General features: G+C 42.4%; 34 protein-coding genes, 1 tRNA gene and 1 pseudogene. 16 read left to right on the top strand and 20 right to left on the bottom strand.

Translation table 11 applies throughout. The features are described from left to right. Positions 1-404 (top strand): annotated as a pseudogene (locus JZU62_RS03325) (NADP-specific glutamate dehydrogenase); the annotation flags it as partial. Positions 405-477: 73 nt separating this feature from the next. Then, positions 478-3,606, top strand: a complete 3,129-nt coding sequence (ccsA, locus tag JZU62_RS03320) for a cytochrome c biogenesis protein CcsA (RefSeq protein WP_295011876.1) — start codon at positions 478-480, stop codon at positions 3,604-3,606. Positions 3,607-3,679: 73 nt separating this feature from the next. Here ccsA and dnaJ read toward each other — a convergent pair whose 3' ends face one another. Continuing rightward, a complete protein-coding gene (gene dnaJ, locus JZU62_RS03315; RefSeq protein ID WP_295011874.1) occupies positions 3,680-4,795 on the bottom strand; it encodes a molecular chaperone DnaJ in 1,116 nt (371 codons plus the stop codon). Positions 4,796-4,911: 116 nt separating this feature from the next. Here dnaJ and recR point away from each other — a divergent pair, with 116 nt between their 5' ends. Further along, positions 4,912-5,481 (top strand): recombination mediator RecR, encoded by a 570-nt coding sequence (gene recR / locus JZU62_RS03310; protein WP_295011872.1) that lies wholly within the window; start codon positions 4,912-4,914, stop codon positions 5,479-5,481. Here recR and JZU62_RS03305 read toward each other — a convergent pair. From JZU62_RS03305 to JZU62_RS03240, 14 genes are all read right to left on the bottom strand, one after another. Then, positions 5,471-7,105, bottom strand: coding sequence for an NAD-binding protein (locus JZU62_RS03305; protein ID WP_295011870.1), 1,635 nt, complete (start codon positions 7,103-7,105; stop codon positions 5,471-5,473). The two genes, recR and JZU62_RS03305, sit on opposite strands and share 11 nt — an antisense overlap. 50 nt (positions 7,106-7,155) lie before the next feature. Next, on the bottom strand, positions 7,156-7,533 hold the full coding sequence (locus JZU62_RS03300; RefSeq protein ID WP_295011868.1) for a DUF6394 family protein: 378 nt from the start codon (positions 7,531-7,533) through the stop codon (positions 7,156-7,158). 77 nt (positions 7,534-7,610) lie between these two features. Further along, positions 7,611-9,695, bottom strand: a complete 2,085-nt coding sequence (locus JZU62_RS03295; protein WP_295011867.1) for an EAL domain-containing protein — start codon at positions 9,693-9,695, stop codon at positions 7,611-7,613. After that, entirely contained in the window at positions 9,688-12,888 is a 3,201-nt protein-coding gene (locus tag JZU62_RS03290) for a chemotaxis protein CheB (protein ID WP_295011865.1), read from the bottom strand. The genes JZU62_RS03295 and JZU62_RS03290 overlap by 8 nt, the downstream gene beginning before the upstream one ends. Positions 12,889-12,891: 3 nt before the next feature. Beyond that, positions 12,892-13,611: a PAS domain-containing protein gene (locus JZU62_RS03285; RefSeq protein WP_295011863.1), complete on the bottom strand. Its 720-nt coding sequence runs from the start codon at positions 13,609-13,611 to the stop codon at positions 12,892-12,894. 62 nt (positions 13,612-13,673) lie between these two features. After that, on the bottom strand, positions 13,674-15,044 hold the full coding sequence (locus tag JZU62_RS03280; protein WP_295011861.1) for a deoxyribodipyrimidine photo-lyase: 1,371 nt from the start codon (positions 15,042-15,044) through the stop codon (positions 13,674-13,676). A 2-nt stretch (positions 15,045-15,046) separates the two neighbouring features. Beyond that, the gene (locus JZU62_RS03275) at positions 15,047-15,994 is read right to left on the bottom strand and encodes a DUF523 and DUF1722 domain-containing protein (protein WP_295011859.1); all 948 of its coding nucleotides are present in this window, start codon (positions 15,992-15,994) and stop codon (positions 15,047-15,049) included. Continuing rightward, positions 15,991-16,686: a LytTR family DNA-binding domain-containing protein gene (locus JZU62_RS03270; RefSeq protein ID WP_295011857.1), complete on the bottom strand. Its 696-nt coding sequence runs from the start codon at positions 16,684-16,686 to the stop codon at positions 15,991-15,993. The genes JZU62_RS03275 and JZU62_RS03270 overlap by 4 nt, the downstream gene beginning before the upstream one ends. Next, positions 16,664-17,686, bottom strand: coding sequence for a histidine kinase (locus JZU62_RS03265; protein WP_295011855.1), 1,023 nt, complete (start codon positions 17,684-17,686; stop codon positions 16,664-16,666). The genes JZU62_RS03270 and JZU62_RS03265 overlap by 23 nt, the downstream gene beginning before the upstream one ends. Beyond that, positions 17,679-19,109, bottom strand: coding sequence for an FAD-dependent oxidoreductase (locus tag JZU62_RS03260; RefSeq protein ID WP_295011853.1), 1,431 nt, complete (start codon positions 19,107-19,109; stop codon positions 17,679-17,681). The genes JZU62_RS03265 and JZU62_RS03260 overlap by 8 nt, the downstream gene beginning before the upstream one ends. Further along, positions 19,106-20,047 (bottom strand): ferrochelatase, encoded by a 942-nt coding sequence (hemH, locus tag JZU62_RS03255; RefSeq protein ID WP_295011851.1) that lies wholly within the window; start codon positions 20,045-20,047, stop codon positions 19,106-19,108. The genes JZU62_RS03260 and hemH overlap by 4 nt, the downstream gene beginning before the upstream one ends. Positions 20,048-20,133: 86 nt before the next feature. After that, on the bottom strand, positions 20,134-20,874 hold the full coding sequence (locus JZU62_RS03250; RefSeq protein WP_295011849.1) for a TIGR03915 family putative DNA repair protein: 741 nt from the start codon (positions 20,872-20,874) through the stop codon (positions 20,134-20,136). Beyond that, positions 20,871-22,109 carry a putative DNA modification/repair radical SAM protein gene (locus JZU62_RS03245; RefSeq protein ID WP_295011847.1) on the bottom strand — a complete coding sequence of 413 codons (1,239 nt, stop codon included), beginning with the start codon at positions 22,107-22,109 and terminating at the stop codon, positions 20,871-20,873. The genes JZU62_RS03250 and JZU62_RS03245 overlap by 4 nt, the downstream gene beginning before the upstream one ends. A gap of 75 nt (positions 22,110-22,184) precedes the next feature. Further along, positions 22,185-22,706 carry a lipocalin family protein gene (locus JZU62_RS03240; RefSeq protein WP_295011845.1) on the bottom strand — a complete coding sequence of 174 codons (522 nt, stop codon included), beginning with the start codon at positions 22,704-22,706 and terminating at the stop codon, positions 22,185-22,187. Between the two features lie 557 nt (positions 22,707-23,263). Between JZU62_RS03240 and selD the strand changes: the two genes are divergently transcribed. From selD to JZU62_RS03220, 4 genes are all read left to right on the top strand, one after another. Then, positions 23,264-24,307, top strand: a complete 1,044-nt coding sequence (selD, locus tag JZU62_RS03235) for a selenide, water dikinase SelD (RefSeq protein ID WP_295011922.1) — start codon at positions 23,264-23,266, stop codon at positions 24,305-24,307. Positions 24,308-24,435: 128 nt separating this feature from the next. Further along, on the top strand, positions 24,436-25,656 hold the full coding sequence (locus JZU62_RS03230; RefSeq protein ID WP_295011843.1) for a ferritin-like domain-containing protein: 1,221 nt from the start codon (positions 24,436-24,438) through the stop codon (positions 25,654-25,656). A gap of 10 nt (positions 25,657-25,666) precedes the next feature. Continuing rightward, a complete protein-coding gene (locus tag JZU62_RS03225) occupies positions 25,667-26,791 on the top strand; it encodes an acyl-CoA dehydrogenase family protein (protein WP_295011841.1) in 1,125 nt (374 codons plus the stop codon). A 15-nt stretch (positions 26,792-26,806) separates the two neighbouring features. Continuing rightward, positions 26,807-27,613, top strand: a complete 807-nt coding sequence (locus tag JZU62_RS03220) for a PhnD/SsuA/transferrin family substrate-binding protein (protein ID WP_295011839.1) — start codon at positions 26,807-26,809, stop codon at positions 27,611-27,613. Here the strand turns inward: JZU62_RS03220 and JZU62_RS03215 are convergent. From JZU62_RS03215 to selA, 5 genes are all read right to left on the bottom strand, one after another. After that, the gene (locus tag JZU62_RS03215) at positions 27,610-28,278 is read right to left on the bottom strand and encodes a response regulator (protein ID WP_295011837.1); all 669 of its coding nucleotides are present in this window, start codon (positions 28,276-28,278) and stop codon (positions 27,610-27,612) included. The two genes, JZU62_RS03220 and JZU62_RS03215, sit on opposite strands and share 4 nt — an antisense overlap. Further along, the gene (locus JZU62_RS03210; protein WP_295011835.1) at positions 28,275-29,882 is read right to left on the bottom strand and encodes a HAMP domain-containing sensor histidine kinase; all 1,608 of its coding nucleotides are present in this window, start codon (positions 29,880-29,882) and stop codon (positions 28,275-28,277) included. Before JZU62_RS03210 ends, JZU62_RS03215 begins: the two co-directional genes overlap by 4 nt. Beyond that, on the bottom strand, positions 29,875-31,029 hold the full coding sequence (locus JZU62_RS03205; RefSeq protein WP_295011833.1) for an ABC transporter substrate-binding protein: 1,155 nt from the start codon (positions 31,027-31,029) through the stop codon (positions 29,875-29,877). Before JZU62_RS03205 ends, JZU62_RS03210 begins: the two co-directional genes overlap by 8 nt. Before the next feature lie 80 nt (positions 31,030-31,109). Next, a complete protein-coding gene (gene selB, locus JZU62_RS03200) occupies positions 31,110-32,942 on the bottom strand; it encodes a selenocysteine-specific translation elongation factor (protein ID WP_295011831.1) in 1,833 nt (610 codons plus the stop codon). Continuing rightward, positions 32,939-34,291, bottom strand: a complete 1,353-nt coding sequence (selA, locus tag JZU62_RS03195) for an L-seryl-tRNA(Sec) selenium transferase (RefSeq protein WP_295011829.1) — start codon at positions 34,289-34,291, stop codon at positions 32,939-32,941. Before selA ends, selB begins: the two co-directional genes overlap by 4 nt. A 65-nt stretch (positions 34,292-34,356) precedes the next feature. Between selA and JZU62_RS03190 the strand changes: the two genes are divergently transcribed. From JZU62_RS03190 to JZU62_RS03150, 9 genes are all read left to right on the top strand, one after another. Then, positions 34,357-34,454, top strand: a tRNA-Sec gene (locus JZU62_RS03190). 246 nt (positions 34,455-34,700) lie between these two features. Next, positions 34,701-36,203: a 4Fe-4S dicluster domain-containing protein gene (locus JZU62_RS03185; RefSeq protein ID WP_295011827.1), complete on the top strand. Its 1,503-nt coding sequence runs from the start codon at positions 34,701-34,703 to the stop codon at positions 36,201-36,203. Further along, on the top strand, positions 36,203-36,784 hold the full coding sequence (locus tag JZU62_RS03180; protein ID WP_295011825.1) for a molecular chaperone TorD family protein: 582 nt from the start codon (positions 36,203-36,205) through the stop codon (positions 36,782-36,784). The genes JZU62_RS03185 and JZU62_RS03180 overlap by 1 nt, the downstream gene beginning before the upstream one ends. Positions 36,785-36,798: 14 nt before the next feature. Next, positions 36,799-37,014 (top strand): twin-arginine translocation signal domain-containing protein, encoded by a 216-nt coding sequence (locus JZU62_RS03175; RefSeq protein ID WP_295011823.1) that lies wholly within the window; start codon positions 36,799-36,801, stop codon positions 37,012-37,014. A gap of 21 nt (positions 37,015-37,035) precedes the next feature. Continuing rightward, complete coding sequence (locus tag JZU62_RS03170) at positions 37,036-39,876, top strand: molybdopterin-dependent oxidoreductase (protein ID WP_295011821.1); 2,841 nt, start codon at positions 37,036-37,038, stop codon at positions 39,874-39,876. A gap of 12 nt (positions 39,877-39,888) precedes the next feature. Then, the gene (gene fdh3B, locus JZU62_RS03165) at positions 39,889-40,485 is read left to right on the top strand and encodes a formate dehydrogenase FDH3 subunit beta (protein ID WP_295011819.1); all 597 of its coding nucleotides are present in this window, start codon (positions 39,889-39,891) and stop codon (positions 40,483-40,485) included. After that, positions 40,475-41,422: a cytochrome b/b6 domain-containing protein gene (locus tag JZU62_RS03160; RefSeq protein WP_295011817.1), complete on the top strand. Its 948-nt coding sequence runs from the start codon at positions 40,475-40,477 to the stop codon at positions 41,420-41,422. Before fdh3B ends, JZU62_RS03160 begins: the two co-directional genes overlap by 11 nt. Positions 41,423-41,473: 51 nt before the next feature. Then, positions 41,474-42,328 carry a formate dehydrogenase accessory sulfurtransferase FdhD gene (gene fdhD / locus JZU62_RS03155; RefSeq protein ID WP_295011815.1) on the top strand — a complete coding sequence of 285 codons (855 nt, stop codon included), beginning with the start codon at positions 41,474-41,476 and terminating at the stop codon, positions 42,326-42,328. Continuing rightward, positions 42,312-43,367, top strand: a complete 1,056-nt coding sequence (locus JZU62_RS03150) for a hypothetical protein (protein ID WP_295011813.1) — start codon at positions 42,312-42,314, stop codon at positions 43,365-43,367. Before fdhD ends, JZU62_RS03150 begins: the two co-directional genes overlap by 17 nt. The last annotated feature ends 4 nt before the right edge of the window (positions 43,368-43,371 follow it).

The raw sequence follows: 43,371 nt of genomic DNA, 5'->3' as shown, positions 1-43,371 counted from the left end.
CGTGTTTCGCGGCGTTCCCGTGTGCGACCCAAAATGAACTGACGGTATCGGATGCGAAAAAGCTGATTTCAAACGGATGTGTCGCAGTAGTGGAGGGGGCAAATATGCCGACTTTGCCTGAAGCAATAACTCTTCTACAACGCGAAGGGATACTCTTTGCGCCGGGAAAAGCGTCCAATGCAGGAGGAGTAGCGGTGAGTGAGTTTGAGATGAGCCAAAACGCTTCGATGGAAAAATGGGATTTTGATAAAGTAGATCGTAAACTTGATGAGCTGATGTGTCAGATTTATAAACGAGTTTCACTTACGGCAAAAGAGTACGGAGTGGAGCGAAATTTCGTCGATGGTGCCAATATCGCGGCATTTAAACGGGTGGCGGAAGCAATGATTCTTGAAGGTGTGTGAGTATTAATTTTTAATTAACAAACATTTACCGAACACCCACTACAATAGCGAATATTTTTCAAATAGGTTAACCATGAACAAAGTTCTCTCACTGCTCGGCTCCATGAAAACCATGGCAGCTCTTATGCTCATTTTTGCCGTCTCTATCGGCTATGCGACGTTTGTTGAAAACGATTACGGCGCGATGTCTGCTAAGGCGGATATTTATAATGCCCGTTGGTTTGAAATCCTTCTTGCGTTATTGGCGATCAATCTGACGCTCAATATTATCAACTTCAACATGGCTCGCCGTGGCAAGTGGCTTGTTTTTATCTTTCATGCCGCTTTTTTGATTATCCTCATCGGTGCGGCAGTCACACGCTATATCGGGTTTGAGGGAACAATGCACATCCGCGAGGGGGAAAGTCGCGATGTTTTGGTCAGTTCTGAACCTTACATCTCGTTTAATGTCATCAAAGATGGAAAAGCTTATCCCTTTAAAGAGGCTTTATATCTCTCTAAACGAACATCTAACCATTTTGAGCGTGAGTTGGCACTCAACGGTGAAACGATCAAAGTTAAACTTGATAACTATATGGGGGATGTTAGCTATGAAATGGTTGCCGATCCAAAAGGTCAACCGCTCTTTAATCTGATGGTCACAGGCGCGGCAGGAGCACAACAAGTCTCTCTCCAACGCGGTGAGTTTGTCGAAGCCAATGATTTGGTTATCGATTTTGATTCCAATAAAACGTTTGATAAACCGGTAGTTTCTCTCAGTGTTGAGGGGGAGAAAGCGTATTTGAGTGCACCAACAGCTTTGGCAACCCTCAGTATGGATACGCAGAAAACATCCGTTCTCTCCAAGGGTAAGAATGAGATGACCAAGCGAACCTTGTTCCAAAGTACCCAAAGCGGTTTTGTATTGCGCGAATTCTTCCCGAAAGCTTCAATGAAACTGGTCTCTGCTTCGTCCAAAGGGAAAAAAGGGCCTATGATGCAACAAGACTCTCACGATGCCCTAACACTTACTTTTAGTAGCGGAGAGAACAAAACGACTGAGGTCGTATTAGGCTCAGCGGGTGAAGTCGGTGAAGCGAAAAAAGTGATCTTGGGTAATACCGTTATCGAATCTTCTTACGGCTCCATCGAACGTAAAATCCCGTTTGCCATCGCACTACGTGATTTCGAGCTAGAGCGCTATCCGGGATCGATGTCACCGGCATCGTATGCGAGTGAAGTGACTGTCCTCGATCCCGCCAATCAAGAAAAATTTGATTTTAGGATTTATATGAATCATATTTTGGATTATGAGGGGTACCGATTTTTCCAATCGTCGTTTGATCAAGATGAACTCGGAACGATTCTCTCGGTTAACCACGATCCGGGGACATTGATTACTTATATCGGATATTTGTTGCTCTCTATCGGGATGTTTGGGGTATTGATCGTGAAAAGCGGTCGTTTTGCCGCTCTGGGTGAAAAACTAAAATCGATTAAAGCCAAAAGTACCGTTGCAGCGTTAGCGGTGGTTATCTTAGTACTATTTAGTTCGACAAACGCTATCGCTGCGGATGAAGAAAATCCGGTTATCGCTACGGCAAAAGGGTTCGATAAAGCCCATGCCGATAAATTCGGTCATCTCATCGTCCAAGATGCCAGTGGGCGTATGAAGCCGATGGATACACTTAGTCATGAGATCTTGGCAAAACTAAACCGTAACGACACATTTTTAGGTTTGACCTCAAATCAAGTCGTGTTAGGGATGATGCTCCGTCCCGATGCGTGGCGTGAGATTGCCATTATCCGCACAGGTGACAAAGAGATCAACAAGCTACTCGGGATTCCTGAGAGTGCGAAAACAGCAGCATTCTCACAGTTTTTTCTAGCTCCTGATGAGATTAGCGGCTACAAATTGGAAAAATTGGTCAATGAAGCAAACCGAAAAGCACCGGGGAAACGGGGTAAATTCGATAAAGCTCTCTTACAAGTAGACGAACGGGTTAATGTTGCCTATATGGTTTATACCGGTTCATTGGTACGTATATGGCCGAAACCAAGCGATAAAAACCACAAGTGGGATGCAACTATCGAAGCATTGCAAGGGCTTAGTCCAAAAGAATCGGAGATTGTCCGACTTCTCGCTATTAGCTATTTCGGTTCAATCGATGAAGCGATGAAAAGCGGTGATTGGAGTAAAGCGGATGAAGCATTGGAGCGTATCGACAAATACCAACGCTTTGTGGGTGCGAGTGTCTATCCGAGTGATATGAAATCAAAAGTCGAAATTTTTTACAACAAATCGAATATTTTCGAGCAACTTTGGCCGCTTTATTTTGTTGTCGGGTTTACGTTGATGATCTTGTCATTCATCAAAATTATCAAACCAACCTTCCGCGAAGAGTGGCTGAGCAAAGTATCCTTTGGTCTGTTAGTTCTTTTCTTTACGGCACACACCGCAGGTCTTATCATGCGTTGGTATATCTCAGGACACGCACCGTGGTCAAACGGCTATGAGTCGATGATCTATATCGGTTGGGCGAGTGTATTGGCAGGATTTATCTTCTCACGTCGCTCGGTAATGACGATGGCGGCAACGTCGATCATGACAGGGCTTATCCTATTTGTCGCCCATCTCAATTGGATGGATCCGCAGGTGACCAACCTCGTTCCGGTTCTCCAATCCTACTGGTTAGCGATTCACGTTGCGATGATTACTGCTAGTTACGGATTCATTGGACTTGGTGCATTGCTAGGGATGATTACTCTCATCCTCTTTATCCTCAAAAAACCCTCTAATGAAACTCGTCTTAATCTGGCGATCAAAGAGCTCAATGCGATCAATGAGATGAGTCTCATCATCGGGTTGGTACTTCTTACCGTCGGAAACTTCCTCGGAGGAGTTTGGGCAAATGAGAGCTGGGGACGTTACTGGGGATGGGATCCGAAAGAGACATGGGCACTTGTCACTATTTTGGTCTATGCGGTGGTTATCCACTTGCGTATGATCAAAGGGGCGTATAGCGATTACATCTTCAGCGTTGTATCACTATTGGCATTTACGTCGGTGCTAATGACCTATTTCGGGGTAAACTATTATCTAGGCGGTATGCACTCGTATGCAAAAGGGGATCCCGTTCCGGTACCTGATTTTGTACCGTGGACGTATGCCGTGATTGCAATCATTATTGCGATGGCGTATCCAAAAAGAAGTACGAAGTAGAAATTCTTGTCATCCCGAACTAGATTCGGGATCCATTCATCTTAGATTCCGTATCACGTACGGAATGACGAATTTATTTAAACCATCCCTTTACTTTTTCAAATGTTGATTCAAACATCGATTCATGTGGCTTGGATTCGATCCCAAAACTCTCTTGGAGCTTTTGGAGCAATTCTTCTTGCGTTGAGTTCAGGCGGTTAGGGTAGGTGAGGTGGATTTGAGCAATCAAATCCCCTTTGCCCCGTCCGTGAACATCGGTAACACCTTCATTTCTAAAGCGATACTGCTGTCCGTCTTTGGTTCCCGTTTCGAGTTCGAGTGTCAGCTCTCCATTTAGTGAAGGTATAGTAATGTTTTCACCGAGTACTGCTTGGGTAAAGAAAACTGGAACTTCGAGGTAGATGTCGTTTCCGTTACGGATAAAGTGGCTGTCCTCTTCCACTTCAAACGTCACATACATATCACCTCTTACACCGCTTTTTCCAGTGTTACCGCGTCCTGATACACGCAAACGATTTCCCGTATCGATTCCGGCAGGGATTTTGATCGTAACGCTCTCTTTGATCTCGGTAAAACTTTTACCTTTACAATCAGGACATTTTTCACTCGCCATCGTCCCCTCGCCGTGACACGCAGGGCAGGTTTGAGAGAAGGTCATAAAACCTTGGCGAACATACACTTGCCCTTTGCCGCCACACTGGCTGCAACTGGTCACTTTGCCCTCTTTGGCTCCGGTTCCTTTACATGTTTTACACGAATTTTTAGTGGTAAACGTCACCTCTTTTTCGCATCCGAAAACTGCCTCTTTGAAGCTCACACGCATCTCCACACCCATATCGAGTGGGAATTTATCCGTTGCTGCGCGTGATTGCTTACGACCGCCTCCGCCAAAGCCATTGAACATCTCTTCAAAAATAGATCCTAAATCATCAAAACCACCGCTTTGACGTCGTCCACCGCCCCCTTGCAATCCCTCTTTGCCGTAACGGTCATAGCGTGCACGTTGTTGATCATCGCTCAAAACTTGGTACGCTTCATTACAGAGTTTGAACTTATGTTCTGCACTCTCATCATTCGGATTACGGTCAGGATGGTAGAGCTTCGCCATTTTGCGGTACGCTTTTTTGATCTCATCACCATTAGCATTTTTAGTGACTTCTAAAATTTCATAATAACTCAAATTTTCCACGAATTGACTCCGAAAACATATTTTCGCGCAATTATACCATGTCAAAAAGAGTGTTAGCTTAATTGAGTCATAAAGACTAAACTATTTATGGCACAACGTTTGCTACAATATCGATTATGAAACGATCACTTGAAAAATTTAATCGCCTTGTCGATGCTCTGCAACAGCTCCCTGCTATAGGACAAAAGTCCGCAACACGTCTAGCCTATCATATGGTTATGCACGATAGTTTCGGTGCTCTCAAACTCGCTCATGCCATCGAAAATGCAATCACTAGCCTCAAAAAATGCCGATCATGCGGAGGGTTGAGCGAAGATGAGCTTTGCTCGATTTGCAGTGATGAGTGTCGTAATCACGAAATACTCTGTATCGTTGAAAATGCCAAAGATATTTTGACATTTGAAGAGAACGGTCTCTTTGATGGTCGCTATTTCGTGCTGGAGTCTATCGAAGAGCTAGATATTTCTCATCTGCGCGGGATTATTCAAAGCGGGATTAAAGAGGTGATTTTCGCCCTCACTCCATCAATCGCGAATCAGGGTGTGATGCTCTATATTGAAGATAAACTAATCAATTTTGATGTCCGTTTTAGCCGTATTGCGCAGGGTGTTCCGACAGGGGTAAGTTTAGAAAACGTCGATATTCTCTCTCTCACCAAAGCGATGGAAGATAGGGTTAGTATTTAGCAGTTCTTCTAAAAGGGAATTTAAATCGTCGTGCTTCGACACCGTGAATGACATAATAGAGTTCATAATAATGGTTGACAATGGTTTGGAAACGATCTAAGCTCGGACGGGTTGTCGCTAAGAGTATGTGGTCATGTGGTCGAAGCACTGTATTACCATCTGGTAAAAGGATAAATTCACCATTTTCTCGTTCAAGTCCTAAAATAACGATTTCTAGATTGTCTCCATCACGATACGGATTATCGATAAGTTGCTTAATGGTTACTGTAGATTCTGTTAAATAGCGACTAAGGGCATACATCTGTTGCTCATCAATTTCCATCTCGATAAGGGCAGGGCGTTTATTAACACGTTTAGTAATGAGCAATAACGTATCAACAAATGTTTCATAGCTTTGTTTAGAAATCTCATCGATAAATTTGAATGTCATCGGTCTATCAATGTAGTTGTAGCCATCCAGTGCGGCGATTTGATCAAGTACGAAAATTTTGTCAACTTTTAGATTACTAAAAAGGCTTCGCTCTTCGAGCTCATTTTCCCGAACGATAGCAAAAATATTAGGATTTAGAGTCCGCGCGGTAGCGATGATTGAGAGGTTGATTGCATCATCATTGGTTCCTGCAATAATGCAGGCCGCTTCCATGATCCCCGCCTGAATAAAGAAATCTTGATCCGAAGAGACTTTTTCGTGGGTATCTTTGTTAATATCGAGATAAGTGTATTCGATTTGGTTGTTATCGAGGGTATTTTGAAGCGTCTTTCCAAAACGACCTTTTGCACATACGATGTATTTTCCTTTAGGGAGAATATCACTTTTACTAACATGCAAATTCCCCCCTTGAACCCAACTAAGAAGATTAAAAAGATACGGAGAACGAAGTGCAAAATCGATCCGTTTTGAGATAATAGAAAAAGCATCGATGACATGATCGACACCAATATTTGAAAGATTTTCTCCCCCTTGTTTAATACCTGAACGAGCGATAATATGAAGTTTTTTATTCAAGATACGGGCACGAACGGAAATTTTTAAGTTGAGCTGATCATCATCGAAAAGGGTAACGATAAATTTGCAATGGTGGGATTCAATACCGGAAGATTTAAGGACTTCGGTCATGGAAGCATCCGCGACGATAGCGGGAATTGAGGGGAGATACATTTCACTTTGTAATGCTTCGATTTTTTCGATGCTTTTATCGATAACAATGATTCGGTAAAGGTTATCTTTGTTAAGTTTATCAATCAGCAGTTTTCCCGCATCGGTATAGCCACAGATAATGATGAAATCTTGACCCAAATGATGGACTCTCCGCCGAAAGTTATTCATTTTCATCGCAGTAGTAAAGGTTTTTTCCTGAAACAATGCGATGATCGAACCTAACGCATAAATCCATGCCGGAACAGAGGCGTAAATAGTAAGTAGAACCACCATTCGTTGCGGATAGCTAAATGGATAAGGGATTTCACCGAATCCGATGGTCGTTGCCGTATATCCGACAATATACATCGCATCGAAAAAACTTAGGTAAACCGTTTTTCCGCTTCCGTCTACACCCGGAACAAGGGTTAATAAAATAACTGGGATTGAGTGTGCAAGATTGAGAACAATGAGGGGAGTCCTCATTTTTCGTAAAAAAAGCCAGATTGTCGATTCGTTACTCATCGATTAGGATATCAGCGTTTAAGTAAAAGAGTTTCACCGACGAAGAGGGTGACGGATATAACGTTAGCGACTAATGCACCCGCTGCAAGAGAGACAACAATCGTAAACAATTCTACACTCATTACTCCCGTCATATTCACAATCCCCCAAAACGATGCAGCCGCAATGAGTTGAAGATCCGCTACAAAACTAGTAGCGAGGAGGACGGAGCCTGTTTGGGTTTTATCTCCCAATTTCATAATGGTAGCAATAATATTTACGGTAATAGCGGCAACCAGTTCATAGACACTGTGATACGCGATGACATCAAAATCACCGTACACAAACCCGAAATTCAGGGTAAGCGCAAGGATGATAAAAAAACCGGAAATAACCTTTTCGGAATTCATAAAACCTCTTTTTTATTTAATTGTACTTCATATTTACTTTAGACACGATAACATCTTGTCAAGCGCCTAAAAATATTTTATTTTAATGGTAAAAATTGAATCAAATCAAGCTGCTTCATCGGTTTAGCAAATAAATACCCTTGGAGCTCATTTGCCCCCTGCGTGACCAAAAACTCTTTTTGTTCCGCTGTTTCGACACCTTCGGCTACGATGGTAACATCAATGATTTTTGAGAGGGCTATGATACTTTTAATCAGAGTAGGTCCTCGCTCATCCACACCTATTTTACGGATAAACGATTGATCAATTTTTAAGATATCAATATCAAGCTCCAAAATATAACTCAGCGACGAATATCCTGTACCAAAGTCATCAATTGCAATTTTAACCCCTAATGCATGTAAATCACTAATCACTCTTTTGGCAGTAATGATATCACTCATCAAAGAGGTCTCCACAATCTCTAAAACTAGGTTTTCTGGTTTTAGTCCATAAGAAGCAACAATGTTTTCAATAAACTTAACAAAAGATTCATTTAGTAGAGTCTCTACAGTAAGATTAATTGCAACAGAACCTTGTTCTTTAAATGCAGGAGATAGGAGGCTAAATGTTTTGATAGCCGTAGTAATAACCCACTCGTCTATTTCTATCATCAATCCTGCTTTATGCGCTGTCGGTAGAAAATCATTAGGAGTAATAAGCCCTTTTTTCGGATTATTCCAACGGATTAATGCTTCAAAAGAGAGGCACTGATTCGTTAATGAATCAATTATCGGCTGATAAAATAGAATCAATTCATTGTTTTTAATCCCCTCTTTGAGTTCATTTCCGGCTTGGAGATAGGTAGTCGCTTCCTCTCTCATTTGCGGTGTGTAAAAATGGTATTTATTTCGACCCGATTCTTTCGAAGCGTACATCGCCGCATCCGCATTACTCAAAAGAGCTTCTGCATTATCTCCATCATTCGGATAGATACTGATACCGATACTGCATGCGCTAAAGATCTTTTTGCCACCGATCAGGAAAGGGGTTTCAAAAAGCTTTTTCAATTTTTCTGCAACATGAGCAAAATGGGTAACATCTGAGCCATTTTCGATTATAAGAACAAATTCATCACCTCCGATTCGGGCAATAGTATCGCCATTGCGAGTTACTTTTGTTATCCTTTTTGCTACTTCAATGAGAAGTTGATCACCGCTTAAATGCCCCATCGAATCATTGACCTCTTTGAAATGATCCAAATCGATAAAAAATAGGGCAAAAAGTTCTTTTGATCGATGTTTATGTTGAATGGTTTGCTCAATACGATCATTTAGAAGGCGTCGATTCGGAAGTTGAGTGAGAGGATCGTGCATCGAAATATGAGAAAGTTTTTGTGTTTCAGAAAAAAGTTGATCTTGAATAATAATATAGTCGGTGATATCGTGAGATATTTCGAGATAAGCAGAAATTTCTCCCTCTTCATCAAAAATAGGACGCATGTGTATCTCAACATGGCGTTTTTCTCCACTCTCCAATATATGAATTTGACGAACAGTAATAGATTTTTTAGTAATTCCCACCTGTTTTATAGGGCATACATGGTCATGTTCCGTACATGGATGCTTTAAGTGGTAGTTGAGTCCATAGCATTTAATCGATTCATCGTTAACAATATTTGGATTTAAATTTTTGGCAGCGTTGTTGAGCATCATGACCGAGTAATCAGGTTTGATATACAAAATGGGATCAGGAATTTCATCGATAATCGTCTGCATAGTCTCTTTTGAGGTTTTTAGTAGACTCTCCAGAACATTTATTCGGGCTACTTTGTGCATAACATTCAAAAGTTGATTGGGATTGGTCGGTTTCAGTACATAACTATCAACACGTAAATCTATACTACGCAAGAGGAGATTGGTATCGCTAAATGCAGAGTTGACGATAATCGGAATCGAACTATCCGTTTTGCGTATCTCTTCGATCATGTCAAGCCCGCTCATTTTGGGAAGCTGAAGATCGCTGATAATCATATGCGGTGAGTATTTATGAAAAAGTTCAAGCCCTTCTTCTCCATTGCGTCCAATCAAGATTGTTTTAAAATCATCACCAAAAGCATTGCTAAATGCACTAATCGTAGATTCGTCATCTTCGACGTACAAAAGTATCAAGGAATTAAGCATTTTCACCTACTAGCAGTGAAATAGAGGTTTTCATCCCGTTTTTAATCGACTTCATTTCAATGGATCCATTCATACTGTTTTCGATAATCATTTTGGACATATATAAGCCGATTCCAGTCCCTTCTTTTTTCTCTTTGGTTGTGAAATAAGGTTCAAATAAGCGGTTCATAATCTCATCAGAAGCTCCCCCACCGTTGTCGGTGATGAAGATGGTAACTCTTTGTGTATCTTTTTCAACTTTGAACCGGATGGTTCCCTCACTTTTTTGAGAGCTTAAAATTGCATCTTTGGAGTTGTTGAGAATGTTGATTAGCACTTGTGAAAACTCATTTTCATAGCCATAAATCTCACAATCATTCATTTCATCATGGAGAATCGTGATTCCTGATTGTTTAAACGAGTCTCTGACGAAGGAGATCGTTTTAGTGATGAGGGCGTTGAGATGAAATATTTTTTTCATTTTATTGGGATTGAAAAAATCGCGAAAATCATCGATTGTAAGCGACATATGCTGGATCGTTTTTTGGGACTCTTCGACAAAATCGCGAAATACCTCTTCACTAAGGGTATGCGCACGAAATTTTTTCTCGGCCCCGAAAAGGTTGAGTGCGAGCGAGTTAAGCGGCTGACGCCATTGATGGGCGATATTGCCGATCATCTCCCCCATACTAGCGAGTTTGGATTGCTGAAACATTAGTTCTTGGTTGCGGATAATATCGGTTTTATCGGTAAATCCGATAATGACGCCGAAATCGTCGGTAGTAAAATTGATCGCTTTGATTTGAAACCAATAGATTCGGCTATCAATGATCAAATCGTATTCAATCTCGGTTTTGTTTTGGACAACACTTTTGACATTATCAAAAAGGTTCGGGATGTTAACGAGGGCATTGATGACGATTTCGCTCAAATTGATTTTATGGGAATAGTTGATTTGGAAAAAACGTTCCATCCCTTTGGTATGGAGAAAGAGATCGAGATTTTTGTCCAAAATTAACACATCGGTGTTAATCACTTCAACCACTCGGTTGAGCGCTTCATTGACAAACGCCAACTCTTTGTTTTTGTGCTGAAGCTCATCATTGACGGTGCTGAGTTCTTCGTTCGTACTTTGTAACTCTTCGTTAGAGGTTTCCATCTCTTCATTGGTACTTTGGAGCTCTTCGTTGGTGCTTTGGAGCTCTTCGTTGGTGCTTTGGAGCTCTTCATTGGAAGTTTCTAGCTCTTCGATGGTGATTTGGAGACGCTCTTTGAGTGCGGTTAGCTCATTTTCAAGGATATTGACATCATTGATGTCGTGTGCTTGCATCTGATGCGACAGAAGCGGGGAGCGTTCGGTTTCATTGATCTCTTCGAAGGTGACAAAATAGCTACTTTCGGCGAGTTTATTGCGACCAAGGGGAAAGACGGTGATTATGATGTAGATGCGATCATCCGTGAGGGGGAGAATACGGATTTTTTTGGAAACCGCTACCGACTCATTTTTGACCGCTTCGTTGAGAGTTGCACGCAGATCGAGGCGAAGAAAATCACTCACTTGTTTGTAGATCTCATTGGTTACTAAACCGCTGGGGTGAGAGAGATGGCTGTTTTCACCTTTGAAAAATAAAATACCCCCGTTCGAATCGACGACCACGCCGTTTTGTGCGAAGTATCCTGAAACGGCACTGTTGATTGAGACATTGATATCCAGAACATTGACTTCATCCCGCAGTTTTCGTGAGCCGCGTTGGAAATCTTTTCTCTGGAAATAGGCGAGGGCATCGATATCGGAATTTCCCATATCAGTCGATTTGCGATAAATTTTATGTTTATTATCGATGATGGCAAAAATAGAGGTGAGGTTTCCGATTGTTTCAGAGAGGCCCAAAAACATCAAACCTTGATACCGCATTGCATAAGAGAAGATACTGATAACACGATGTTGAAGATCTGCATTAAAATAGATCAAAAGATTGCGGCAGCTAACGAGATCAAGGTTAAGAAACGGTGGGTCTTTGATGACGTCGTGTTTTGAAAACACGATCATGTCACGTATCGGTTTTGTAGGGGAAAAACGGTGGTTTTTTTCGACAAAGTAATTAGCAAGTATATGTGGATCAACTTCGCTGATTTCATCATCATTGAAGCTTCGATTTCGGGCTTCGTCAATTGCTTCTTCACTCACATCAGTCGCAAAAATAGTTACTTTTTTCGTAATTTCCATTTTTTTCAACAGCTCTGTCACCACGATAGCGACAGAGTATGCCTCTTCACCGGTAGCGCACGCAGCAATCCAAATGCGTAAGTGGTTATCGAGTTTATCTCGGAGGAGGGTTTCTAACTCTTTTTCAAGAGCTTTAAATGCCTCTTTATCTCGAAAAAGAGAGGTAACGATGATGAGTAGCTCTTTTTTTAGCTTTAAAATTTCTGCGGGAGAGCGCTGAAGCAGATCGATATAATCATCCACACTTTCGGATTTTGTATCGATAATTCTGCGCTCTAAGCGGCGATGGATAGTATTTTCTTTGTAGTCACTGAAATCAACGTCACTTTTTTGATTTAAAAGTTTAAAGATTTTGTCAATATTGTCTAAAAGATCAAAATGACGGTCAAAGTATTTGGGATCATCAATCGCGTAGGTAATCCCCTGTGCTAAAAGTTCTGAGGGGAGAACAGCATCTACGGCGTGTGTGTCGATAGCCGCTTTCGGCATCGAAAAATATTTTGCGTTTTCATTTTCCGCGAGAGCGATCCCGCCGTTTTGTTTAATGGCGATGATCCCCTCTGCACCGTCACTTCCGGTACCGCTGAGGATAATACCGATCGCTTTTTCTTTTTTCTCTTGAGCCAATGACTTTAAAAATCGATTGACAGAGGGTTTAGGATAGGGTTTTATCGAGGGGGCGGTGAGGATGAAACGCCCATTTTCGATTAATAGATCCGAATTTGGTGGACAATAGTAAATATTATCCGCCAAAGGCTCTAATCCATCCGTGATTTCCGTAATCGGGATTTTTGAAAAACGTGATAGTAACGTTCCTAATAATGTGGGTTGTTTTGGATCGAGATGTTGGACGATAACATAGGTAACTCGGTCAGAGAGCTCGATGTTTTGGATAAATTTTTGAAGTGCTTCAAACCCACCGGCACTGGCACCTAGCCCTACAATCGTCAAATTTTTGTAGGTATCTACTTTTTTATCTTTAACCATCGTCTAAATCATCCTTTTGATTTGTTGAATCAATTTTTGTACGGCGGTCACATTTTTCTGAACCCCCAAAAAATACTTTATCTTATTATTTTTCTTGTCGAAAATAGGGCTAATAGTGAGTTCATTAAAAATAAGCTCTCCGCTTTTAGTGTAGTTACGCAGGGTAACGGTGACATCTCGCTGTTTACTAAGCGCTTCGCGTACTTCGTCAAGTCCCGTTTGATCTCGATCCTCTCCCTGTAAAAAACGACAGTTACGACCTATAACCTCTTCAGAAGTGTAGCCGAACAAATCGGTAAATGCTTCATTGACAAAAATGACGGGGTTGTCTGGCTGATTCGGGTCAGATATAGTTAACCCATTTTTGGCTTGATCCAAAATTTCAAGGACATAGTCGGTAATATCAGGTATGTTGTCACGAAACTTTTTCAGGACATAGTGCCCCCCATAATAATTGTTAATGATTAAACAAGGGAGCCTTTTTCTCAAATTACTGATTAAACTACGAATATGTTTTGGGTTAAACTCTTTATCATAATCATCCCAAATATGAAAAAATATATCAATACTGCTTATAGGTCTATCGTAGTGCTCGATCAGAAGAGTTAAGAGTGTCGTCATATTTGATGTTAAGGGAACGGGATGATTATCATAGATAACTGCCTGTGTTTTAGGCTCCCAATAACAATTATTCGATAATTTGATAAGTAAATTTATATTCATTGCCTCCATTGTATTATAAAAGTGTCTTTAAAGTGTCTTTTTTAGATTTGAGTAATAAAATTTTACAAACTATTTTTAAAATACTCCAATGCTCGCTTAGAACTTTGCTTATGATCCACGATCGGCTTAGGATACTCATTCCAAATGTATTCTCTCCATAATGCTTCATCAGAGAATATTTTAGGTGGGAGATAGAATAGTTCAGGAAGATATTTTTTGATATAGAGTCCCTCCTTATCAAACTTACCACTTTGCGTATAGGGGTTGAAAATCCGAAAATAAGGTTGCGGATCGACTCCCGTACCAGCGCTCCATTGCCATGAGAGGATATTCGAACTCGCATCGTAATCCATCAAATGCTCTGCAAAAAACCGTTCCCCCCATTGCCACGGTAACAGCAAATTTTTAGTAAAAAACGAGGCACAGATCATCCGTACACGGTTATGCATCTCTCCGCTCGCTAACAGTTCACGAATTCCCGCATCGACGATAGGGACTCCGGTACATGCTGTGCAGAATGCCTCAAAATAGTCGTTATTATCTATTCCCCTAAATGGGTAGCGGAAGTTTTGATCGACGAGACGGGGGAAATGAGCTAAAAGCATCGCATAAAATTCACGAAAAATGAGCTGACGAAAAAAAGGTTCAGTATCGACTCCCTCTTTTTTTTGCTCCACCAACCATCGAATCACGGCTCGGATCGAGATTGTTCCAAATCGCAGATCGGTTGAGAGTCCCGACGTCGCATCAAGTGCCATAAAATCCCGATCATGTGGATAACTACCCAGTTTCAAAGCAAACTGATCTAATTTATCTGTAGGAGAGAGTTGTTGATGCGGTGTCAGCGGTTGCTCAATAAAGCCAATGGAACTAAGGGAGATGGTGAGGAGGGTGTGAGCATTTCCATCAATGTGGTGAATACCCTCATAATAATAGGGGATCAGATTTTGAGAAACTGCAACCGATTCGGCACTGTGTTCAGGTCGAAACACTAGTTTAGCCCGATTGTAAAACGGGGTAAAAACTAGGTAGGGTGAACCGTCGTTTTTTAGAACTTCATCCGGTTCAAAGATATAGGTATCGTGAAGGTAGGTAAAAGGGATAAGATGTGACACTTCACGATCTCGTTCACGTGCGTAGGGGTCATAATCTCCTGAGGCACATACATCATCAAAGGACTCTTGAGCTAAGAGCCATTGAAACACGTCGGTCGGTTTTCCGTAAAAAATGGCTAAATCGAGATTGCGCATTTTTAGGGTTTCTTTTAATCGCAATAGCGCGTTAAAAATAAAGGTGACTCGTCTATCGTTTGGGGAGAGTTTTTCGAGTATATCGGTATCAAAAATAAAAATGGGGAGAACATCTCCCACTTGGGATAGAAGCGTGTTATCCTCAGCTCTGAGATCTCGTCGAAACCACAGTATCCGACGCATCCTCATTTACCGCCGCTGATATGAGAACGCAACGAGAGGGTTTTAGGATAGGGGGTTAGAAATGTTTGATCCAGTAGATATTCTGTGTTGTATTTTTTAGCATAAAGGTAGATCGTCGAGACGGGAACTATGAGGGGGATTATTTTCGAAGCATAATCACCTATTTGGGTATGCAATGCCTCTTTTTCGCTTTTAGTGAGCTCATTTTTGAAAAATCCAGCCAAATGGTCTAATACATTACGGGTTTTTTTGATCGAACTTTTTCGCGCAATGGCGGTTTTAAATCCCAACTCATAGATCCCCAATAACATTTGAAGTGTATGGTTTTCTCGGTTAGCGACGATATTGCCTAGTTCTCGATAGAGAGCTTCGTCTTTAGATTGAAGGAGAAATTTATTGATTGTATGAAAACGTACCAAATCACCTAATGAGGGGTTTGAGGCTTTGAATGTCTCATACGCATCGTAGGCAAAAATCTGCATCACAAAGTTTTCTCTCAGCCACGCATCTTCAAGTCGTCCCTCTTCCTCCATCGGCAGGAGAGGAAACCGCTCACGGCACAGATGCATAAACACACCGTCCTCTTTCCCTTCACAGTAGCCGTTTTCGAGATAAAGTTTGGCACTTTTCATTCCGCAACTAGGTGATTTGGATTTGAAGATGATCCCGCACAAGCTCTTGGCTTCAAGGTTAGTGAGTTCGTCATGACAGCTCTGGAGCAGTGCATCAGATAAATCCTCACCGCTTTTGTTCGAATGGACCCGAACCGCTCCCTCTACACTTACCAGACGAACAGAGGGACGGGGAGTCCCAAAGGCTAAATGTTCAGGGCAAAAAGGGACAAATTCAGCAAATCCACAGAGCTCATCCGTGATAAAACGATCCCGTTTATGTCCCCCATCAAATCGAATTTTTTCGCCTAATAGGCAGCTAGATACAGCGAGTGTCATATTGTTGTTCCTTTAAATGAATGACGAAATTGTTTTGCCCCCTCTTTGGAGCTCTCGATAGACTCTTTGATCCCATCGAAGGTAAAACTGAGACGGCTTTGATCGATTGTTTCCATCTCTTTTATACGGTTAAGATTTATGAGATAAGAGCGGTGTATCCGTAAAAATCCATAGGGTTCAAGTAGTGTTTCGACATCGGAAATTTTTTTCGGATAATACGAAAACCCTTCATCGGAGCGGAAGATGACTTCAGATAAATCGGCTTTGACGTAAAAAATGACTTCAGGAGTGAGGAGATAATGGTTATCTCCTGCTTTTGAAATAAGACGGAGCTCTTTAGGTTTGACATTTACCCGAGTGATTGCACGCTCCAATGCTTCAGCGGTATAGGGTTTTAAGAGATAATCAACTGCACCCACATCAAAGGCTTTTAGTGCATAATTTTCATGGGCAGTCTGATAAATGATGGAAAGATTTTCATGATGGTATCGTAGGGCGTAGCCGAGTTCGATTCCATCCATTTCCGCCATAGAAATATCCAAAAAAGCAATATCAAATGGATATTGTGCGGCGAGTTCTATCGCTTCGGAGCCGCTGGAGGCTTGGGTGATAGAGGTGTGATTCAGTGAGGTGAGTAACCGTTTTAGCCGGGCTAGGGCTAGGGGTTCATCATCGACAATCAAGATATTCATGACACTCCTTTAGGGATAATGTGTAGGTTGGCGGATCGAGATGGGTAATCGTGAGTTTGCCGCCGCATAGATGGGTGAGCCGCTCTTGGAGGTTAGAGAGCCCGATACCAAAAGCAATAGAGGTGATAGCTCGACCGCTGTTTGAAACCTCAATATGCAAGGCGTCATCATAAAATGTTCTTATGGTGATGGTAAAGGGATCGGAAGATCGGATCATCCCGTGTTTAAGAGCATTTTCGCACAAAAGCTGAATGGAGAATTTGGGAACCAGCCATTGATTGAACGATGAGTCTGAATTTACACGAACAACGATAGAACCTCCGAAGCGGATATTTTCAAGATCGATGTAATCGTGTGCGTTTTTAATCTCTTCATCTAGGCGTATAAGTGGGGCTTCGTGCATCGTATTTCGTAAAAAAGCAGAAATTTTGAGCACAGCTTCTTCGGCTTTAAGAGGATCTTGGTGGATCAGTTCTGCGAGCGAGTTAAGGGCATTGTAAAGAAAATGGGGATTAAGCTGTGTTTCGAGTGATCCGACACGACTTTGGACGAAAAGATGATCAATATGCTCTTTTTGGTTCCGGGTTTTGACAAATCGATACATTAGCGCCCCGATCAAATAGGTAAGAATCCCTATGATGGAGGCGTTTTGATAGGGGTGAGTTGCAAATGTAGAGATGATCTCTACGGAGCTATGCTCAAGTATATAATAGGTACTCAAAGCCCCTAAAAAGCCAGATAAAAAAGAAAATATTGCAGCGATAGTGTTCCATAAACGTTTTTCAATTTCAGGGAGGAGATAGCGGTTCATGAGGGTTATAAATACGAGCGAAAAAAGGGTGATAAAAAAACCTAGAGCCATCCCGAATAACCCGCCATGGAGTGGTTTGAAACCCAGTAAATAGTACCCAAAGCTTGAAAGTAATGTTGAAAAAAGCATCCCGATCAACAGTACACTGATCCAGTCACGCGGTGTGATTCGGAGTTCGATATTACTCATGAATCAATCTCAAACAATTAAATGCACCCATCACGACTCCCGGCCACCCTTGCGCGGCATAGGAGGTATCACCTACCTGATAAAATCCTCGAATGTGGGTATCGTTAGAGGGAAGGAGGGGGAGAAAATTCCAGAGAGTCATAGCATTGCCTCCCAATTGGGTTCGGTTGATGTAGCGACTAAAGGTTTTGGGAGTTGCAGCAAAACTTTCAACGATCTCATCTCTTCGTATGCAGAGTCTATCACAAATCCATCCTTGAAGCAAATCATGAAGCTCGGTTTTTTGAGTTTTGTAGCACGATGGGCTTAATCCGAGCCAAATGCGTGAATCCGTATGGATTGATGCCGTGATATGGTAGTACCCCGTAGTAAAAGCGGTATCGAAAGGATCACTAAAAGAGACAAAAAGTGATTTGGAGATGGTATAGGGAATCACAGAATCACTAATAAGCTGATAATGGTGCTGAAAAACAGTATCAGATTTAATCTTCATATAGAGAATAAAGGCGCTTTGATGGTTGTTTCGTTTCTCAAAAGAGGCATAATAATCTCTGATTTCTTTATCATCAAACCATTGCGAACTCTCATAATGAGAGGTTCCCATTATGAGATTACGGGCACGAATGATGCCAGCAGATGTAGTAATATGATAAAGTTTTTTGTCACGTTTTATCGTGATCACTTTACAACCTTTACGAATATCAGCAATTTTAGAGGTAAGAGACTCGCATATTGTTCCCATCCCTCCTATAGGATAATGGGTTTCATAAAATGTGTATCCCAATGCGAGAGCCGCCGTAAAGAAATTAACCTTATCACTCGAAGCTTGTGCAACGATGAGGATTTGTGCATCCAAAAAATCCATAAACTCAGGGGTAACATCCCCGTAAAATCGCGTGATAAACTCTCTGGAATTAGAGAAAAGATAGGATCGAAATGTTTTCAGTAGAGGATAAAAACTGAGCAATGACGCGATTTTTTTTAGCCACGATCGGTTGGAATAGTAGTAACTAGCTTCGAGTGTGTAAAACGCTTCTTGAACAGAGTATACGAGTTTCCAAAACTCACCATGCTTTGGATGAGGATAAAAACGTTCCATCTCTTTGACAAATGTATCGATGTCTCTATAGCGGATACAGCTCTTTTTCCCTTGGAGTATCGTGATGGCAGGATTGGTAGAGATCAGATTGGGAGTAACGCCCACGGTGTCGAATAGCCTTTTAACTACTCCACCCTCATGATAGCCTGAGATCGTCGTTGCACCGGCATTGTAGCTATTACCGTGATGAATAAAGGTGGAAGCACATCCACCGAGGGTCGGCTCTTTTTCGATTAATACGACATCATGACCGTGGGCATTCAATAATGCAGCGATACTACACCCCCCGATTCCTCCTCCTACGACTGCATATTCTCTGATCATACGTGCATCGAATAGTAGAGCGTTTGGAGCGTTTGGATAAAGAGTGGATGATCATTCGGTGCTTTGGCTAGACGGTATTCTTCGAATCCCATCGCTTCAGCTTTTTCGCGGTATTCAATATCTAATTCAAACTCGGTTTCAGAATTATCGATCGTAAAAGCGATTGGATAGATAATCACTTTTTTCTTTTTCAAAGACCTAAGCTTATCTTCTAAATAGGGACGAATCCACTCCATAGGTCCTAAACGTGATTGGTAAGCCAGATGGGTGTTATGAAAAAATATCCCCGCTTCATTAAGTGCACGTCTGGCGTAATAGACATTGGCACGTATATGGCGCTGATACAAATCACCATGATCGATAATTTTTTTCGGCAAACCATGGGCGGAAAAAATCAGTTCAAACTCACTCTCGTTATCATTACCTAGTGCCTCTTTAATCCTCTCCACTATGGTTGCATTATAAGTGAGATCATTATAGTAGCGATCTACCGTTCGGATTTTCTCCGAAATACCAAGCTTTTGTGCTTCTTCATAGAGCGCATCGAACGATGAGAGTGTCGTGGTGGTTGAGAAATGAGGGTAGAGAGGTATCGCATATATTTCATCGTACGAAGCGACCGACTGTAAAACGTCATTCGTAAAAGGGGGAGTGTAGCGCATCACGTAGTGTACATCAGCATCAACATGCTCTGAGAGTGCCTTTACTACGTGATGGGTATGACCCAAAATCGGCGATTTTCCACCGATAAGAGAGTAATTATGTTCGGCTTCTTTGTGGCGGCGGGACGTAATGAGCCATGCGATCATTCTACGAATCGGTTTTGGAGCACTAATAATACGATGATCATTAAACATGTTATTCAAAAATATTTTTACTTCAGAGAGGTTATTTGGGCCTCCCATGTTGAGTAAAAGAATCACTTTACGTTTAGTCATTAAAAAGATCCATTTCAAATGAAGTGTAAAGAGGAATAATAGGAAAAAAAATAGAATTTTCGTAGATATTTTATGTCTATTCGCATTTAAGGTGAAATGAAAAATTCAGACATATAAATACGGTATTTTAATGGTACATGAGAGCGCTGAAGTGAAGGATTCTTTCGTGATTCGATGGCGACATGATCAAAAAAAGTTTTCCATAAATGGCGGAATTTTTTCTCATTTGGACTTGATTCGGGGTTGGTATACCCTTCAACAGACTCAATTTTCATCTCACCCTCTCTAAACCAAAGAGCTAACGATCTGAGTCTATCATGTATGATGAACGGTTCACCGCGAAGGCGTTTGCAAAAGTGTGCACCCATCAATGGGAGAACATTTCGAGGGGGCTCTATTTTTGCGTAAAGAGTTTTGTCTTCAAGCTCTTCGAAACGTAAATAGGCGTTCATCTTGTGGAGCGTAGATAAAACACGTCGTTGATAGCCGTGGATAGCATAGATGGTTGGATGAGCCAAGTCGTTTAAATATTCTGCTGATTTGAATCCTATCCGAATATAGAGAAGAATATCCCGCTCAGGATTAACATCGTCACACAAAAAAGCGTGCATCAGCCGTTCAATTGCTTCTTTTGAGAAATATTTTTGGAGTGATGCAGCTACTTTTTCGGAGTTAAAAGGATCGGTTTCTATCCATATACTTTCATCCAACAATGTCCCTGAATTCTGGCTGCGAGTGATGGTATCGGGGATCGTTTTGAGTGCATAGCTTTTATGCACTAAGGATAAAAATCCCTCAAAACTCCCATCGTATTCCCAAAGAATCATAGTTCACCCATTACTGTGGGGTAAAAATGATCGAACAAGGTCGGCTGAGCGGCGGGGGAAGGTTTCGGGAGCAATAAGAGCTCGGTTTGGATCTGCTGATAGTCCAAAGAGTGATCTACCAGCAGTTTGCCCCTCACTGTGACGAAATAGCGCAAACGTTTGAGGGAGATTTTCATCGTCTCCAAATCATAGACATTGAGAGCTCTGAATCGACGTGCTTTTAGAATTTTATTGACACCTCGCACCCCAAGCCCTGGAATACGTAGGAGTATTTCACGCTCAGCCGTGTTGATTTCGATAGGGAACAGATGGAGGTTTCTCAGTGCCCAGGAGAGTTTAGGATCAAATCGCTCATCCAAATAGGGAGTTTCTTCATTGAGTATTTCTTCAAATCCAAACCCGTAAAAGCGTATCAGCCAATCAGCCTGATAAAGGCGATGTTCTCTCAAAAGTGGAGGAGGGGTCGTTAAGGCAGGGAGATTTTTTGTATTATTTATGGGTATGTACGCGGAGTAATATACCCTTTTTAGCATCGCTTTGTCATATAAACTGGAGCTAAGCCGAAGAATATCGAGGTCGTTTTCAGGAGTTGCTCCGATGATGAGCTGGGTTGACATTCCAATAGGGCGTTTTTGGTGCTCAAGTGAGTAGTTTTTTGCCATTGTAAGTGGCTGAAGAACTTTTTCACGAGTTTTATCCGGGGCGAGGAGCGCTAGGCTCGCAGAACTGGGGAGTTCAATGTTCGAACTTACCCGATCGGCGAGTGCTGCGGTTTGGATGATCAACTCCTCTGATGCGCCAGGGATGAGTTTAACATGAACGTAACCGTTGAACCCATAGGAGTGACGTAAAAGCTGAAGTGTTTTTAAAATCAGTCGCATGGTATGATCTTCGCTCGTGATAATGCCTGAGCTTAGAAACAACCCTTCAATCATGTTTCGGCGATAAAAGTTAATCGTAAGTTCTGCCACCTCTTCGGGTGTAAAAGCGGCACGCCGAATATCGTTGCTAATTCGGTTAACACAGTAGGCACAATCGTAGAGGCAGTAGTTGGTTAAAAGGATTTTCAAAAGTGAAATGCAACGTCCATCGGCAGAGTACGCATGACAGATTCCGCCATTACCCACACTGCCTACCCCTCCAAAATCGAGGGTGCGTACCGATCCCGATGAGGAACATGAAACGTCGTACTTTGCAGAGTCGGTTAAAATTGAGAGTTTTTGTTCAATTGTCATGTTGTGATCATACCGATTTGTGCACAATAAGAGAAAAAATATGACACGATGCTATATCAACAAACTACTTGAAGGTCATGGTTTTAACGTTGTCCAGTAGAGTTTACTAGGATCATAACCGATCGTGGGAAGATAGGCGAGAATGGTTTTTTTGTCCTCTTCGGTTAGTTCTTTTGTGTGTGAAAGTATCCAGAGATATTTTCTCTTTGGATCACCGACTACGCTGTATTGATAATCTTCTCCCAGCATCACAACCCAGTAATCTCCATAAAAGGGGCGAAAAAAACTTACTCTGAGTTTGCTGTTGTTGCTCTCTTCTACTGCGTAGGCTCGTCCAATAGCTTCACCGCTTTTCTCTCCTTGTGTGTTGTAACAGCTGTTGATGATACGTACATGATCTTTTTCGAGAGTGTATTGGGCGCTTGCACCTACACATCCGATTTCAAAACGGTTTTCATAACGGGCGATTTCGATCCAAGTACCTGCATAACGATTCAAATCGATTTTTTTAACTGTGGGAAGGTTTGGAGTGGGTGCAGAGGTGCATCCACTCAAGAAAAAAAAGGCTATAAAAGGTAAAAAGAGTAGGGTTTTCATTGTTTTTTCATTGGAAATGGTATCAGACGATAGGTTCCGAAGGAAATGACTGCAATACATGATAGCACTCGGTACAAAATATTTTTAGGAGAGGCATACAAAATGATCCGAAACTCTTCCAAGGAGCGATAGCGTATCTGGTATTTACAATAACTAAAAAGACTCAGTGTATTTTTTGGATGAAGTAAAAAAGCTGACTTAGGATACTTCGCTATATGTATGGCTTCCTCTATCCGATTCGTGACTAAAATATTATCGCAGAAACTGGCCAATGCGATCGCTTCATCAGGTGTGTTATGTAAAGGAATTAGAGAATTTTGATCATAAAGATAATACATATTAACTCCTAAGCTTCTTTCACAGCTTTGTTTTGACGCTATTGTAGAAAAAATAAAGGTATATTCGTAGAGAAATTATGGCATTTGGTCTCTAAACTACTTCAGTGGCTATCGATAAAGAATACTGGTAAAATAATATTTTACTTTTTCAGTCTAAATTCAATTTTAACCATTACAATTCTTGAATAAAAAATAAAAAGAATAGGGAATTGTATGATGATGAATACTGATGCTAAACTCACAAAATTTGTTCGTGCTTCAGGGTGTGCCGCCAAGCTTTCACCCGGATCTTTAGCCGAATCGACATGTCATATCCAATCATTTCACAAAGACTTGATTGTCGGTTTTGAAGGAAATGAAGATGCGGGAGTCTATAAAATCAATGATGATTTGGCTATTGTTCAGACTGTTGATTTTATTACTCCAGTTGTGGATGACCCTTACATCTATGGGCAAATTGCTGCTGCAAATTCACTCAGTGATGTGTTTGCGATGGGTGGGGATGCCAAAACGGCACTTAATGTGGTCGGATTTGATTCTGAGCACCACACGCCTGAAATCCTCTCAGAAATCATGAGAGGAGGGCAGAATAAAGCGATCGAGTGCGGAGCGGTAATCGTCGGCGGGCATACGATCCGAACACCTGAAATGGTGTATGGTCTCTCATGTACGGGGTTTGTCCATCCGAATAAAGTACTGCGTAACAATACCCCGAAGATCGGAGATGTTCTTATATTGACCAAACCTTTGGGGATGGGGATTTTGATTACGGCGATTAAGTCTGATCTGCTAGATCCAGTACTTGCCATGAAAGTGGCCGAAAATCTCCGTACCCTTAATTATAAAGCCTCATTGATCGCCAGAGAGTCTCACGCATCGGCGTGTACGGACGTAACGGGCTTCGGTTTTATGGGACACATGCGGGAGATGAGTGCTGGAAACGTGACGATGCGGGTTGATCTCGCTAAGGTTCCCTATTTTCCCGAAGCGATTGAAATGGCTTCTATGGGGATTATCCCCGCAGGATCGCATGCCAACCGTGAGTATAATAAACCGCATGTCTATTTAGCCTCTTCGATCGAATTTGAGCGGGAAATGATTCTGTTTGATGCTCAGACCTCGGGGGGACTTTTAGTGAGTGTACCTCAGGAATTTGCACAACAAATGGTAGTGAAATGCATTGATTCAGGTTTGAGTGCCGCTATTGTCGGTGACGTTCTCCCCTATGAGGGCTATGATATTGTAGTAATTGATAGTAATTAAGTCTCTTGTAAAGAAAAAAAGGTTAAAATATTTTTAACTTAATTTTTGGCGCTATAAGGTCTAAGGCTTAGACAAACAACAGCCGTCGCTCTGATCATGCTGTTGTTCCTGCCTCTATCGGAGACTTTATGGAACGACAAGACCTCTTTTTAATGAACACGTATGTCGCAGAACATACGATACGTTCTTCTTCCCTCACTCAGGCCTGGCTTTTACGCCTTAATGCACTTCTTCCGACGCTTCGGATGGGTGAAATCTTTAAAGTTACCGTTGTTCAGCGTTCCGTATCTTTTGAATTTGAGGGGTGGGTACAGGTCAATCGATGTTCTCTAGTCGCTACCAGTTCCGATCTTGAGGGTTTTTCGTATCTTGTACGAAAAGATTTTGAATCGCATACTCTATCGGATGAACAAGGGTTTGATGGACGAACAGAACCGGCGCTTGATGTCGCGCCGAAACTCTTTGGTTTAATGCCCCGCGGTGCCCATATCGAAAACTCCTCTCCTCTGTATGCTTTTGAACTGAGCGAAAAAGAGTTTCTTTGGGCAAAAAATGTCACACGGCTTTATGAAGAAGCGAAGCAGAATCAATGGAGTGCCGATACCGATATAGATTGGGCAGCGATCCCCGATCTTGATCCTGAGATTGAAACGGCGATATGTCAGGTGATGACCTATCTCGCGGAAAATGAGTTCTCCGCTTTGTATATCCCCGGAAAATTTTTGTCCAAAATTTCTCCCTATTATATGGAACTGGTGATGTTTCTGGGGACAATCATTTATGATGAAGCACGTCATATCGAAGCATTTTCACGTCGTGCCAATGCAAAAAAAATAGGACTGCAATACTCGACGACCGCAACGCAACGTTCCCTCTACTCTCTTTTTATCGAAAAAGACTATTTTAAAACTTCATTTTTACTTCACGTATTGGGAGAGGGGACCTTTTTGGATCTGCTCGATTTTCTGATCAAATACGCCCCCGATCCAGTCACGAAAAAAATTGTCACCCTTGCCAAAAAAGATGAACAGCGTCATGTCAATTACGGATTGGTACATGTCAAAGCGCTTGTTCAGGCCAATCCTAAAAGAATAGCGTATCTGAAAGAGGCGGTGGATAGCCGAAAAGTGTATTTGGATGAGATGAATCAGGAAAATGAGCTTTTGCTCTCCTCCTTAGCCATTTTAGCCGGAGGAAGTGATGAAGATGGGTATGCGCTCGGATATGAGCGGGTGGAGCAACTTAAAAAAAGGATGGGAGAAAACCGAGTACGCCGCATGATCGAATGCGGATTTGATGAAGAAACAGCTAAAGAGATATCTATGTCTCATACTGCAAATTTTATGTAAGGAAGAATAAATGGGATTATTTGAAGAAGTGAGCGCTTTTGCGCAATGTCATGTCGCGCCGTATACGGTGCAAGCCGATAGAGAGGGTGTATTTCCGAAAGAAGCCTATACGGCTCTTAAAAAAGAGGGATATACGGGTTTGCTCGTCCCTAAAGAGTACGGAGGCGCATCAGGAAGCATTGTCGATCACGTCGAAACATGTATGGCATTGGGAAGCGTGTGTGCAACAACCGCGCTGTGCTACATGATGCATAACGTTGCGACGATGTCCATCGTTGCTTTCGGAACATCGGAGCAAAAAGAGTTTTATTTGCCGAAAATCGCTTCGGGTGAGTTGGCTTTGGCACTTGCATTTAGTGAAACAGGGACAGGAACCCATTTTTACAATCCCGAAATTAAAGCGGTAAAAACGGAGAACGGATATCTTCTCAACGGAAAAAAAAGCTTTGTGACCTCGGCGCATCATGCCGATTATTATCTTGTTTTAGCCGCAAATCCCGAAGGAGAAGGGCTGAGCGTTTTCGCAACTCCCAATACGATGGAAGGGATGCGTCATGACGATAGTGCTTGGGACGGATTAGGGATGCGAGGAAATGCCAGTGTCCCTGTCTATTATGAGAATGTTGCCATCAGCGACGATCATCTTGTAGGTGCTCACGGAGACGGTGTCGGAATTGTCTTTAATGTGGTTGCTCCGTTCTTTATTCTGGGGCTTGCCTCCGTCTATACGGGTTTATCGCTTGCGGCCAGCGGATGTGCGATTGAGTATGCATCGTCACGCGCATATACTGACGGTTCGACTCTCTCGCAAATCGAAACCGTACAGCTGCATATCGCAGCACTTTTTTCTTCGGCGAGTGCTTCCAAAGCATTAACGCTCAATGCGGCACAAGCCGCGCTGGAAGGACGCAGCGATGCTCTGGCGTTGATTATATCGGCTCGATTGGAAGCGAGTACTAATGCGGTGGACGTATGCAGCCGTGCGATGAAAGTCGGAGGAGGGCACGCATACAGCAAACGGCTTCCGCTTGAGCGCTATTTGAGAGATGCGTATGCCGCTGCGGTTATGGCTCCCTCAACCGATGTACTCAGCGTTTGGCTCGGCAAAGCGTTAACCGGACAACAAATACCCTAAATAAAAGGAATTCACATGGCATCATTAATGGTAGGCGTGGTCGCGTATGACCCGAAAGTAGTCCTCATTTGGGAGATCATCCGTGATTATGCCAAAGAGAAAAAATTTGATCTTGATTATGTACTGTTCTCCAATTACGAGACACAGGTACAAGCGCTATTGGATCACAAAGTCGATTTGGCGTGGAATACCAATGTCGCGTGGCTTCGGACGAAAAAACGTGCTCCGTTTGCGGAAGCACTTTTGATGCGGGACAGTGATGTCGATTTTACCTCGATGTTTATCGCCCATCAAGATTCCAATATCCAAACATTGGAAGATTTGAAAAATAAACGGGTCTGTTTCGGCAGTGGTGACTCGGCACAGGCGTTTATCCTCCCCGCCTATTATTTAAAAGAGCAAGGGTTAGAGCCAAATCGCGATTATACGATGAACCGTATGGATAGTGATTTGGGGAAACACGGCGATACCGGACGAAGCGAATACGATATTTTGGAAAAACTCAAAAATAACGAATACGACGCTATCGCCCTTGCCACATCGACATGGATGCGGATGATCGAACTGGGACTGAGCGGTTCGTCGCTCAGACCGTTTTACAAAAGTCGAGGGTATTCGCATTGCAATTTCACCAACATTACCCCTAATGCATCCTATGTTAATGAATTTGTCGAATTTATGCTGGGGATGGATACTCAGCGTAGCGACATCACCAAAATGATGGAGATGGAGGCGTTATCCAAATGGGTTATAACGGGAGAGTATGAGCTACAAGGGTATAATGATCTTGAGAGTGCAATGAAATGGTTGAACCTTTTTTAAGGTTCAATCACACTTTTCTCGCTGTGTGCTGAAGCATTTACACGATAAATTTTATTTTTGAGTTTGGTAACAATACCGACCTCAATCAACTGTCTAAATGTTGAAACAACGGTCGGCTTGCTAACGTTGAGTGCGAGCATAATATCTTCATAGGAGCCGTAAAAGACACTTTCCGCGTCAACATGCTCGAAGAGATAACGGATAATCTCTATTTTTTTTCCTCCGACAAAGGTACTAATCCCCTCAAGCATACGGTCTTTGATCCATAATTCATCTTCTTTGGCTTTTAGGGCTATTGATTTATCAATCAATTCGAGCATTTCATCTGCCATAATCGGTTTAAGCAAGTAACCGTCCACGCGTAATTTAATGGCATCAAGAAGATAGTTCGTTTCCGAATGAGCTGTTGTAATAATGATAGCTGAGAGAGAAATATTTCGTTTTTTGATTTCGGAGATGAAGGCTATGCCATTCATGTTCGGCATTAAAATATCGGTAATAACAATATCAATTTTATGTTTAGAAAGCTGCTCTAGCGCAGTGATCCCATCGGTTGCCGTATAGACTTTGGCGACAAAGTCTTCTAAGATAAATGACATTTGATTTAAAATAGGTACTTCATCGTCTACAATCAGGATGTTGTATTTATTAAGTGAATGGTTCATGTTTTACTCTCAATCTCGAATAGTGGTATTGTGATTTTAAAAGAAGCACAATTATAATAGGTTTCATTAAAAAGCAATCTGATATTTTGCGCACTGATCATCCCCTCGAATTGGTCTGCTATGATTTTTTGAGTCATATACAATCCTATACCTGTTCCGCTGGATTGATGTTTTGTCGTAAAATAAGGTTCAAATATTCTTTTAAGAACGGAGGAGGGAATGCCCCCTCCATTGTCGATAATACGGATGAGCAAGAGTGATTTTTCCGGTTTGTGAGTGATGTGAATTCGTATCATTTTGAGTTTGTCGGGTGAGATCAGTAATGCGTCTTTTGCATTATTGAGGAGATTGATAATGATTTGGGTGAAATCGTTCGGATAGCCTGAAATCATAATCTCCTTTTTCGTATTGAATTCAACGTCTATATTCGCATGATGCAATATCCCCTCAATCAAGCTAACGGCATGGCGAATCGTCTCAAGGAGAGGAAAAATGGTTTTCACTTTATTCGGCTTAAAGTAGTTTTGGAAACTCTCTATAGTATCGGACATAGTGTTTGCGATGCGGAGACCTTCGGTGACTTGAGAATCGATAAACTCCGGCGTCAATTTATTACTGCGGCTTTTTAGTCGGAAAGTTTGAATTAGGATAGTGAGTGCGTTAAGCGGTTGTCGCCACTGATGAGCAATATTGGAAATCATCTCTCCCATAGACGCTAGTTTAGCCTGCTGATGGAGCATTTCATCTTTTAGCCTGCTTTGACGAATCTCATGTGTAATACGAAGTTCAAGGGATGTATTTAGATCTACGAGTTCTTTGGTTTTGTCGCGTACACGATCTTCTAGTGATTGATGAAGTGTTTTGATATGTTCTAATATGAAATAAGCCAAAAAGACTGAAATTCCTAGAACTACAAATATCATTACGAATATCACCCACGAAGTAGCACCAAATAGACGATCCGTTTTCTCTTTTTCATAGATGGAGCGTTGTAAATGAAAGGCCGTCAGTTGTTCTAAATAGATGTTAGTAGTATCTAAAATCGGGTAAAGATCACTTTTGATAAGTGCATCGGCTTGTGGACGTTGGTTGTTTTTATAAAGAACCGTTATCGTATCGATGGTTTTTAAGAGACGCTGAATATTGAGATTCGCTTTCGAATAGATTTCGTCTTCATCAATCATAATGGTATTGGGAATAGGGGTAAGAAACGTTGAAAGTATCGTTTCATCCATAGTATCAAAAAAATTGGTTTGAATATCGTGTCGTGACAAAGAGTACTCATTCCAACGTAAATCGAGGTTTTTTTTAAGAATATTAAGGACTTCATAGGTTTTTTCTACATCGGTGTGGTTATCGATAATATCTCGGTAGGTATTGAGTATGTTGAGGGTATGAACGTCTTTGATCGTCTGGAGGCGGGCGATTGAGAGAGTGCGTAAATGAAAGGAATTATCGAAGCTATTTTTCATTCCATACAGGGTCAATGTCGCAATGAATCCGATAATAAGAATCCCTAATGCAGTAACAGCGATCAATATACGAGTCTTCATCCCCAATGATAGTTGATAAAAAATATTCAGATAGCGGCACGGCTTACTCATCGACATCACCTCCGGTTTCGGAGTTTAACGGTAAAAGGTAGACATTTTGCAGTCCCCGATGGTATGACTTGCTATAACGGATTATTTGTCGATCAACAAGAGAAAATTCAAGTTTTGAGAGGGCATGCTCAAATGAAGAACGTGATAGCGTTGAGGAATTACTCAGTGCTTTAAGGATAACTTGTGATGCCAGATATCCCTCAAATGCTATAGAAGTCGGTTCTTTCAATGGATAATAGTGTTTATAAAGACGTTTAAAAAGGACGATTTCAGCGAGATTTTTACTCAGTGGAGGGACGGTTTGGGTCATGTACATCGGTATGTTCTTTAAATTTTCCGATAGTAGAGCTTTGCGAAGAGGTTCATAGCCGACAAAAGAGAAAGTATAAAATGAAAGATTCGGGTTAAACTGTGCCGTTTTGCGGATAAACTCGACAGTCGGCTTTAAGGCACCTCCGATCACAACGGCATCAGGCTGCGCTTTCGTAATCTCATTAAACGCATAATGGATGGAGAGTGTATTGCGATTGTAGACCCCCTCGGCAATTACTTTAATGGATGTGGGACGAACTGCTTCTTGGAGGGCATATAGTGATGCAAGTCCATAGCTATCGTTTTGATAAAAAATTGCAATCTTTTGAATATTTTGTTTTTGCATATGATGAACCATTCGGCGTGCTTCATCGGCGTAGCTCGGGCGGAGAGTAAAGAGATGCTCATAATGGTAGTTATATAAAAACTCAGCGCCGCTGAGGGGCATTAAAAAAGGTATTTGCGTTCTGGCAGTGATTTTGAGTGCCTCTTCGGAGGTAGGTGTTCCGACAACGCCGAGAATACCGAATAAATCCGGATCCCGCATTAAAGAATCAATATTTTTTCTCGTGATGAAAGGCTCGTATTGGTCATCCAATACACGTAGCTTGATGTGGCGATTTTGTATTCCGCCGGCATCATTGAATGCCTTAAATCCGCACGCTATTCCATTCGTATAATCGATACCGTTGTCTTGCAATGGACCCGAAAGTGCGGCACTGCTACCAAACACGATATCGTTTTTATGTTCGCGTTCAAAAGGGAATAGAAAATAGAGTACGATCAGTGTGATGAGAAGCAATAGGAGAGATATGGGTTTAATGTTTTTTTGCATCATCACACTTTAAGAATAAAAATAAAAAAATAGTTTACTTTATAATCGATAAATTTGGTTTAAAATGGGATACTTTTCCATCATGCCGCCTTCAAAGATCGGCGAGTACCCTCGCATTGTATATCTTCAAATCGGTCAAGATATTCCAGATAGGCTATCAAATACTTTCGGCTTAGCCCTGTTTGCGTTTTGGCCAGCTCGATATCGACATATCCATAGTCACTGATGACTCCGCGTAGATACTGCATCGTGTGCGATAGGTGAGGTGCGCTGATAAAAAGATTGTGCGCCAGTCGAATCACTTTTCCGGCACTGCAGAGCCGTTTCATCGTGTCGTCCCCGTGAATACGATCAAGATCGAGACTTTCATAAATCACATACGGAGCTTCTGGTGCCCACCCCTGTGTCTCTAAAATACCATAGAGAGACTCTTCCATATACTGCGGCATATCTTCAATATCACAATGGACACTTCGGTATAACCCCTCACTAAATTGTAGCTCATCATTTGATTCGAGTTGAGTAAGGACTTCTTGGCAAAGATTGACAGATGCCCAGATAAACCGTAAATGGAGCGAGTTTTTAGAGAGGAGGGCACGTCTGTTTTTTTTATAAATCGCTCGAATATACTCTTTAAGCATCTCTAACGTGCTAGAGGGATAAAGTACTTTTTCATCATGATCGAGGTAAGAATTCGCAACTCCCATTGCTAACTCAAGCGCAGAGGTATGATCCATCCCGAAACGCTGATAGGCTCCGATCAAACCGAAACCTTTCTTATGAATCTCCATCAGCATAGCAAACGCTTCGGAGAGTTTTTTCTGCTGTAGCAAAAGAAGAAATTCATTTTTTTGTTTTCGTTTCATAGGATCGGCTATGGGATTAAGGACTTCGCCTCCTCCGAGCGTCCCCTGCGCATCACGCAGAATAAATTTTTCACGATACAAGGCGTAAATCGGGGTGGTGCTTTCAAAAATGGCAATAGCATAGGTGTCATGTTCGGAGATGATTTTTAATACGACGTTGTGGCGGGCTGAACCTATGTATACCGTCGCTTCACTTTGATGTTTAAGTGTCACCCCTTTGAGAGGCGTGATCATGACATCAATCTGAAGGAAGCCGCGTAGAAAATTAGGGGTACAAAGGATATCTCCCCGTTTAAGATCATGCGATTTTACGCCTGAGAGGTTAAGGGCTATACGCTCATTCGGAAGGGCAGTGGGGACATAGTTCAGCCCTGAATGAATCGTTCTAACAATAGCGGTAGTTTTGAGTCGCGGAATAGTGATTTTATCTTTGGTTTTTAAGGAACCACCTAAAACGGTTCCGGTGACAATGGTTCCATAGCCGTCTTTGGAAAAACTCCGATCTATATAGTAACGAAAATAAGGCTCTTGTGGACGTTGCGGTAAATCATACGAGAAGAGTTTATGTTTGAGCTGTTCGTAGGAGGAGGGATCATGTCGTCCTACATGAGCTGAAAATAAACTCTTTAAACCGATATTTTCGATGAGGTTTAAAATATCTTTTTCGACGATTGCCGCATCATCCGGTTCTACCAGATCGCATTTGGTAAGAACCAAAATAACACTTTTTACTCCGGCAAGATGCGCGAGTTCGAGATGCTCAATACTTTGTTTACAAATCCCTTCATTAGCCGCGACAATCAGTAGAAGAACGTCGAAACCGAATACCCCTGCCAAATAGTGTTTTACAAATTTTTCATGTCCTGGAACATCGACTAAAAATATCCGTTTCTCCTGTTGATCCATCTGTGTAAAGCTGAGATCCATCGTCAAACCGCGCCGTTTCTCTTCGCGGGTCTGATCCCCGTCAAAACCGTTTAATGCACGAATAAGTGACGTTTTCCCGTGATCGACATGTCCGGCCAGACCGACTATAGTGGTTTTCATGGGCGTTCCTCCAAAACGGTATTTAAAATCTTCATTACCTGTGATAGCTCATCATCATCGATACTGCGTAAGTCGATAAGAACCCTATCTTTTTCGATTCGGGCAATGAGACCCTGCGCACGGAGTGCTTTAATCGTGCGTTCGGCATTTTTAGGGTGATCTTCGATAATTAGTGCGAGACTCTCTAGCAGATGCTGTGGAAGTGAACCTCCTCCCGCATAGGTGGATGTTTTACCTGTGGAAAGTTTATATGAGTGATCAACCCCTGAGAGGACAAAATCAGCCTGTAGTTGCATATCAATAAGTGTTTTAGATAAGAGTTTATGGGTTTTTATCGCCTGAGGCCCTTTTTGGATATAGCGAGTAAGGGTTTTTTCCAATACGGACATCGTCAGTTTATCGACTCGAAGCATCCGTAAGAGTTGATTTTTTTTGATTTTGTCGATGAGCTCTTTTTTTCCGGCGATGATTCCCGCTTGTACGGAGCCCAACAGTTTGTCTCCGCTAAAGCTAACGAGGGAAGGTGCGTGTTCAAACAGTGCTTTGGCACACGTTTCATTCCCCAGATAGGGAGCGTCGAAAAGATTCAAACTACCGGCATCATAGTAGTCGATAACATTATTAGACTGAGCAATAGGTATCAGCTCTTCAAATGCTACCTCATGGGTAAAACCAACAACGGAGAAATTGGAGCGGTGAACCTTCATCATAACCGCCGTCTGCGGAGTGATTGCCGCCGTATAATCAGAGGCTTTGGTTTTGTTGGTCGTCCCTATCTCTTTTAGCAGGGTTCCACTCTCCCTCATCACATCGGGAATTCTAAAGGAACCGCCGATCTCTACCAATTCTCCTCGCGATACGATGGTCTCTTTTCCTTTAGCGAAGGTATTTAGGATCAAAAAGACGGCTGCTGCGTTATTGTTAACGACGATGGCATCTTCGCATCCCAGTAAAAATGAGAGTTTTTTAGTCAAATGTCCGTAGCGTTCCCCTCGTTTTCCGCTATCAATATCAAATTCAAGATTACAGTAGCTCCCGATGCTCTCCTGCATTTCATCAAGTATTGATTTTTCGATGGGGCTTCGTCCGAGATTGGTATGCAAAACAATCCCTGTCGCGTTGATCAAAGGAATCAATGAATCATGACACAGCGTATCCAATCGGGATAAGATTATTTCTACCAAAACGGACTCATCAGTATTTGCTCCGATATCGGTTTTACCGTGACGAATCTCTTCAAAAAGTTGACGAGCTAAGATGGTTAGTGTTTGGCGATTAAGAGTGATAAACTCAGTTCGATCCAAAAATCTCCCCAGTTGAGGGATGGCAGGTCTGCTATGGGTCTCCATCGTAGTGCTCCGATACAGGTTAAAAAATATTTAACTTTTATTTAGCTAGAATGGCATTGTGAGATGGGAGGTATGTGACCCTGGTGGGCACCATGGACTTCAAACCCATTGTTCGGGCAGGTGGCTGTTCGAAGGAAGGTTCAATTCCTTCACCTTCTCGCCAAATCCTCTTTTCCCCTCAAATTATTCCACATAAAGCATAAAAGGTTAAAAATATTTTAACTTAACTATCTTATATTCCGCTTGAATTTTCTATAAAATTAAATAAATGACTTTAATATTAATTTAAGCCACAATGAAGAATAATTACAAAACGTAAAATAATAGTTTACTTATTGCCCAAAAAGATACAGGCTGTATCGCTACACGTTGGCAAAAATCTGATCGTAATACACGACAAAGGATTTTTATGACCGATTATAGCGCTATGACATACGCCTGTATGTATTTATTAGAAAACTCACCTGATACTTATAAAGATAAACTGATTCGTATTCAACAGAGTGTGGATGACACTTTATTTGATAATACGCTTGACTTCTCGTATCCTCTAAATAATCAACACTCTATTGTTCTGATAAACGACGGTACTTACAGTTTGATAGGGTCTTTAGACGAAGGGTTCAATGTACAAGTTGTCGATGCTTCTAAAATTGTTCGGATTGAAGGACGTGCCGGCGATTATCATGTAAATGTTCGAGCGGGTAACGAGATCGTTAGCTATCCTGCATCCTCTTTAATTTACTGCGGAGACAATAATCCATGGCTTAAATACGATGCGATTGAGATTCACGGTAATTTATCACGTGTTGCTCCCCAACTTACTGCCAGAGCAACCAAAACCACCTTTACAAAAAGCCTTCTTTTCACAGAAGGGCAATGCGATTACGCTTCCAAAGATTTGCCTGCATGTCGTGCCTGTCTGGATAGCTGTGAGTATTCCGCTCTTGTCGAAGATACAGAGGCAAAAACCATCCATTTACGTCTAAGCGACTGTACAGAATGCGGTTCGTGTGTTGCGGTATGCCCATCCGGAGCCATCCAAAATTCCCGTTTTAATGTTGCGGGGTTAATCGCTGCGTTGGAAAATAGCGAAGGTTACGGTGTTCTCGTTGCGACCGATGCCGATTTGATGAAACTCTCTTCACCTCTCTACAGCGAAACAGTGATACTCAGCGTTCCGAATTATTCTCTTCTCAATGAACTTTATCTCTCGTTAATGGTTCTCAAATCTGGAGGAGACGTTTACTTTCCGGATATAACAGCGCTGCCGGTATCTACCCAAGTGGCAATTTGTAATGTGAACCGTATCTTTGAACGCTTCGGCGGCGATGTGATCGGAGATATCGTTTCAGCATCGCGCCATTCTAAACGTTTTACACCGCTTGCTAGACGATTGAACAATTTACCTCTTCGTATGGCAGTGAGTGAAGGGTTGGCGTCTTTAAAAGGATATAGCAACAACGTGTATACATTGCAACATTCACTTTTTAATGATTTGTATGTTGATGACAAATGTACTTTGTGCATGGGATGTGCCTATGTGTGCAAAAGCGGTGCTTTCCAAGCACAACCACAGAATCAATCTCTTGCCCTTAATCCGGCATTGTGTACCGGATGCGGTCATTGCGAGAGTACCTGTCCTGAACACTCCATTACTTTAGTACCGGGGCGTTTTAGAGAAGAGGAGAGCTATGTAACCTTTTCGGCGGTTGCCAAAGACGAAGTGTTTTGCTGTGTTGAATGCGGTAAGCCGTTTGCAACGGAAAAGGCCATTGCTAAAGTGGCGGGTATGTTTGCTTCATTGATGTGGGATGATGTTAAAACGCGAACCCTCTACTGCTGTGCGGAGTGTAAGCCGAAACTAATGCTCAAAGATCATTTTGACAATGGCGCTAAGGAAGGATATTAATGGAATCGCTAGTAGGCGCCAGAGCCGCAATTTACACTGTCTTAGGTTCGTTATACCGAAACGAAGGGGTAGAGAAAGATTCGGAATCGATCCTCACGGTACTACGTGCCGTCAGTGAATCCCCGTTTGCAGAGGGGATCAAGGAATACACCGATCGTATGATCACCTCATTGCAGGATAATAAAGACGAGGTAGCGCGTGAAGCCCATGTCCTCTTTAATCTCCCGTTTGGTGATTTTATCAATTCATCTATGTCCTATTATCATGATGAACGCGAACTCGGAATGCCGACAATTATGACCAAAGAGATTATGTGTGAAGCGGGATATATTAAAGCCGATTTCGTGTGTGTCGGGGAAGATGAAGCCGGAATATTGTTCGGTCTTTCCGCCAGCTTGCTCAACGATGGACATAGCCCGTTGCAGAAGAAACTCTTTCAAAGTGTTATAGAGCCCTATATCGGCGGATTCATCGATGCGCAGTTCAACAGTAACCGAGCTGACTTTTACCAAGAGTGTGCTTCGTTTCTCGCCCTTTTTATCGCATTTGAAAAATCATATTTTGAATTCTATTTATCTTAGGAAAGGAGGTAACAATGGACACTAACGGACGACGAGATTTTCTCAAACGGTTAGGGATCGGAGGCGTTGTTGCGGCGGGGAGTTTAGGCTTGATCACCGCGACGCACCCCAGTCGCCATCGGGGTGAACACACCGAAGGTGATGGGGTAGCTGTCGGGAATTCCCGCAAAGATGAAACACTCTACACTAAAACGGAATATTGGGACAAATTTTATAAATCTGCCCTCTAATTTTAAAGAAAAGGAGAACGAATGAGTCCAAGAAACTCAACGGAATTGTTGAATTCGAAGATTGGGCGCCGCTCATTTTTAAAAATGGGTGCTCTCACTTCGATCGGTGCAGTTGCTGTTTGCTCAGCAAGTGAACCAGTTGTCAAAGCAACGCCGAGTCAGCTGAAAGAAGCTTATCCGGGTTCAAAAAAAGTGAAAACTATTTGTACCCACTGCTCGGTCGGATGCGGAATTATTGCGGAAGTAAAAGACGGTGTCTGGGTAAGACAAGAGGTTGCCCAAGAGCATCCTGTAAGTCTCGGCGGTCATTGCTGTAAAGGTGCTGACCTGATCGATAAAGTGCGTTCAACCAATCGTTTACGCTACCCGACAGTCAAAAAAGACGGTGTTTGGGAACGTATTGGATGGGATGAAGCACTTGATTCGGTCAGTGCACAAATTCAAGCTCTTCAAAAAAAATATGGACCTGATAGCATCATGATGCTCGGGTCAGCCAAAGTATCGAACGAGCAATCGTACTATATCCGCAAATTTGCCGCGTTTATGGGAACGAATAATATCGATCATCAGGCTCGTATCTGACATAGCCCTACAGTCGCCGGTGTGGCGAATACACTTGGGTATGGCGGTATGACCAACCATCTGGGAGATATGCAAAATTCGAAAGTTATTTTGATTATGGGAGCTAATCCTGCGGTCAATCACCCTGTCGGAATGCAACACATTCTAAAAGGCAAAGAGAACGGTGCGAAAATTATTTCGATCGATCCGAGATATACTAAAACATCTGCGCATGCGGATTTGTTTGCACGTATTCGAACCGGAACCGATATCGCATTTTTATACGGAATGATCCGTTACATTGTTAAAAACAACTTGCATGACAAGCAATATTTGGATGAGCGTGTTTTCGATTGGGAATCCATTGTTGTCGAAGCAGAACAGTATACGCCGGACGTCGTTGCGAATGTGTGTGGATGTACAGCGGAAAAATTCCTTGAAGTGGTGAAACTCTTTGCAGAAAATTCCCCGGGTTGTTTGATCTGGAATCAGGGATGGACGCAGCATACGATCGGAACGAGCAATACCCGTTTAGGGCCTATTATGCAAATGTTCCTCGGAAATATCGGAAAAGTGGGTGGCGGATGTAACATTCTTCGCGGACATGATAATGTTCAAGGGGCGAGTGATATGGCCAATCTATCCGACATTTTGCCGGGATACTACCCGATCAATGAGGGGTCTTGGAAATATTATTCAGGACAATGGCAAGTCGATTACGAATGGTTAAAAGGTCGATTTAAAACCAAAGATATGATGGAGAAAAAAGGGTTTGCCCTCTCTACATGGCCTTGGGGTGTTATTGATGATGAGAATGCCGCAAACAATGCGGGTACACCGCTCAAAGCGTTGATTTGTATCGGGAACGGTATTTCAACCATTACAATGACCCATAAAACGAAAGAAGCGTTAGACAAACTAGATTTGGTCGTCTTTATCGATCCGTATGTCAATGATGCGGCGGTTATTACCGATCGTACCGATAATATGTTCTTGCTTCCGGCAGCCAGCCAAGTTGAAAGTTCAGGTTCGGTAGCGGCGACAAATCGCAGTTATCAATGGCGTTCACAGGTTGTGAAACCTTTGTATGAAGCAAAAGAAGACCACGAAATTTTATTTGAATTTGCAAAACGACTCGGATTCTATGAAGAATTTACCCGTTCGTTGAAAAACGGTAAACCGAGTTATGAATGGCCGGAAGATGCGACAAGAGAGTTTAACCGTGCCGTCAAAACAATCGGTCTTCAAGGGGTAACACCGGAACGTATGAAACGCCAACAAGAGAATTGGGCGCTGTTTGATCCGCTTACTCTAAGAGGCTCCGGTGTGGTTGAGGGTGAGTATTACGGATTGCCGTGGCCGTGCTGGAGTGATAAACACCCGGGAACTCCGATCATGTACCGAACCGATGTTTCGGTTATGGAAGGTGGTATGGGATTCCGTGCAGGATGGACGGACAAGGGACCTGATGGCAAGCCAGTGGTTGTCGCTGAGAAAAATGGACAAACATTGCTTGCGGTTAATGAACCGGCCGGTTCACGATTCAAAGGCGGGCATCTTGAAATTACCGCAGACAATATCGAATCTTTCGGCATCACGTTAACGGCTGAAGAAAAAGAGAAAGTCAAAGGTAAAAACTGGAAAAACGATAATACGTATATTCTGGTTAACAAAGCGTTGGAAGCAGGACTATGTCCGTACGGAAACGGAAAAGCGAGAGCACGTGCATGGGATTGGGCTGACCAACTTCCTAAACACCGTGAACCGCTTCACAGCTTCCGTCAAGATTTGGTTGCCAAATATCCGACGTTTGAAGACAAAAAAGATCACTATCGTACGAACATTCGTTACGCCAGTGAGCAGAACAAACAAAACTGGGTTGCGGATTTCCCGATCAATGTGGTCACAGGACGTATTGTTGAACACATGGGTACGGGAACCGAAACTCGAGCCTCAAAATATTTGGCCGAACTAGCGGGGGAAATGTACGCACATATCCATCCGACACTCGCCAAAAAATATGGGGTTGATAACGGTGACATGATTTGGGTACATGGAACGGGCGAAGGTAAGATTAAAGTCAAAGCGGTCTACAGTTATTCGGTCGCTGAAACGGATATTTTCATGCCGCAAAACTTTTCGGGTCTATGGAGCGGTAAAAGCCTCGTAGACAAATATCCGAAGGGGACTGCACCGTATGCGCTCGGAGAAAACTCGAATCAGGTTACAAGTTACGGGTATGACATTGTCACCGCTTGCCCTGAAACCAAATGTACGCTCGTGCGTATTGAAAAAGCGTAGGGGGGCTGATAAATGTCACGTATGAAATTTTATTGTGACGATTACCGATGCATCGATTGTAACGGGTGTGTCGTCGCGTGTAAAGAAGCGCATGAAATTCCTGTCGGCGTGAATCGCCGACGGGTTATAACCATTAACGAGGGGATCGAAGGTAAACAGAAATCTCTCTCGGTGGCATGTATGCATTGTTCCGATGCACCGTGCCAAAAAGTGTGTCCGACGGATTGTTTTTATATCCGAACGGACGGAATCGTATTGCATGACAAAGATAAATGTATCGGATGCGGCTATTGCCTTTATGCATGTCCTTTCGGTGCTCCGCAGTTTGGACATGAAGGTATCTTCGGTGTCAAAGGGGTCATGGATAAATGTACCTTTTGTGCCGGTGGACCGGATGAAACGCTCAGCGAGAATGAATTTGAACATTACGGACAAAACCGTATCGCCGAGGGGAAAATCCCGATGTGTGCATCGATGTGTTCAACCAAAGCGCTCATTGCCGGCGATGCCTCTGAAGTCGATAAGATTTATGAGTATCGCACTGCTAAACGCGGTGATAATACATCGTTGAAACCATACGGATGGGAGGCATACAACAATGGAAAGTAAAACTTTTTGGGAGTGTAATAAAGCCTACATTCTAACGGCTCTTGGGCTTGGTGTTGTCGGATTCGTTTTTGTCGGATTTTTGATGATTATGGATTGGGGTTACCTGATCCAATATACGATGCATGCACTGATCGGTGATACCAGCGGTGTACTTACTGCTCCCGCTTCAGAGTTGGAGCAAATGATAAATGCCGCTTTCGGTCCGGCATATAACACGGTTGCTCCTGAAATTATTCGTGCGAGCAATGAGCGACAAGAGTATATCTGGTATGTATTTTTTGCCGAGATTATGATTTTTGTCTTTTTGTACATTAAAAACGGTCGGGTAACACCGACGATTACGAGACCTAACGATACGGTTCAAGTATTGACATCGTTCCAACGAGCGGTAATTTGGCTGAATATCGGAATGATTTCCATACTCGTATTGACCGGATTCAATATTACATGGGGTTTACGCTCTGAGGGGGGAGATATTCCTCGTATCTTGAGAGAATTCCATGAATTAACCGGTTTGGCATGGATCGCGGTTTGGCTCGTCTTTACCGTTATTGCGGCTAAAGATATGAAAGGGTGGAGAAAGAACAGTACTTTCCGCCATTTCTTGCCGGGAAGCTTTAAACCTTCCAAGCGCGTTATCTGGTTTTTCTATGCCGCTATGGGGGCAGCACTGTGTTTCAGCGGTGCGATGATTATTACATTGCATCCGAGTTCATTGACTCATGCGGATGTTATTCAATTCCGACGTGTATTGCTCTATCTACACTTCGGTGCCAGTGTTCTGATTATGTTCTTTATCCTTGATTTCGTCTACGCTTCGGCGGTTTCGGTCAAAGGATATCTAAAAGGACTATGGAGCGGCAGCTATCCGAGAGAATATCTCGAACAAGTTGCTCCGGATGTATTGGATGATTTGAAAAAAGCGGGACGACAATAGTGTTCCAAGCGGAGGATTTTTCCTCCGCAATTTTATATACAGGGTATCGACATGTCACAAGAAGTTCTTAAAAAATTGATTATCGAAAAAGTGTATCGTAACGGCTCAGTGATGATTGAAGAAGATGAGATTATTGCCGAAGAGCGAATCGACTTTTATCTAAACGGAATGAAACTCCTCTCCGTTATGGGGATTGCTCAGGATCAAGATGCTCACATCGTCGGATTCTTGATGAGTGAGGGGGTTATTACTCACGTGGAAGATATCCATTCTTTAAGAATTTCCGATAACGGTTTATCGGTTTATATTGACGCATCAGTTAATGAAGAGAATATTCAAAACCTTTTTAAAGAGAAGACCCTTACCACAGGATGCTGTGTCGGTGTGACAGGGAATGTGGAAGATAAAATTGTCAAAGAGTTTAACCGCTCTACCATTAGCTATAACGTTGATATGCTGTTTGACGAAGTGGATCGTTTTTACGGTAGCAGTGCACTGTTCCGCCAAAGCGGATGCGTCCATAAAGCACGATTGGTACTTCAAGAGGGTGAAGCGATCGAAGCGGAAGATGTCGGTCGTCACAACGCTATCGATAAAGTCATCGGCAAAGCCCGATTATCTCACGCCGATACCCAAGACGCATTCTTAATCGTAAGCGGCAGACTTTCAATGGAAATGGTCGTTAAATGTGTTATGCACGGTATCACGATGGTGATTTCCAAAGCGGCTCCGACACGGTTGGGGATTAAAACCGCCCAACTTCACGGTATAACGTTGATCGGATTCGCACGAGAGGGTAAAATGAATCTCTATACCCACTCCTCACGCGTCGATACCGCGCATACGGTGATTCAAACCGATTCGACCCCCTGCGTTATAGAAGAGGTATGTGTTGCAGCCTCATAAAAAGCTCTATTGTCTCGATGTCAACCACGCACCGAGCTTTCAGCCGTTTGAATCCGCACCCATAGGGATACGCTTACGCAGCGGTGATGGTGAAAGTCTTGAACTCTTAAAAAATTTAAACCGCTCCTTCGCATCATCTTTCGGATATTCCGAAGGAGTATTTTGTAATTTTTCGCCTACTGCTGTGAGTTTTTTTATCGATCAGGCCGTTCCGTCAAAAGAGATCATCGCCTTTTCTTCAAAGCTCCCTTATAATCTTTATCATGCAGGACTAATTCTCGAAAAATCAGGGCGTACCGTTCTCTGGATAGATGCTGATTCCGCGGGTGGACTGTGTGAAAAATCTTTGGCTTTGGCTAAAGAGCGCGGAGCTCGCTATTTAGTGTGCAGTGCGGTTGATGAAGATACATTTTATATTGAGTCAATGAAAAGAGTTAACCGATATTTTGACATGAAACATCTAATTTTGGATTTAAGCAATGCGTTGAAACTTGAGAACACACCCAAAGTATTTGCGGCATTTGTCTGGGGCTATAAAGTGGGTTCGTTTAAACATTCGGGTGTTTTCCTTTGCAGTAAATGTAATTTCTCAGATATGATCCCCGCTATCGATCTAACAGTTTATGATCATTTTTATCATACGTATATGAAATCGGCAAATGATTCTTATGACCACATAAGAAATATACGAGATTGTTTTGTGAAGCAAATTACAGATGCTCTTGGGTGCAGAGTGAAGTTGATGATAAATCCTAGCTTGACTCTCCCTAATACCTGTTATATCGGATTTGATGGTATATTTGCCCGAGATTTGATCCGATCTATGGCACTTGAAGGGATCTTTTTAACCAACGGAGAGCTTTGTTCTCTGGGATTATCTCAACCCTCACGTATTTTGAAGGTTATAGGGTATTCAACAGAAGAAGCTAGCATGGCGATCAGTTTTTCATTTGGAAAAATGACGCATGAAGAGGTAGAGAGTATTGGAGAAAAAATAATCTATAAGTATAGACAGTTAAGAGCAATACTAGTTGATTAAATCG

The organism is Sulfuricurvum sp. (assembly GCF_019163035.1).
Taxonomy (GTDB): domain Bacteria; phylum Campylobacterota; class Campylobacteria; order Campylobacterales; family Sulfurimonadaceae; genus Sulfuricurvum.
This window is presented reverse-complemented; position numbering and strand designations above follow the sequence as displayed.

Bases quoted from the DNA above. Each gene is read 5' to 3' on its own strand.
- ccsA (WP_295011876.1), top strand. From the start codon at position 478: ATGAACAAAGTTCTCTCACTGCTCGGCTCCATGAAAACCATGGCAGCT.
- recR (WP_295011872.1), top strand. From the start codon at position 4,912: ATGAAACGATCACTTGAAAAATTTAATCGCCTTGTCGATGCTCTGCAA.
- JZU62_RS03305 (WP_295011870.1), bottom strand. From the start codon at position 7,105: ATGAGGACTCCCCTCATTGTTCTCAATCTTGCACACTCAATCCCAGTT.
- JZU62_RS03300 (WP_295011868.1), bottom strand. From the start codon at position 7,533: ATGAATTCCGAAAAGGTTATTTCCGGTTTTTTTATCATCCTTGCGCTT.
- JZU62_RS03295 (WP_295011867.1), bottom strand. From the start codon at position 9,695: ATGCTTAATTCCTTGATACTTTTGTACGTCGAAGATGACGAATCTACG.
- JZU62_RS03290 (WP_295011865.1), bottom strand. From the start codon at position 12,888: ATGGTTAAAGATAAAAAAGTAGATACCTACAAAAATTTGACGATTGTA.
- JZU62_RS03285 (WP_295011863.1), bottom strand. From the start codon at position 13,611: ATGAATATAAATTTACTTATCAAATTATCGAATAATTGTTATTGGGAG.
- JZU62_RS03280 (WP_295011861.1), bottom strand. From the start codon at position 15,044: ATGCGTCGGATACTGTGGTTTCGACGAGATCTCAGAGCTGAGGATAAC.
- JZU62_RS03275 (WP_295011859.1), bottom strand. From the start codon at position 15,994: ATGACACTCGCTGTATCTAGCTGCCTATTAGGCGAAAAAATTCGATTT.
- JZU62_RS03270 (WP_295011857.1), bottom strand. From the start codon at position 16,686: ATGAATATCTTGATTGTCGATGATGAACCCCTAGCCCTAGCCCGGCTA.
- JZU62_RS03265 (WP_295011855.1), bottom strand. From the start codon at position 17,686: ATGAGTAATATCGAACTCCGAATCACACCGCGTGACTGGATCAGTGTA.
- JZU62_RS03260 (WP_295011853.1), bottom strand. From the start codon at position 19,109: ATGATCAGAGAATATGCAGTCGTAGGAGGAGGAATCGGGGGGTGTAGT.
- hemH (WP_295011851.1), bottom strand. From the start codon at position 20,047: ATGACTAAACGTAAAGTGATTCTTTTACTCAACATGGGAGGCCCAAAT.
- JZU62_RS03250 (WP_295011849.1), bottom strand. From the start codon at position 20,874: ATGATTCTTTGGGAATACGATGGGAGTTTTGAGGGATTTTTATCCTTA.
- JZU62_RS03245 (WP_295011847.1), bottom strand. From the start codon at position 22,109: ATGACAATTGAACAAAAACTCTCAATTTTAACCGACTCTGCAAAGTAC.
- JZU62_RS03240 (WP_295011845.1), bottom strand. From the start codon at position 22,706: ATGAAAACCCTACTCTTTTTACCTTTTATAGCCTTTTTTTTCTTGAGT.
- selD (WP_295011922.1), top strand. From the start codon at position 23,264: ATGAATACTGATGCTAAACTCACAAAATTTGTTCGTGCTTCAGGGTGT.
- JZU62_RS03230 (WP_295011843.1), top strand. From the start codon at position 24,436: ATGGAACGACAAGACCTCTTTTTAATGAACACGTATGTCGCAGAACAT.
- JZU62_RS03225 (WP_295011841.1), top strand. From the start codon at position 25,667: ATGGGATTATTTGAAGAAGTGAGCGCTTTTGCGCAATGTCATGTCGCG.
- JZU62_RS03220 (WP_295011839.1), top strand. From the start codon at position 26,807: ATGGCATCATTAATGGTAGGCGTGGTCGCGTATGACCCGAAAGTAGTC.
- JZU62_RS03215 (WP_295011837.1), bottom strand. From the start codon at position 28,278: ATGAACCATTCACTTAATAAATACAACATCCTGATTGTAGACGATGAA.
- JZU62_RS03210 (WP_295011835.1), bottom strand. From the start codon at position 29,882: ATGAGTAAGCCGTGCCGCTATCTGAATATTTTTTATCAACTATCATTG.
- JZU62_RS03205 (WP_295011833.1), bottom strand. From the start codon at position 31,029: ATGCAAAAAAACATTAAACCCATATCTCTCCTATTGCTTCTCATCACA.
- selB (WP_295011831.1), bottom strand. From the start codon at position 32,942: ATGAAAACCACTATAGTCGGTCTGGCCGGACATGTCGATCACGGGAAA.
- selA (WP_295011829.1), bottom strand. From the start codon at position 34,291: ATGGAGACCCATAGCAGACCTGCCATCCCTCAACTGGGGAGATTTTTG.
- JZU62_RS03185 (WP_295011827.1), top strand. From the start codon at position 34,701: ATGACCGATTATAGCGCTATGACATACGCCTGTATGTATTTATTAGAA.
- JZU62_RS03180 (WP_295011825.1), top strand. From the start codon at position 36,203: ATGGAATCGCTAGTAGGCGCCAGAGCCGCAATTTACACTGTCTTAGGT.
- JZU62_RS03175 (WP_295011823.1), top strand. From the start codon at position 36,799: ATGGACACTAACGGACGACGAGATTTTCTCAAACGGTTAGGGATCGGA.
- fdh3B (WP_295011819.1), top strand. From the start codon at position 39,889: ATGTCACGTATGAAATTTTATTGTGACGATTACCGATGCATCGATTGT.
- JZU62_RS03160 (WP_295011817.1), top strand. From the start codon at position 40,475: ATGGAAAGTAAAACTTTTTGGGAGTGTAATAAAGCCTACATTCTAACG.
- fdhD (WP_295011815.1), top strand. From the start codon at position 41,474: ATGTCACAAGAAGTTCTTAAAAAATTGATTATCGAAAAAGTGTATCGT.